A 57,671-nucleotide genomic window follows, 5' to 3' on the forward strand; every position below is an offset into this window, starting at 1 on the left:
GGTGCCGTCGGCGGTGGTGCCGTCGGCGGTGGTGCCCTCGACGGCCTCGTCGACCGAGGAGCCGCGGCGGGTGCGGCGGCGCTCGCGGGTCTTGCGGGCGGGCTTCTCATCGGTGGCGGTGGCGGTGGCCTCGGGGGCACCGGCCCGGCCGGGACCGGCCGGACGTCCGCCGCGGCCCCGGGCGGCGCCGGCCGAACGCGAACCGCGTCCGCCGGTCTCGCCGAGGTCCTCGACCTCCTCCGCGCCGAGTCCGGCCCGGGTCCGCTCCGAGCGCGGCAGCACACCGGTGGTGCCCTTGGCGATCTTCAGCAGCTCGAACAGGTGCGGCGAGGTGGAGTAGGTCTCCTCCGGCTCGTTGAACTTCAGGTCGAGCGCCTTGTTGATCAGCTGCCAGCGCGGGATGTCGTCCCAGTCGACCAGCGTGACCGCGGTGCCCGAGGCGCCGGCCCGGCCGGTGCGGCCGATCCGGTGGAGGTAGGTCTTCTCGTCCTCGGGGCACTGGTAGTTGATCACGTGCGTGACGCCCTCGACGTCGATGCCGCGGGCCGCGACGTCGGTGCAGACCAGCACGTCGACCTTGCCGTTGCGGAACGCCCGCAGGGCCTGCTCGCGGGCGCCCTGGCCGAGGTCGCCGTGGACGGCGCCGGCCGCGAAGCCGCGCTGGGTCAGCTGGTCGGCGACGTCGGCGGCGGTGCGCTTGGTGCGGCAGAAGATCATCGCCAGCCCGCGGCCGTCGGCCTGGAGGATGCGCGAGACCATCTCGACCTTGTCGAGCGAGTGCGCACGGAAGATGTGCTGCTCGGTGTTGGCGACGGTGCTGCCGGTGTCGTCCGGAGCGGTGGCCCGGATGTGGGTCGGCTGGCTCATGTACCGGCGGGCGAGGCTGATGACCTGGCCCGGCATGGTGGCCGAGAACAGCAGGGTCTGCCGCTTGGCCGGCAGCATGGTGATGATCTTCTCGACGTCCGGCAGGAAGCCGAGGTCGAGCATCTCGTCGGCCTCGTCCAGGACCAGCGCGCGGACCTTGGACAGGTTCAGCTTCTTCTGGCCGGCCAGGTCGAGCAGACGGCCCGGGGTGCCGACCACGATGTCGACGCCCTTCTTCAGCGCCTCGACCTGCGGCTCGTAGGCCCGGCCGCCGTAGACGGCGAGCACGCGGACGTCGCGGACCTTGCCGGCGGTCTGCAGGTCGTTGGTGACCTGGGTGCAGAGCTCGCGGGTCGGGACCACGATCAGCGCCTGCGGCGCGTCGGTGAGCTGGTCCTCGCCGGCGCGGCCGGCGTCGATGTCGGCCCGCACGACGACGCGCTCGATCAGCGGCAGACCGAAGCCGAGCGTCTTGCCGGTGCCGGTCTTGGCCTGGCCGATGACGTCGTGGCCGGTCAGCGCGACCGGCAGGGTCATCTCCTGGATGGGGAAGGGGTGGACGATGCCGACGGCCTCCAGGGCCTCGGCGGTCTCCGGGAGGATCCCCAGGTCCCGGAAGGTCGTCTTGATGGGTTCAGCGGTGGTGGACAGGGTGCTGCCTCTTCCGTGTGGAGGGGCCGAGAGCGAGCGGCGGGCGGGCAGCCGCGCGGCTGTGCACGGGCCTGTTCGGCCTCGATAACAGCTGCGCGGACGCACAACCGCGCCGGTCCCTGCGGCCGGCCGGTGCGCGCGGCCCAGTGGGGCGCGTCGCCGGCGGCGTCGGGGAGGATTCCCGTGAGGGACCTGCGCGGGACCTGCGCCGGGATGGCGCGGTCTCGGCGGCCCTCGCTCGGCCACTGATGCGGTGCCAAGGCTTGAAGTCCAAGCCATGGTCGGAGCCGATCGGCTCTCCGACCGGGCATCCGCGTACGTTGAGGTCCCGGCTTCCGGTACGGACACGTCCTGACGGACGGCGCCGCTTCGGAGCGGGCTTGCCCGGCACACCGAGACGGCGGTGACACCGTGCGAGCACGACGGGCCTCCGTACCACCATACAGTCACCCGACGACTCGAACACGTGACGCGGACGACATCGCAGGTCGGAGCGGTCCGGGTCGGGCCCCCGGAGGGCCCCGAGCGGCCTCGCGGAGCGCCCGGGCCGGGCGTGTGCGGGGCGCGACCCGGGACGGACCGGGACTAAGGTGGCGGGTCATGGAGAACCGTGGTGGGACGCAGGACGTGGCGGACGGCTCGATCGGGGACTGGGCGGGCTGCTCGGCCGACCCCGGCTACCGGGCTGCCGTGCTGGACCTGCTCGGCGCCCTCGCGTACGGCGAGCTGAGCGCCTTCGAGCGGCTCGCCGAGGACGCCAAGCTGGCGCCCGACCTGGCCGACAAGGCGGCGCTGGCCCGGATGGCCTCCGCCGAGTTCCAGCACTACCAGCGGCTGCACGACCGGCTCGCCGAGGTCGGCGCCGACCCGCAGGAGGCGATGCGGCCCTTCGTCGAGCCGCTGGAGCTGTTCCACCGGATGACCGCGCCCTCGGACTGGCTGGAGGGCCTGGTCAAGGCGTACGTCGGCGACGCGATCGCGACCGACTTCTACCGCGAGGTGGCCGTCCGGCTGGACGACGACACCCGGGAGCTGGTCCTCGGCGTCATGTCGGACACCGGCCACGCCCAGTTCGCCGTCGACAAGGTCCGCCAGGCCATCGAGGCCGACCCGCGGGCCGGCGGCCGGCTGGCACTCTGGGGCCGGCGGCTGATGGGCGAGGCGCTCAGCCAGGCCCAGCGGGTGGTCGCGGAGCGGGACGCGCTCTCCAACCTGCTGGTGGGCGGCGTCAGCGTGCAGGGCTTCGACCTGGTCGAGGTCGGCAAGATGTTCAACCGGATCACCGAGGCGCACACCCGGCGGATGGCCGCGCTCGGTCTCGCCTCCTAGCCTCCAGAGCGGCCTGAGCCGCCTGAGCCGCCTGAACCTCCAGAGCCGCTCGGGCCGCCCGAGCCCGCCCCGGGGGTCCGGCGACGGCCGGTCAGGCGTGCCGCTGCCGCCGGTGGGAGCCCGCCCGGTGCGGGCGGTGCCGGTGGGCGGGCTGGCGGCCGGCGGCGAGGTCGGGCCTGGCCAGTACCGAGGTGAGGAGCGCCGAGGCGACCAGCGAGACCGCGATGGCGGCCGCCGGGTGCCCGCCGTCCAGCGTGAAGTGCGTGATCACCCCGGCCAGCAGCGCCGAGCCGAGCGACGTCCCCATCGTCAGCCCCCACCCGGAGGGGAAGTACGCGGGCAGCGAGAGCAGCGCGGTGGCGCCGACGACCAGGCCGACGAGGACGAAGGCGAGCGTCTCGACCAGCAAGGGTGCCTCCCCGGGGCGCGGGTGCGCGGCACGCGGTCGGCCGCACTGTCGCCGTACCCCGCTCCCCCCGGGCGTACACGCGACGGTGCCCCGCCCCCTCGGCGAGGGGGCGGGGCACCGAAGGACAGCTCAGAGCGTGCCGAACCCGACCTTGCGGGCGGCCTGCTCGCCGATCTCCACGTACGCCAGGCGCTCGGCCGGGACGATGACGCGGCGGCCGTGCTCGTCGGTCAGCGTGAAGAGCTTCGAGGTGCCCTCCAGCGCCTTGGCGATCGCGCTCTCGACCTCATCGGCAGTCTGCGAGCTCTCGATGACGATCTCGCGCGGCGCGTTCTGCACGCCGATCTTGACCTCCACGGCTTCCGTCCCTCCGGGGTTGCAGCCATCCACGCGCGGGCACCGGACCGCCTGGGACAAGCGTTCGCGGCGACCGCGCCGTACGGCTTCACCATAGAGCACGGGATCGGCGCCGAGGCGAAGGTCCGGTGATCACCGCCCGGGGGCGGGGGCCTCCGGGGAATCGGGGCCGGGGTGCATCGGGAAGCCCTTCAGGCCGCGCCAGGCCAGGCTGGCGACCAGCCGGACCGCCTCGTCGCGCGGGATCTCCAGCCCCTGGGAGAGCCAGTACCGCGCGGTGATCTGGGCCAGGCCGCAGACGCCGGCGGCGAGCAGCTTGGACTCCGACTCCGGCAGGTCGGTGTCCTCCTGGATGACCTTGCTCACCAGCGTCGCGCTGGCCTCGGCGGCCCGCTCGACGCGCTCGCGCACGGCCGGCTCGTTGGTCAGGTCCGACTCGAAGACCAGCCGGAAGGCACCGGACTCGCTGGAGACGTAGTTGAAGTACGCCTCCATCGTCGCGGCGACCCGCAGCTTGTTGTCGGTGGTCGTCTCCAGCGCCTCGCGGGTGGAGTCGACCAGGGCGTCGCAGTGCTTGTCCAGCAGCGCGAGGTAGAGGTCCAGCTTCCCGGGGAAGTGCTGGTACAGCACCGGCTTGCTGACCCCGGCGCGGTCGGCGATGTCGTCCATGGCGGCCGCGTGGTAACCCTGCGCGACGAACACCTCCTGGGCGGCACCGAGCAGTTGTTCACGGCGGGCGCTTCGCGGCAGGCGGGCACCGCGCGGGCGCTCCTGCGCCTCCTGGATGGCCGTCACGGCGCTCCTCATTTCACGGGTCGTACGGGGTTGGCAAGATGACCGATTCTACTTTCGGGTAACCGCCTTCGCGCTTGGCAGGTGTGAGAAAAGCGGCCAGCCCCCTTGTCAGGAGCCCACAATACGGCGCTGACCACGGCCACCGGCAGTGGTGTGACAGGGACAGGGACGACCTTTCGGGGGCGGTCCGAGCACAGGACGCGGCGGCACCGGCTCACTACCATCGTCCACCATGAGCAGCGCTGAGCAGCAGGTACGCCAGGAGCCGGCCGCCGCGCCGGGGTTCCGGACCGTCGAGGTCCCCGGCTCGGTCGTCGCGGTGCACCGGCTCGACGCCGCTCCGGAGGCCCCCGACGGGCGGGAGCCGGCGCTCTTCGTGCACGGCCTCGGCGGCTCGGCCGCGAACTGGACGGCGCTCCTGGGCCGCCTCACCGACCTGGTCGACGGCGAGGCCCTGGACCTCCCCGGCTTCGGCGAATCCGCCCCGCCCCTCGACGGGAACCTCTCCCTCTCCGGGCACGTCCGCGCGGTCATCGGCTACCTGGAGGCGTCCGGCCGCGGCCCGGTCCACCTCTTCGGCAACTCGCTCGGCGGCGCCGTCACCGTCCGGCTCGCCGCCCTGCGGCCCGACCTGGTCCGCAGCCTCACGCTGATCTCGCCCGCGCTGCCCGAACTGCCGCCGCAGCGCACCGCCTGGCCGACCGGGCTGCTCGCGGTGCCCGGCGTCCCCGCGCTGCTGCGCCGGGTGCGGTCCGACGGACGCGGCCCGGAGGAGGCCACCGCGGACGTGCTGCGGCTGGTCTACGGCGACCCGGACGCGCTGTCCCCGGCCATCCGGGCGGAGGCGGTGGCCCAGTACCGGCGGCGGCTGGAGCTGCCGTACGCGATGCCGGCGCTGGTCGGGACGGTGCGCGGGATCGTCTCCGCCTACACCGAGCGCGGCGACCAGGCGCTCTGGCGGCAGGCGGCGCGGGTGGGGGTGCCGGTGCTGCTCGTGTACGGGCTGCGCGACAAGCTGGTCTCGTACCAGTCGGCCCGCCGGGCCTGTACGGCCTTCGCGGACTCCCGCCTGCTGGTCCTGCCGGACTCCGGGCACGTCTCGATGATGGAGCACCCCGACGAGGTGGCCCGGGAGGTGCGGGAGCTGCTGGGGCGGATCGGCACGCCCCGGCCGGTGCGGGGCACGACGGATACCCCTTGATCGGGTGCCGTTAACGTCCCGATCGGGAAGTGGTCACTCCGGTTCACTCGTTCAGGTGGCAACCAGGCATGTGACCGATGGATTGCCGTAGGCCGGTCCTACCTTTCTGCTGTCGGACCGAACAGGTGTGGGGGAGCCGCGGCCGCCGGAGGACACCGGAGGGCGGACGCGGGGGGATGCCGGCGGCCGGGGGACGGCCGCCGGTCCGGGCCGCGGTGTACCCGGCGGACCGGCTCCTCCGCCCCGGGCCGCCCCCGCGCAGGACGCGGGGCGGCCGGGCGCCGACCGAGCCGCTCAGCAATCCGTCGATCCGCTCTGCCCTGGAGGTCTCCCGTGCGCGTTGCCCTGCTCACCGAGGGTGTGCGTCCGCACGCCCGGCGTGGCGCCGACGGCTGGTGCGACCGGCTGGTGGACGGCCTGCGCGAGCACGACTTCCAGTGGTACGTCCTGGGCGGGGAGGCCGGGCCGGGCGCCGGCGGGGACCGGCGGGGCCACCGGGCCGGGGTGCACGAGTTCGCCCTCCGGGGCCGCCGCCCGGCCGGGCGCGCGCCCGGCGCCCTGAACGGACGCCGGTACGCCCGCGCGTACGAGCAGCTCGTCGGGGCGCTGCTGCGGCCGGGCGAGAGGTCCGGCTTCGGCGGCGCCCTCCACCGGCTGGCCGGGCTCGCCCGCGAGGACGGCGGACTGCCGGCCTTCCTGGTCTCCGCCCAGGCCAGGCGCGTCCTGGAGCGGGTCTGGCGCTCGCCCGGGGCCGACACCCCCGCCGGGCAGCCGCTGGTCCGGGACGTCCTGGTCGGTGCGGACCTGCTCGAACAGTGCCTGCGGCCGCTCTCCGCCCCCTGGTACGGCGCCGGGCCCGGCGGGCTGGGCGCCGCCGACCTCTGCCACGTGGTCGGCGGCGGCCCGGCCGCCCTGCCCGCGCTGGTCGCCAAGCAGCTGTACGGGGTGCCGTTCGTGGTCACCGAGCACGGCCTGCACCTGCGCGAGCAGTACCTCGGCTACCGGGAGGCGCCGTACCTCTGGCCGGTCCGGGCGCTGCTGCTCGCCTTCTTCCGGGCGCTCACCGAGGAGACCTACCGGCAGGCCGCCGTGCTGACCCCCGGCAGCGCCCACGACCAGCAGTGGCAGCAGCGCTGCGGAGCCGATCCGGCGCGCATCCGGGTCGTGTACGAGGGCACCCCGGAGGTGGACCGGCCCGCCGCCGGCCCGGAGCCGGAGCGGCCGACCCTGGTCTGGGCCGGGGCCCTGGAGCCCGGGCAGGACCCGGAGCTCGCGCTGCACGCCTTCGCCCTGGTCCGGGCCGAGCTGCCGCGGGCGCGGCTGGTCGTCCACGGCGAGGAGGCCGTCCCCGGCTACCGGGCGCACTGCGCGGCGGTCGCCGAACGGCTCGGGGTGGCCGGGGCGGTCGGCTTCGCCGGGCGTCCCCGGTCCACGGCCCTGGCCTGGGCGGACGGATCCGTCGTCGTCTTCTCCGCGCTCTCCCGGCGCGGGCCCCGGCTGCTGGCCGACGCGATGCTCAGCGGGCGGGCCGTGGTCGCCACCGACGTCGGGGTGACCCGGGAGGTGGTCGGGCCGACCGGGCTGCTCGTCCCGCCGCGCGACCCGCGGGCGCTGGCCGGCGCCTGCCTGGCCCTGCTGCGGGACGAGCAGCGCCGGGCCCGGCTCGGCCTGGCCGGCCGCCTGCGGGCGCAGGAACGCTTCGCCGTCGAGCCGGTGACCGGGGCCTTCCGGGAGGTCTACCTGGAGCTGGTCTCCCAGTGGCCGGCCTACCCGGCCGCCGCCGGGCCGACCGGCGGGTCCGGCGGCCCCCGGCCGCGTCCGTTCGCCCGGCCCGCCGAGTACTGGCTCACCGACCGGGGGCACGGTGCGGAGGCGGGCGGTGCCGCTGCCGGATCGGCGGCAGACGGGGCCGGGGCCGGGACCGCCGGGGCCGGGGGCGCGGACGAGGCGTCCGACCGGTCCGGTGCACTGGCGGAGGCGGTCTGATGGCGGGCGGGGTGGACGCCGTCGAGGGCGCGGCCCTCCCCGGGCCCGCCGCCGCGGCCGTCCGGAGCCCGGGGGTCTCCGGGGATCCGGTCCGGGAGGTGATGGCGGAGCACCGGGAGCTCTGCGAACGGGCCGTGGACCCGTTGGAGATCGCCGCCGGCCTTGAGGAGGCCGGGCTCGGCCCGGCGGCGGCCGCCCGGTGCCGGCACGCCGACCTGTTCTCGCTCGCCGAGGAGCTGTACGCCCGGGTGCCGCGGCGCCCGCCGCCGCCGGTGACGGCCGTGCCAGGCGAGAGCTGGCAGCGGCGCTGCGGCGCGGCGCTCCGCACGGCGGGGCTGGCCGCGCTCCCGTGCGCGTCGGCCGTCGGCCTCGGAGCCGGACGGCCCGTCCTGCTGGCGGCCGCCGTTCCGCTGGCCCTCGTCCCGGCCGCCTCCGGGTCGGCCGGGACGGTCGCCCCGTCCGGCTGGTCGGTGCTGGTCACGCCCCCGGCCGGGTCGGCCCCGGCGCCCGGGGGCGGGTGGCGGCGGTGGTGGTGGCCGGGGGTCCGGGGAGCCGGGGTGGCCGGGCTGCTGCTGGGGCCGCTGGCGGTGGCGGCCGGCGGCCCGGAGGACCGGCGGGTGACGGCGGCACTGGCGCTGGCGGCAGCGCTGTCGGCCGGGTCGGCGGAGTGGGCCACCCGCTGGTTCCGCCGGGTCGGCCGGGGCCACCTGGGGACGGCGGCGACGCTGGCCGAGTTCCGGGCCCGGATGCGGCCGGTGCTCCCGGTGGCGCTGGCGCTGCACCTGGCGGTGCTGGCCGTGCTGACCTTCGCCGCGCTCGCCGTGCTGACCGCCGTCGCGCCGCGCCCGGGGCCGGGTCACGGCGGCGGCCTGCTGCACCTGGCGGCCGAGCGGGCCGGCCCGGGGCAGTGGGCGGCGCAGGGGCTGCTGGGCCTGCTGCTGGTGCTGTCCGCGCTGCTGGCGCGCTGCGGCCGGCCGGGGGTCGCCGCCTTCGGCGCGCTGGCCGGGGCGGCGGCGCCGGTGGCGCCGCTCCCGGTGGCCGGTCCGCTGGGCGGCGGCGCCGTCGTGCTGGCGCTGCTGGCGTACGCGTGGCCGGTGCTCGGCCGCCCCGATGCACACCGCTGACACCGGGCCGGGCCCGGTGCGCGGCCGGGTACCGGGCCGCCTCACGGCCGCCGGGACCCGCCGTCCGCCGCTCGCCGCGGCGGCCGTTCGTTCCTCCGTTCCGTTCGATCTCCCGTTGTTCACTCGGACCCGCCAGGCCGTTCCCGGTCTGGCTTCGTGGAAGGACGCCCCCGATGAGGGTGCTGCTGCTGGGCGCCGACGGCTTCATCGGCCGTCGGGTCACCGACCGTCTGCTCGTGGATCCGGAGTTGCAGGTGACGGTGCTCGGCCGGCGTGACTCCGCCGACATCCGCTTCGACCTGACCACCGGCAGCCCGGGCGCGCTGGCCCGGTTCCTGGACGCGGTCGCGCCACAGGTGGTGATCAACTGCGCGGGTGCCACGTACGGCAGTTCGCGCACGCTGATCCGGGCCAACACGCTGGCCGTGGCGACCGTCTGCGAGGCGATCCGGCGCAGCCGCGAGCCGGCCCGGCTGGTCCACGTCGGTTCGGCGGCCGAGTACGGGCCGGTGCCGGGCGGGGTGCCGGTGTCGGAGGGCGCCGAGCCGCGCCCGGTCGGCCCGTACGGGGTGTCGAAGCTGGCCGGGACGGAGCTGGTGCTGGCCTCGGGGCTGGACGCGGCGGTGCTGCGGGTGTTCGACGTGGTCGGGCCGGGGGCGCCGACCGCCTCGCTGTTCGGGCGGCTGGCCGAGGGGCTGCGGCGGGCGCTGGAGCGGGAGGAGTCCCAGGTGCGGATGCCGGACCTGTCCGGATACCGGGATTTCGTGGACGTCCGGGACGTCGCGCGGGCGATCCAGGCGGCGGCGGTCTCGGCCGCCACGGGGGTGATCAACATCGGCAGCGGGCACGCCGTCCGGGCCCGGGAGGCGGCCCAGCTGCTGGTCCGGGCGTCCGGCTTCGAGGGGTCGATCGTGGAGGAGAACCGGCAGGTCCTGCTGCCCGCGCAGGCCGCCGGACAGGGTGACCACCTGGCCGGGCACGGGGCCGGGCACCACCTGCCGGGCCACCGTCCGGCGGAGCCGCGGCAGGGCGAGGGGCGCGGGCCGACCGGGGAGCCGGTGCCGTGGCGGCAGGCGGACGTGCGGACCGCGCGGGACCGTCTCGGCTGGCGGACGCAGGTGCCGCTGGAGGAGTCGCTGGGGGACGTCTGGCTGGAGACGGCCTGCCGGGTCTGACCCGGGGGGCCGTCGGCGGGCCGGTCCGCCGGGGGTGCCAACGGCCCGCCGCCGCAGGCGCGTCGCCTCCCCCGGCGGGCCGGATCCCCGGCGCTCGCCGGTGCGGTCCGTGGTCCCACCATCCGACGCCGGCCGTCTCGCCCATCGGACGAGCTGTCTCGGAATACCGGAGCGGCATGACACTGTTGGCGTAGCAGAGCCACCTCGGTGGCGGAGCAACAAGCCACAAGAGGTTGGCCCTGGCCACCTGAACTGACGACTTTCGGAGTCCCCGTGTCGCTGCCACCCCTGGTCGAGCCGGCCGACGAGATCACCGTTGACGAGGTCCGCAGGTACTCCCGCCACCTGATCATCCCCGACGTGGGCATGGCCGGGCAGAAGCGGCTGAAGAACGCCAAGGTGCTGTGCGTCGGCGCCGGCGGCCTGGGCTCGCCCGCCCTGATGTACCTGGCCGCGGCGGGCGTCGGCACCCTCGGCATCGTCGAGTTCGACGTGGTCGACGAGTCGAACCTGCAGCGTCAGATCATCCACGGCCAGTCGGACATCGGTCGCTCCAAGGGCGAGTCGGCACGGGACTCCGTCAAGGAGATCAACCCCTACGTCGACGTGATCCTCCACGAGGAGCGCCTCGACAACTCCAACGTCCTGGAGATCTTCTCCGGCTACGACCTGATCGTGGACGGCACCGACAACTTCGCCACCCGCTACCTGGTGAACGACGCCGCGGTGCTGCTCGGCAAGCCGTACGTGTGGGGCTCGATCTACCGCTTCGACGGCCAGGCGAGCGTGTTCTGGGCCGAGCACGGCCCCTGCTACCGCTGCCTCTACCCGGAGGCCCCGCCGCCGGGCATGGTCCCGTCCTGCGCCGAGGGCGGCGTGCTGGGCGTGCTCTGCGCGTCGATCGGCTCGATCCAGGTCACCGAGGCGATCAAGCTGCTGGCCGGGGTCGGCGACCCGCTGGTCGGCCGGCTGATGATCTACGACGCCCTGGAGATGAACTACCGCCAGGTGAAGGTCCGCAAGGACCCGAACTGCGCGGTCTGCGGCGAGAACCCGACCGTCACCGAGCTGATCGACTACGAGGCCTTCTGCGGCGTCGTGTCCGAGGAGGCCCAGGAGGCCGCCGCCGGTTCGACGATCACCTCGAAGCAGCTCAAGCAGTGGCAGGACGACCAGGAGGACATCTACCTGATCGACGTCCGCGAGCCCGGTGAGTACGAGATCGTCAGCATCCCCGGCGCCGTGCTGATCCCGAAGAACGAGTTCCTGATGGGCAACGCGCTGGAGCAGCTGCCGCAGGACCGGAAGATCGTGCTGCACTGCAAGTCGGGCGTCCGCTCGGCCGAGGTGCTCGCCGTGGTGAAGTCGGCCGGCTTCGCCAACGCCGTCCACCTGGGCGGCGGCGTGCTCGGCTGGGTGAACCAGATCGAGCCGCACAAGCCGGTGTACTGACCGGACCGGTGGAAGGGCCCGCTCCGGCGGGCCCTTCCGCGTACCCGGCCGCGTCCGCCGGCGGATCCGCGGGCCCCGCGCGGCCCGGCCGCACGGGGCGGCCCGCCCGGGTGCCGGGTGCTACAGGGCGCCCTTGCGCTGCAGCACGTTGTACGAGATCCAGCCGGGGAGCACCGGCAGCCAGAAGGTGAGCGCCCGGTAGAGGAAGACCGCCGGGGTGGCGACGGTCGGCGGCACGTCGGCGACGGTGAGCGCGCCGATCAGCGCGACCTCGACCGGGCCGATGCCGCCGGGGGTGGGGATCGCGGAGCCGGCCGCGTTGGCGGTCAGGAAGACCACCGCGACCGCGGAGAACGAGATCGAGCCGCCGAAGGCCTGCACCGAGGCGTCCAGGCAGGCGGTGAAGGAGAGCGTCAGCAGCAGGATGCCGCCGAAGCCGGTGACCAGCTTGCTGGGCGTCTGCATCAGGTCGAGCATCCGGGGCACCACGCCGAAGAACAGCGAGCGCAGCCGGTTCAGCACGAACCGCCGCAGCGGGGCGACCGCCGCGACGACCAGGGCCAGCACGGCGGCGGTCAGCACGCCGATGATCACCGCGCGGGACGCGGAGAGGTCCCCGTTGGTCTGGCTGCCGGTGATCAGGCCGAAGCTGAACAGCAGCAGCAGGTGCCCGGTCAGACCCGCCAGCTGGGAGGCGCCGACCGAGGCGACCGCCTGGCCGGAGCGGATGCCGGCCTTCTGCAGGTAGCGGGTGTTCAGCGCGATGCCGCCGATCGCGGCGGGGGCGACCAGCTTGACGAAGGACCCGGCGAGCTGGGCGGCCACCGTGCGGCGGAACGGCAGCTTCTCGGGGACGAAGCCGGTCAGGCTCATCGACGCGGCGATGTAGGAGAAGGCGGCCGCGGCGAGGGCGACCGCCGCCCAGGCCCAGTCCATCTGCGAGAGCTTGAGCTGGGCCGGCTTGATGGTGGTCAGCGCGAGGTACGCGGCGAAGGTGAGCGCGATCACCATGATCAGGCTCTTCGGCTTGAGCCGCTCCAGCTTGGCCGGCTCCATCGGCGCTTCGGGGGCGATCTGCAGGATCTGGCCGCGGATCCGGCTGAGCAGGTCCTCGCCGGCCAGCGCGATGTCCTCCTCGGCCTGCTGCTGGGTGCGCTCCCCGGCGGCGACCTGCTCCAGCGCCCTGGCCTGGGCGGCGGCCTTCCGCTCCTTGCCGAGCCGCTTGAGGTCGACCCGGGTGGAGCGGCTCATCCCGACCGGCTGGAGCAGCGGCAGCGCCTGGGCGACCCGGTCGGCGCCGAGCACCGCGTTGGCGGTGGCGACCGTCCGCTCGGGCCCGATCCGCAGCGCGAAGGTGGTGAGCAGCTGGGCGACGTCGATGCGCAGCGTCAGGTCGGTGGCGGCGATGTCCCCGCCGGAGAGGTTGACCAGACAGGCCGTCTTCCCGTCGGTCACCAGCAGCGACTCGCCGGTGAGCCGCCGGTGGGCGATCCGGCGCTCGTGCAGGGCGGCGACCGACTCCCAGAGCGAGGCCATCACCTGGTCGGTGATCTCGTCGTCGGCGAGCTCGTCCAGGGTGCGGCCCTCGACGTTCTCGTAGACCAGGATCGCGGCGTCCGGGCCCAGCTCGGAGGTGGCGACCAGCTGCGGGGCGCGGGCGCCGGAGGCGGCGGCCGCGTAGGCGATCAGCGCCTCCTGCTCCAGGGCCTGGCGCAGCGACTGGGGGCTGCGGCGGACGGCCACCGAGCGCAGCCTCAGCCGTCTCCAGGCCCGGTAGAAGAAGCCGGAGGCCTGCTGTTCGCGGTCGACGATGTGGACGTCCAGCGGCGGGCCGCTCTGCTGGGCGACGAGGTAGCGGCGGGTGCCGCCGGGCGCGTCCGGGGCGCGGTGGGCGCTGGCCGGGGTGAAGCCGACCTTGCGCAGGCCGATCATCAGGTGCTGGCCGGTGGGCCGGATGTTGGGCGAGCCGATCGCGTACAGCGTGCCGTAGGCGACGGACCAGCCGATCAGCACGGTGAGGAGCAGGGAGAGCGGGGTGGTGTAGCCGCCGAGCAGTTCGGTGATCCCGCTGAAGACCACCACCACCCAGAGGGCGACCCGCCAGCGCGGGCGGCTCGACATGCCGACCGCCGTCATGTAGGCGATCACCGGGGCGAGGTAGCCGTGCACCGGGTCGGTGAGGGTGCCGTTGGAGTCCAGCGGGAGGCGGGTGAGGGCGTCCCGGATGTGGTCGGAGGCGCCCTCGGCGACCCACCAGTCGATGCCCAGCGAGACGCCGTAGGCGAGCACCGAGGCGAGGACGCCGTCGGCGACCCGCAGGCCGTCGCGCTTGATCAGCCGCTCGACCGCGAAGGCGAGCGGTACGGCCAGGACGGCGACGCTGGAGACCAGGCCGGTGATGGTGGCGAGGACGGGGGAGAAGCGGGGGGCGTTGGAGGCGATGTCCAGTTCGATGCCGGTGGTCGTCGAGGTCGCGACGCCGGCCAGCACGAAGACCGCGATCAGGCCGAGCACGCCGGCCAGGAAGCGGATCAGGTCGGAGGGGCGGTGGGCGCGGGCGGCGAGCAGCGGCTCGTCGACGTCCAGGTGCGGTGCGTCGTCGAGCGGGTCGTGCGCGTCCGGTGCCGGTCGGGCCGGGTCCTCGCGGGCCGGGTCCTCGCGGTCCGGGTCCTCGCGGTCCGGTGCCGGTCGGGCCGGGTCGTGGCCGTTCACGCCGGGGGCGTCCCCGGCGGGGGACACCCCGGCCGGGGGTTCGGCGGCGGCCGGTTCGGCGGCGGGTGCGGGCGGCTGGGCCGGGAGGGTGGCGGGCGTCCCCGTCCCCGGGCCGGCCGGCTGAGGGGTCTTGATCGTCCGGTCCTTGATCAGGGAGACTTCCGGCGACGGCTCGGTGACGGGCCCACCGCCGGGACCTGCGGGCATGGCGCCGGAGGACTCGTCGGAGCCCTCGTCCACGCCCACGTCAGCCGTCCCGGTCATCTGGTCTTGTCCTCGTATCACCACTCACCGCCCCGAAGATGGTGGCATGCCGCGGCGCCCCGCGCTGGACAGGGGCCGGATCGGGCGCGGCGGATCGTTCGCACGGGCCCCCGCCTCCGACCGGATGCGGAAGAATGCCGCAGGTGACGGACGCCCACGACGACGGTGACCGCGGCGAGCTGCCGCCCTACGCAGAACTGGTGCTCGACCTGGCCGAGCGGATTCCACCCGGCAGGGTGATGACCTACGGCGACATCGCCGAGTACCTCGGTCAGGGTGGCCCGCGCCAGGTCGGCCGGGTGCTGGCCCTGTACGGCGGAGCCGTGCCCTGGTGGCGGGTGATCCGGGCCGACGGCCGCTTCCTCCCGGGCCACGAGCACCGCGCCCTCGCCCACTACGCCGAGGAGGGCACCCCGCTGCGCGAACTCGCCGACCCGCCCCGGGTCGACCTCCGGCGGGCCCGCTGGGACGGCGGGCCGGTCGGCGGGTAGCCGCCGGCGGGGGCCGCGCGCGGACGGTCCGGTCCTCCGCCGACGAACCGGTCCGAAACCCGTGCGCGGACGGGAATGACGGGGCAGGATCGTAGGCTCGATACGGCGGGCCCCTCGACGGGCCCGCCCGCCGTTGCCCGAAGCACGACCCCCAGGACGTCCGTGAGCTCCCCCTACCGTCTGGTGCGCAGCCCCCTCGTGCCGCCCGCCCCGCCCGTGCTCGACGAGTACCAGCGCGCCGTGGCCGAGCACACGGGCGGCCCGCTGCTGGTGCTCGCAGGGCCGGGGACGGGCAAGACCACCACCCTGGTCGAGGCCGTCGCACGGCGCATCGAGCGCGGCACCGACCCCGACCGGATCCTCGTCCTCACCTTCAGCCGCAAGGCCGCGATGGAGCTGCGCGACCGGATGGCCGGCCGGCTCGGCGTCACCGCGGCCGGTGCCGGGGCCGCCGCGCCGCAGGCGACCACCTTCCACTCCTTCTGCTACGCCCTGCTCCGCGCCCACCAGGACCCGGCCGAGTACGCCGAGCCGCTGCGCCTGCTCTCCGGCCCCGAGCAGGACGTCATGGTCCGCGAACTGCTCGCCGGCGGCGCCGAGGACGCCAGGCTCGGCAGGTCGCGGATCGGCTGGCCGCTGGACCTGCGGGCCTGCCTCACCACCCGCGGCTTCGCCGACGAGGTCCGCGCCGTCCTCGCCCGCAGCCGTGAGCTCGGTCTCGGCGAGGCCGAGCTGGCCCGGTTCGCCGAGGGCGTCCAGCGCCCCGACTGGGCCGCCGCCGCCCACTTCCTCGCCGAGTACCTCGACGTCCTCGACCTGCGCGGGGTCCTCGACTACGCCGAGCTGGTCCACCGCGCCGTGCTTCTCGCCGAACGCCCCGAGGTCGAGCAGCGGCTGCGGGACCGCTACGACGCCGTCTTCGTCGACGAGTACCAGGACACCGACCCCGCCCAGGTGCGGCTGCTGCGCCGGCTGGCCGGCGACGGGCGCGAACTGATCGCGGTCGGCGACCCCGACCAGTCCATCTACGCGTTCCGCGGGGCCGACATCAACGGCATCCTGGAGTTCCCGCAGACCTTCCGGCACACCGACGGCCGCCCCGCCGACGTCAAGGTGCTGCGGGTCTCCCGCCGCTCCGGCGCCGTGCTGCTCGCCGCCGCCCGAGAGCTCACCCGCCGGATGCCGATGGGCCGGCTGCCCGCCGACAAGCTCGCCCAGCACCGCGCCCTGCTGCCCTCCCGCGAGGGCGGCCGGGTCGAGGTCTACACCTACCCCACCCCCGGTACCGAGCTGGACTCCGTCGCGGACCTGCTGCGCCGCGCGCACCTGGAGGACGGCGTGCCCTGGGGCGAGATGGCCGTGCTGGTCCGGGCCGGGGCCCGCTCCATCCCCGGGGTGCGGCGGGCGCTCGGCGCGGCCGGGGTGCCGCTGGAGATCGACGGCGACGACCTGCCCCTGCGCGAGGAGCCGGCCGTCGCCCAGCTGCTGCTCGCCCTGCGGGTCTGCGCCGAGCAGGCCGTCCGGGACCGGCACGCGCCCGACGCGCCCGACCCGCTGACCACCGACCTCGCGCACACCCTGCTGACCGGCCCGCTGGGCGGCCTCGACGGCGCCGACCTGCGCCGGCTCGGGCGGGTCCTGCGCGAGGAGGAGCGGGCCGCGCTGCGCGCCGAGGCCCGGCGGGCCGGGGCGGAGGGTCGGACGGAGACGGAGACGGAGACCGAGGCGGATACGGACACGGAGGGTGAGGGAGAGCGCGAGGCGGGGGGAGACACCGGGCCCGCCGCCGCCCGCCCCGCCGCCGTGCCGCGCCCGGCCGGGGAGCTGATCCGCGAGGCCCTCGCCGAACCCGAGCAGCTCGTCGTCCTCGACGCCCCCTACGCCCGCCGCGCCCACGACCTCGGCACGCTGCTGCGCAAGGTCCGCGAACGCCTCGCCGGCGGCTGCACCGCCGAGGACGCCCTCTGGGACCTCTGGGACGGCTCCCGGCGCTGGCGCGAACGCCTGGAGCGGGCCGCCCTGCGCGGCGGGGCCGCCGGCCGCAACGCCGACCGCGACCTCGACGCGCTCTGCGCCCTGTTCGAGACCGCCGCCCGCGCCGAGGAGCAGGTCACCGGTCACCGCGGCGCCCTCGACCTGCTCGCCGAGCTGGAGGCCCAGGACATCGCCGCCGACACCCTCACCGTGCGGTCCGTCCGCCCCGAGGCGGTCCGGCTGATGACCGCCCACCGGGCCAAGGGCCTGGAGTGGCGGCTCGTCGTCGTCGCCGGGGTCCAGGACGGCCTCTGGCCCGACCTGCGCCGCCGCGGCTCGCTCCTGGAGGCCGACCGGATCGGCCGCGACGGCCTCGCCGAACCGCTCACCCCCGGCGCCCTGCTCGCCGAGGAGCGCCGGCTCTTCTACGTCGCCGCCACCCGGGCCCGGGAGCGGCTGGTCGTCACCGCCGTGAAGGCACCCGCCGACGACGGCGACCAGCCGTCCCGGTTCCTGCGCGAGCTCTACCGCGAGGACGTCGACCCCAGGACCGGCCGGGTCGTGCGCCGCACCCCGCCCGTCACCGTCGAGGACGTCACCCACCGCCCGCGCCGCCCGCTCTCCGTCCCCGCCCTGGTCGCCGAGCTGCGCGCGGTCACCGTCGACCCGGCCCGCTCGCCCGAGCTGCGCCGGGCCGCCGCCGAGCGCCTCGCCACCCTCGCCCTCGCCACCGACGAGGAGGACCGGCCGCTCGTCCCCGCCGCCCGGCCCGACGCGTGGTGGGGGCTCGACGACGCCACCGCCGCCCCCGACCCGCTGCGCGACGCCGACCTGCCGGTCCGGCTCTCCGGCAGCGGCCTGGAGCAGCTGGAGAACTGCTCGCTGCAGTGGTTCCTGGACAAGGAGGTCAAGGCGCGCGGCACCTCCTCCGCCGCACAGGGCTTCGGCAACGTCGTGCACGCCCTCGCCGACGAGGTCGGCTCCGGCCGCACCCCCGCCGACCTCGCCGTCCTGATGGAGCGCCTCGACACCGTCTGGGACGCGCTGGCCTTCGACGCGCCGTGGAAGTCCCAGCAGGAGAAGACCGAGGCCAGGGCCGCCCTGGAGCGCTTCCTCACCTGGCACGTGATGGGCCGCGGCCGCGACGTCGTCGCCACCGAGCACGGCTTCGACGTCACCCTCGACGCCGGCGGGGTCCTGGTGCGGATCCGCGGTTCGATGGACCGGGTCGAGAAGGACGAGGCCGGGCGCGCCTACGTGGTGGACTTCAAGACCGGCAAGGAACTGCCCACCGACAAGTCGCTGCCCGACCACAAGCAGCTCGCCGTCTACCAGCTCGCCGTCCGGGCCGGGGCGCTCAACGAGCTGCCCGGCTTCGACGGCGCGGCCCCGGAGGCCGGCGGCGCCGAGCTGGTGCAGCTGCGCAAGCCCGACAAGGCCGTGCCGGACGCGCCCAAGGTGCAGCGGCAGGAGCCGCCCGAGGGCGAGCCGTGGATCGAGAACCTGCTCGCCGACGCCGCCGGGCGGATCCTCGCCGAGCGGTTCGTCCCGCAGACCGGCACCGGCTGCGACCGCTGCTCCTTCCGCCGCAGCTGCTCCGCCCAGCGCGACGGCGCCCAGGTCGTCGAGTAGGCCGGGGCGGGGACGGAGAGCGGGCGGGGCGGGCCGGCCGGGGTGCGCCGCCGCGCCGGGCGGCACGGCAGTGAGGGTCGCCACAGCAGCCCTCCCGGACGGCCCGACCTGTCCGTACCCCCCGTTACCGTTACGGGGTGACCGCCGTGCTCAGCCACCCCGACCAGCTCAAGGAGCTGCTGGGCATCCCCTTCAACCGGGAGCAGATGGCGGCCGTCGGCGCCCCCCTGGAGCCGGCCGTGATCGTCGCCGGCGCCGGCTCCGGCAAGACCACCGTGATGGCCGCCCGCGTCGTCTGGCTGGTCGGTTCCGGCGCGGTCCGCCCCGAGGAGGTGCTCGGCCTCACCTTCACCAACAAGGCCGCCGGCGAACTCGCCGAACGCGTCCGCACCGCCCTGCTCCGGCTCGGCGGCCCCGGGGGACCCCCGGACGAGGAGTGGGGCAGGGGCGCCGGCCCGGAGGACGAGCCGCTCGGCGAGCCCGAGATCTCCACCTACCACGCCTTCGCCGGCCGCCTCCTCAAGGAGCACGGCCTGCGGATCGGCATCGAGCCCGACGTCCGGCTGCTCGCCGACGCCACCCGGTTCCAGCTCGCCGCCAAGGTGCTGCGCACCGCCCGCGGCCCGTTCCCGGCCCTCACCGGCACCTTCGCCAACCTGGTCGCCGACCTCACCGCCCTGGACGGCGAGCTCGCCGAACACCTCGTCGACCCCGACACCCTGCGCGCCCACGACGAGGGACTCCTCGACACCCTCGCCACCGCCAGGCTCACCAACGACGACCTGCGGGCCGTCCCCGCCGCCGCCCGGGCCCGCCTGGAGCTGCTCCGCCTGGTCGAGGACTACCGGCGCCGCAAGACCGCCGCCGGGCTGATGGACTTCGGCGACCAGATCGCCGCCGCCGCCCGGCTCGCCCAGCAGCGCCCCGAGGTCGGCGCCCTGCTGCGCGGCCAGTACCGGGTCGTCCTGCTGGACGAGTACCAGGACACCTCGGTCGCCCAGCGGCTGATGCTCGCCGGCCTCTTCGGCGCCGGCCCGGACGGGAGCCCGTCCGGGCACCCGGTGACCGCCGTCGGCGACCCCTGCCAGGCCATCTACGGCTGGCGCGGCGCCTCCGTCGCCAACCTGGACGAGTTCCCGCACCACTTCCCCCGGACCGGCGGCGCCCCCGCCGGCCGCTTCGCACTCAGCGAGAACCGCCGCAGCGGCGGCCGGCTGCTCGCCTTCGCCAACCGGCTGGCCGCGCCGCTGCGCACGATGCACGAGGGCGTGGAGGCGCTGCGCCCCGCTCCCGGGGCCGAGCACGACGGCTTCGTCCGGGCCGCGCTGCTGCCCACCCACGCCGAGGAGATCGACTGGCTCGCCGACTCGGTCGCCCACCTGGTGCGCACCGGCACCGCGCCCGGCCGGATCGCCGTGCTCTGCCGCGGCGGCTCGGCCTTCCCCGACATCCACGCCGCACTGGTCGCCCGCGACGTGCCGGTCGAGGTGGTCGGCCTCGGCGGGCTGCTCCACCTGCCCGAGGTCGCGGACCTGGTCGCGGTCTGCGAGGTGCTCCAGGACCCGACCGCCAACGCCGCCCTGGTCCGGCTGCTGATCGGCCCGCGCTGGCGGATCGGCCCGCGCGACCTCGCCCTGCTCGGCCGGCGGGCCGCCGACCTGGTCCGAACCGCCCGGCCGGACGGCGTCGAGGCGCTCGCCGCCGCCGTCGCCGAGACCGACCCCACCGAGGTGGTCTCGCTCGCCGACGCCCTGGAGACCTTCCTCGACCGCGAACAGCCCGACGAGCTGCCGTTCTCCGCCGAGGCCCGGGTGCGCTTCGCCCGGCTCGCCCGCGAACTGCGCGAACTGCGCCGCTCGCTGGCCGAGCCGCTGATGGACGTGCTGCACCGGGTCCTCGCCACGACCGGCCTGGAGGTCGAACTCGCCGCCTCCCCGCAGGCGCTGGCCGCCCGGCGCCGGGAGACCCTGCACGCCTTCCTGGACGTCGCGGCCTCCTTCGCCGACCTCGACGGCGATCCCGGCCTGGCCGCCTTCCTCGGCTTCCTGCGCGCCGCCCAGGAGCACGACCGCGGCCTGGACGCCGGCCTGCCGGGCGGCGAGGACACCGTCAAGGTGCTCACCGCGCACAAGTCGAAGGGCCTGGAGTGGGACGTCGTCGCCGTCCCCGGCCTGGTCCGGGGCGCGTTCCCGTCCTCGACCGCGCGCGAGCGCTGGACCAGCACCAAGCGGGTCCTGCCGCACGCCCTGCGCGGTGACGGCGCCACGCTGCCCGACGTCCGCGACGGCTGGAACGCCAAGTCGATGGCCGCGTTCAAGGCCGCGCTCGCCGAGCACTCCGGCACCGAGGAACTGCGCCTCGGCTACGTCGCCTTCACCCGGCCGCGCGCCCTGCTGCTCGCCTCCGGCCACTGGTGGGGACCGAGCCAGAAGACCCCGCGCGGCCCGTCCGACTTCCTGGAGCAGCTGCGCGCCCACTGCGAGGAGCCCGGGAACGGCGAGGTCGAGCACTGGACCGAGCCGCCGGCCAAGGGCGACGTGAACCCGGCGCTGGCCGCGCCCGTCGAACGCCCCTGGCCGCTGCCGCTCGACCCGGCCGCCCAGCACGCCCGCCGCCGGGTCGCCGAGGTGGTGCACCGGCGCCTCGCCGGGCAGCCCGCCCCCGAACCCGGGCCGATGGCCCCCGAGGACCGCCGGCTGGTCGAGTCCTGGGACCGCGACCTGAACGCGCTGACGGGGGAGTTGGAGCGCTCCCGGCGCAGCGTGCGGGAGGTCCCGCTGCCCGCCTCGCTGTCCGCCACCCAGCTGCTGCGCCTGGCCGCCGACCCGGACGGCTTCGCCCGCGACCTGGCCCGGCCGATGCCGCGCCCGCCGCAGCCCGCCGCCCGCCGCGGCACCCGCTTCCACGCCTGGGTGCAGTCCAGGATCGAGCCGCTGATGCTGATCGGGCCGGGTGCGCTGCCCGGCGCCGACGACGACGGCATCGAGGACGAGCAGGACCTGGAGCGGCTCAAGGAGGCGTTCCTGCGCACGCCGTACGCGGACCGCGAGCCGTACCGGGTCGAGACGCCGTTCCACCTGGTGCTGGCGGGCCGGGTGGTGCGCGGCCGGATCGACGCGGTCTACCGCGGAGGTGACGGCGGGTCAGAATTCGGCGGCGCGTCACGCTACGAAGTGGTGGACTGGAAGACGCACCGCGAGGAGACCGCCGATCCGCTCCAGCTCGCCGTCTACCGGCTCGCCTGGGCCGAACAGGCGGGCGTCCCCCTGGAGCAGGTCACGGCCTCGTTCCTGTACGTCCGCAGTGGCCGGATCGAACAACCGACAGGACTTCCCGACCGAAAAGAGTTGGAACGGCTCCTGATCGGGAACAGTGAAGAATGAGTCACGGAGAGCATTCAAGTCATCACGGCATCGGGCGAAACCTGTGCGTAGTGCACGTTTCGCGCCTATTGTGGGGTCGGTAACCGGTCAACCCCCGTACTCCGGCCGCCAGCGAGGCCCGCATTCCCTAACCCTCAGTCATCACCGCAGGTGCCCCTCGGGCATCGGCGTCTTCTGCTGGAGAGACCGAAGTTGAGCGCGACCGGATGGATCAGAGAGCGGTTCGCCGGGCCGACCCCGGGCACCGCACCCGGCGCTACCGGCACCTGGCCGAGGACGGCACTCACGCTGCCGTTCATCGGCATGGCGCTGGTCGTCGTCCTCGACTACTTCACCGACGCCGCGGTCACCGTCGAGCCGGCGCTCACCGCCGTCCCCGCACTGGCCGCGGTGGTCAGCCGACGCACCTGGTACCCGCTGGCCATCGGCGCCTGCACCGAGGCCGCCGCCTTCCTGATGGCCTTCCACAACGACGTGCTCGGCGAGTCCGTGCACAGTGCCACCGTCTTCGCCATCGTCCTGGTCGCCGCGATCGGCTGGGTCAGCGCCACCCTGCGGCTGCGTCAGGAGCAACTCCTCGCCGACGCCCAGCTGGTCGCCTCGATCGCCCGCCGGGTCCTGCTGCGGCCCGTCCCCGAACGGGTCGGCACCGTCAAGGCCGCCGTCCACTACGAGGCCGCCGCCGCCCACGCCAGGATCGGCGGCGACCTCTACGAGGTCGTCAACACCCGGCACGGCGTCCGGGCGGTGGTCGGCGACGTCCGCGGCAAGGGGCTCGGCGCCGTCGAGACCGCCGCGGCCGTGCTCGGGGCCTTCCGCGAGGCGGCCCACCAGGAGGCCGCCCTCGACCGGGTGGCCGGGTGGCTCGCCGTCAGCCTCGACCGCGCCCTGCACGAGAACGAACACCCGGGCGTGGAGGAGGAGTTCGTCACCCTCGTCCTGATCGGCGTCCGGCCCGACGGCACCGCCGAGATCGTCAACTGCGGCCACCCGGCCCCGCTGCTGCTGCGCGGCGGCGAGCCGGTGCGGCCGCTCGAACTCGCCGAGACGGTGCCCCCGCTCGGCGTCCTCGACCCGGCCGACGTCCGGCCGCCGGTGCACCGCGTGCCGCTGCGCCGTGACGACCGGGTGCTGCTCTTCACCGACGGCGTCATCGAGGCCCGCGACCGGGCGGGCGTCTTCTACCCGCTCGCCGAACGGCTCCCGGTCTGCGCCGAGGGCCGCCCGGTCGACGTGCTGCGCCGGCTGCACGAGGACGTGGTCCGCCACGTCGGCCGCCAGCTCGGCGACGACGCCGCCATGCTGCTGCTCCAGTACGACCCGCCGCCGGTGGCCGACCGTCCCGACCCGGCGGCGCCCGTCCCGCACGTCCCGCACCAGAACGGCCAGTTCTCCCGGCAGTGACGGTCCGGGGCCGGTCGCCCGTCGGCCGCCCCGGCCGTCCGCCTGCCCGGCCGTCCGCCTCGTCGGTCCCGGCCGCCGGCCCGGCGGTCCGGGCCCGGCGGGCCCGGGGTCAGAGCGAGGCCTCGACCACCAGCGGACGGTGGTCGGACACCCCGGTGCGCGGTGCGGCGGCCGGGCCGACGGCGGTGCGCGGCACGCCGATCGCCAGCACGTGGTCGAACTGCACCGCCGGACGGTGCGAGGGGTAGGTGGGCGTCCGGGCGAGGTCGTACCAGCCCTGCAGCCGGGCCCGCGGCTCGCGCACCCGGCGCCGGCGGGCGTCGGTGAACCGGGGCCGGGCCCGCCGGGCCGCCCGCAGTTCGCGGACCTTCTCCCGGGGGGCGGTGCGGTCCAGCGCGGCCGCCGAACCGAGGACCGTGCGCGGCACCGCGCCGATCAGGTTGAAGTCGCCCAGCACCAGGTAGGGCTGGGGCAGGTCGGCGATCCAGCGCCGGATCCCGGCGAGCTGCGCCATGTTCCAGCCCGGCACGAACGACAGGTGCGCGGCCACCACCGTGAACGGTCCGCGCCCGCCCTCCAGGACCGCGGCGAGCGCCGCCCGCGGCTCGTCCGGGACGGGCGTGAGCCCGCGCCGTCCGGCCACCCGCAGGGGCAGTCCGAACGGTGCCGGCGCGAACCGGCGGGCCCGCCAGTGCAGCACCGGCAGCCGGGTCAGCAGCGCCGTGCCGTACGAGGGCGGGGCGTCGTCGCCGACCTCGCCCGGTCCGTAGACCCGGAGCCCGGCGGGCACCGAGAGGTCGGGCACCCAGCCGGCCACCGGTGCGGGCCGGCCGTGCAGGGCGGCGGCGAACCGCCAGTCGGCGGCGCCCATCGCCTTGGCGGCGACGGCGGCCTGGTCGGTGCCGCCGGAGCGGGCCTGGTGGCGGTCCACCTCCTGGAGCGCGAGGACGTCGGCGTCCAGCGCGGCCACCGCCTCCGCGAGCGGCCCGCCGGGGTCGTCCGGGTAGGGGCGCGGGGCGCCGTCCGGGGCGAGCGGCTGACCGTGCAGCAGATTGAAGGTGGCGATGCGCAACTGGCTCACACCGCACGACGGTACCTGCTCGCCGGGGGCCGGTGCGCGGCCGCGGCCCTGACCGGTCCGGCTTGACCCGTCGAGCATACCCGGTATACATACTCGGTATGTCCATCCGTCACGGCCTGCTCGCCCTGCTCGACCAGGGCCCGCGTTACGGCTACCAGCTGCGAACCGAGTTCGAGGCGCGCACCGGCGCCACCTGGCCGCTCAACGTCGGCCAGGTCTACACCACCCTCGCCCGCCTGGAGCGCGACGGGCTGGTCGTCCCCGCGGGGGAGGACGACGAGGGACACCAGTTCTACGCCGTCACCGACGCCGGCCGGGCCGAACTGCGGACCTGGTTCGACAGCCCGGTGCCGCGCACCAACCCGCCGCGCGACGAACTCGCCATCAAGCTCGCGATGGCCGTCACCGTCCCGGGCGTGGACGTGCCCGCCGTCGTCCAGGGCCAGCGCCGGCACAGCATCAAGGCGCTCCAGGACTACACCCGGCTCAAGGCCCGCGCCCTCGCGGGCACCGAGGCCGCCGGGCACGACACCGCCGGGGCCGACCTCGCCTGGCTGCTCGTCCTCGAACAGCTCATCTTCCAGACCGAGGCCGAGGTCCGCTGGCTCGACCACTGCGAGACCCGGCTCGCCCGGCGCGCGGAGGTCGAACAGGCCCGCGCCGCCGAGAACCGGCAGAGCGAGCCCGCGCCCCCGACCTCCCGGCTCGGACGCCGCCGCACCAGGACCTGAGCCGCCCCGGCGGCCCACCCCGTACGGACCCGACCACGCCGTACGGACCCACGAACCACCGGTCCGCCGCACCACACGGGCGGCGGGCCCCGTCACAGCAGGGGGAAGTGTGTCCCACACCGATCCGACCAGGGCCGGCCGCAGCGCGGTCCTGCACCTGGACAACGTCACCCGCGTCCACGGGCAGGGAGCCGCCGAGGTGCAGGCGCTGCGCGGCGTCGACCTCAAGGTGCACCCCGGCGAGTTCGTCGCCGTCATGGGCCCCTCCGGCTCCGGCAAGTCCACCCTGCTGACCCTCGCGGGCGGCCTGGACACCCCCAGCACCGGCCAGGTCCTCGTCGAGGGCGTCGCCCTCGGCGGACTCGACCGCAAGCGGCTCGCCGAGGTCCGCCGCCGCTCGGTCGGCTACGTCTTCCAGGACTACAACCTGATACCGGCGCTCACCGCCGCCGAGAACATCTCCCTCCCGCGCGAACTCGACGGCCTCTCCGGCCGCGCCGCCCGCCGCGAGGCGCTCGCCGCCCTGGAGGAGCTCGGCATCCCCGAGCTCGCCGACCGCTTCCCCGACGACATGTCCGGCGGCCAGCAGCAGCGCGTCGCCATCGCCCGCGCCCTCATCGGCGACCGCCGCCTCGTCCTCGCCGACGAACCCACCGGCGCCCTCGACTCCACCACCGGGGAGTCGGTCCTCGCGGTCCTGCGCGCCCGCTGCGACGAGGGCGCCGCCGCCATGATGGTCACCCACGAGCCCCGGCACGCCGCCTGGGCCGACCGCGTCGTCTTCCTCCGCGACGGCCGGATGGTCGACGAGAGCATCAGCCAGGACGCCGGAAGCCTCCTCGTCGCCGCCGCGGCCAACGCGAAGGGCCCGGTGGAACGGTGAAGCTCAGCGCCTGGCGGGTGGCCCTGCGCATCGCCCGCCGTGACGCCCTGCGCGCCAAGGGCCGCAGCGCCCTCGTCGTCGCCATGGTCGCCCTGCCCGTCCTCGGTGTCGCCGGCGCCGACGTGGTCTTCCGCAGCGCCGAACTCGATCCGGGCGAGAAGGTCGTCCGCACCATGGGCCAGTCCGCGGCCGAGCTCAACATGCTCGAACGCGGCTCCCTCGTGCTCCAGCCGCCGGACCCGGAGGCCGACTTCCACATCGAGAGCCCCGACGACGACCGGAAGCCGGGCGAACAGCCCCACTACACCCCCGAGCAGCGGCGCAGCCTCGACACCGAGCCCGCCGAACTCGCGAAGCAGCTCCTGCCGCCCGGCGCCACCCTCGTGCCGGTGCGCCAGGGCCCCTACACCGCCACCAGCACCCGCGAGGGCCTCACCAACGTCCGGACCGTCGAGGCCGACCTCGCCGACCCGGTCTGGCGCGGCCGGATCGAACTCGTCGAGGGCCGGGCCCCGAGCGCCGACCACGAGGTCGCCGTCACCCGGGACTTCCTCGACCGCGCCGGCCTGCGCCTCGGCGACCAGACCTCGCCGCGCGGCCTCGAAGCCACCCCCTTCACCATCACCGGTGTCGCCGAGTACCCCGAGGACCTGCGCTCCTCCACCGTCATCGGCCGGCCCGGCGCCCTGGTCGCCCCGCTCGCCAAGCTGCCCGGCGCCGACCAGTTCCGCGGGCGCGGCGCCTCCTCCGACGGCGACAGCCGCTGGCTGGTCAAGCTCCCCGCCGGGACCGTCATCGACTGGCCCAAGGTCCTGGAGCTCAACAAGTACGGCTTCACCGTCAGCTCCCGCGCGGTCCTGCTCGACCCGCCGGCCCGCGCCGACGTGCCCTTCTACGCCTACCAGGACAGCCGGGGCGGCGGCTCGACCCCGTTCTTCGACAAGACCTCCGTCGTCATCCTGGCGACCGTCGCCGGCATGGCCCTGCTGGAGATCGTGCTCCTCGCGGGCCCCGCCTTCGCCGTCGGGGCCAGGCGCTCCCGGCGGCAGCTGGGCCTGCTCGCCGCCGGCGGCGGTGACCGCGCCAACGTCCGGGCCGTCGTCCTCGGCGGCGGCGTCGTCCTCGGCCTCACCGGCGCGGCCGTCGGCCTCGTCACGGGCATCGGCCTGGTCGCCCTGCTGCGGGGCTATGCCGAGGGCTACGCCGGGACGCGGTTCGGGCACTTCGACCTGCAGCCGCTCGACCTGGCCGGCATCCTGCTGATCGGCCTCGTCACCGGCCTCCTGGCCGCCGTCGTGCCCGCCGTCCAGGCCTCCCGCCAGGACGTCGTGGCCGCGCTCACCGGCCGGGACAGCCTCAAGCCGCCGAGCCGCAAGCTCGCCCTGCTCGGCCTGGCGATGCTCGGCTCCGGCTCCGCCCTCGCCCTGTTCGGCGCGACCGGGGGCTTCGGCAGCCGCTCGATGGCCGTCCTGGGCGGCTCGGTCGTCGCCGAACTCGGCATGGTCGCCCTCACCCCCTACCTGGTCGGCCTCTTCGGGCGGATCGGCCGCTGGCTGCCGCTCGGCCCCCGCCTCGCGCTGCGCGACTCCGTCCGCCACCGCGGCCGCACCGCGCCCGCCGTCGCCGCCGTGATGGCCGCCGTCGCCGGGTCCGTGGCCGTCGGCGTCTACGTGGCCAGCAGCGACGAGCAGCACCGCCGCGAGTACACCGCCTCCGGCCCCGCCAACGCGGTCATCGTGGCCAGCGGCTGGGGTGCCTCCTCCGACGGTTCGATGCTGCCGAAGATGCGCGGCGCCGTCCAGGACAGCATCCCCGCCCTCGGCAAGCGCGCCGACGTCGGGCGCGTCAACTACAAGGGCGACTGCATGGCCCGCGGCGGCACCTGCGGCCACGTCGCCGTCGTCCTGCCCGAGGAGCTGCGCTGCCCGGTCTGGGGCCGGCGGTCCGTCATGATCGCGGGCGAGACCGAGCGACTGCTGCGCGAGGACCCGCGCTGCAGGCAGGAGACGATCTCGCACGGCAGCGTCTTCGGCGCGGTCCAGGCGGGCGACGCCGAACTGCTGCACAACCTCTACGGCTCCACCGACCCGGCCGGCGCGCAGGCGCTCGCCGCGGGCAAGGCCGTGGTCTTCGACCAGCGCTTCATCAAGGACGGGAAGGTCACGCTCGAACTCACCGAGCCGGACGACCCGAACCAGCCGCCCACCCCCGACACGGAGCCGGTCGTCCACCCGGTCACCGTCGAGGCCGTCCACGTCGCGGCGCCGGTCGAGGCCGGCGGCGACGTCGTGCTCGGCTCCGGGACCGCCGCCCGGCTCGGCCTCACCACCAGTGACGCCGGCTCGGTCTGGCTGCCCGCGGACGCGCCGACCGAGGGGGCGGAGCAGAAGGCCCGCGCCGCCCTCGCCAAGCTGTCCGACGGCACCGACCTGGAGGTCGAACGCGGCTACCGCTCCGACGGCGACCTCGTCACCCTCGGGCTCACCGGCTTCGCGGGCCTGGTCGCCCTCGGCGCCGCGGGCATCGCCACCGGCCTCGCGGCCGCCGACTCCCAGCGCGACCTGACCACCCTCGCGGCGGTCGGCGCGGCACCCCGGATCCGGCGCACCCTCTCCGGCTTCCAGTGCGGCGTGATCGCCGCGATGGGCGCCCTGCTCGGGGCCGCCGCCGGGATCGTGCCCGCGGTGGCACTGCGCAAGGTCGAGGCGGCCTCGATGAGCTACCCGGGGATGAGCCTCCAGGAGGAGGCGGCCAAGGGCGTCGTGGTCTTCCCCTGGCTCAACGTCACGGGCACCGTCGTGCTGCTGCCGCTGCTCGCGGTGGTGCTGGCCGCCCTGCTCACCCGCTCGCGGATCTCGCTGCTGCGCCGCTCCGGCTGAGCACCGTGCCGTCCCCGTCGCCCCCGGTCGCCGCCCCCGTGCGGCCGGGGGTGACGGACGTTACAGGCCTTCCGGTGTCCACCGGCCGGGACCGGGGCCCGTCCGACCCGCACGGGCGAACTAAAGTCGTCCGTATGACGAGAACCCCGGACAGCGTCGTCCGCTCCTTCATCGACCAGCACCAGGCCGCCTTCCTCGCGGACCTCGCCGACTGGCTCCGCATCCCCTCGGTCTCCGCCGACCCCGGCCGGGCCGACGACGTGCGCCGCTCCGCCGAGTGGCTGGCCGCGAAGCTGCGCGACACCGGCTTCCCGGTGGCCGAGGTGTGGGAGACGGACGGCCTCCCGGCGGTCTTCGCCGAGTGGTCCTCCGGGGACCCGTCCGCGCCGACCGTGCTGGTCTACGGGCACCACGACGTGCAGCCGGCGGCGAAGGAGGACGGCTGGGCGACCGAGCCGTTCGAGCCGACCGTGGTCGGGAAGCAGCTGTTCGCCCGCGGCGCCGCGGACGACAAGGGCCAGGTCTTCTTCCACACCCTCGGGGTGCGGGCCCACCTGGCCGCGACCGGCCGCACCGCGCCGGCCGTCAACCTCAAGCTGCTGATCGAGGGCGAGGAGGAGTCCGGCTCGCCGAACTTCGCCGACCTGGTCCGGCGCGAGGCCGGGCGGCTGGCCGCCGACGTCGTGGTCATCTCGGACACCGGGATGTGGTCCGAGACCACACCGACCGTCTGCACCGGCATGCGCGGCCTGGCCGACGCCCAGATCGACCTCTACGGGCCCGAGACCGACATCCACTCCGGCTCGTTCGGCGGGGCCGTGCCGAACCCGGCCGCCGTCGCCGCCGAGCTGGCCGCCGGGCTGCACGACGCCGACCGCCGGGTCGCCGTCCCCGGCTTCTACGACGGCGTGATCGAGCTGACCGAGCGCGAGCGCGAGCTCTTCGCCGAGCTGCCCTTCGACGAGGCGCAGTGGCTGAAGGTCGCCAAGTCGTCCGGCACCCTCGGCGAGGCCGGCTACTCCACCCTGGAGCGGATCTGGGCCCGCCCGACCGCCGAGGTCAACGGCATCTGGGGCGGCTACACCGGACCCGGCGGCAAGACCATCGTGCCCGCCTCGGCGCACCTCAAGCTCTCCTTCCGGCTGGTCGCCGGACAGGAGGTGGAGAAGGTCCGGGAGGCCGTCCGGGAGTGGGTGGCCGCCCGGGTGCCGGAGGGCATCCGGTACGAGCTGGTCTTCCCGGGCGCGACCCGGCCGTGCCTGACCCCGCTCGACCACCCGGCGCTGGAGTCCACCGTCCGGGCGATGGGGCGGGCCTTCGAACAGCGGATCCTCTTCACCCGGGAGGGCGGGTCCGGCCCGGCCGCCGACCTGCAGGACGTGCTCGGCGCGCCGGTGCTCTTCCTCGGCATCTCGGTGCCCTCGGACGGCTGGCACTCGGTCGACGAGAAGGTCGAGCTGGACCTGCTGGCCAAGGGTGTGGAGACGGCCGCCTACCTCTGGGCCGACCTGGCCGAGAACTGGCGCCCGGGCAGTGCGAGCGAGTGAACCCGAACCGTCCGGAAGACTCATCACGTGGGGATGGAACAGTTGAGCACCGTGCCTGAGACCGAACGTCCGCTGCACCTGGCGCTGGCCCGGGCCGGGGTGGACCGGGCGGCCCAGCACCGGTTCGACGAACCCTGGCTGGCGGCCGCCTGGAGCCACCCGAGCACCAAGGTGCTGCCGATCGCCGGCGGCGAGGCCTTCGTGGTGGACAGCGGCCAGGGGACCGAACTGGTCCTGATGCCCTCCTTCGAGGCGCCGCAGACCGGTGACCGGTACTTCCTCGGCACCGACGAGGAGGGCGTCTCCTACTTCGCGCTGGCCGGCGAGAGCCTGCCGGGCCGACTGGACGGCGACGCCCGCCCGGCCGGGCTGCGCGAGGTCGGTGCGATGCTCTCCGACCGGGACGCCGGGCTGCTGGTGCACGCCGTCGCGCTGGAGCACTGGCACCGGCTGCACAGTTTCTGCTCGCGCTGCGGCCACCCGACCGAGAAGGCCGGGGCCGGCCATGTGCGGCGGTGCACCTCCTGCGCGGCGGAGCACTACCCGCGCACCGACCCGGCGGTGATCATGATGATCACCGACGAGGAGGACCGCTGCCTGCTCGGCCGCCAGGCGCTCTGGCCGGAGGGCCGCTGGTCGACCCTGGCCGGCTTCGTCGAGCCGGGCGAGTCGATCGAGCAGGCGGTGGTCCGCGAGGTGTTCGAGGAGGCCGGGGTGCGGGTCGCCGAGGTCTCCTACGTGGCGAGCCAGCCGTGGCCGTTCCCGTCCAGCCTGATGCTCGGCTTCATGGGCAAGGCGGACCCGGCGGGCACCGCGATCACCGTGGACGGCGAGGAGCTGGCCGAGGCGCGCTGGTTCTCCCGGGAGGAGCTGCGGGCCGGGATGGCGGCGGGGGAGATCCTGCCGCCGTCGGGGATCTCGATCGTCCGGCACCTGGTCGAACTCTGGTACGGGGAACCGCTTCCGTCGGCGGCCCGCTGGTAATTCCGGCGGATCGAAGCGCTCTGGATATCGGGGGCGTGCGGACTGGCTCCGTGCGCCCCCAATTTTCTTTCCGAAACCGTCTCCCCACGATGTTCGTAATCGGAGCGGCCCTGTCCAGTAGGGAACCCGCGCGGGGGGCGGCCGACTTCACCGATCCCGGGCGACTTTGCCGTAAACGCCTGAAAGCCCGTCGCCGCGCTCGCTACATTCACTCGGGTGACAATCCCACGGGGCACCGCCCAATCCCCCAAATACCAGCGCCTCGCCGCGGACCTGCGCCGCCGGATCGCCGAGGGCGAGTTCACCGCCGAGGCCGCACTCCCGGTCGAGAGCGAACTGGAGCGCCAGTACGGGGTGGCGCGCAACACCGTCCGGCTGGCCGTCGACGTGCTGGTCAACGAAGGCCGCCTGGTCCGGCTCCAGGGCAAGGGGACCTATCTGCGCGAACACCCGGTCCTCGACCACCGCGCCTACGGGCCCGCCCCCGGGCGCGACGTCCGGGGCGGCCAGCCCGGCGGGGGAGGGGCGTCCGGTGCCCCGGGGGTGCCCGGGATCCCCGGGCCGGGCTCGGGTTCCGGCGCCGTCTCCGGCCACGGTCCCGTCTCCGGCCACGGTCCCGGAACCGGCCACGGGGCCGCGGCGGCCGGGACCGGCGGGGGCTCCGGCGGCTCCGCGGCGGAGGAGGGCCCGCGCGACTGCCTCGCCGTCCCCAGCGCCGTCTACCGCGGCGAGGCCGCCGACGCCGGACGGGAACTCACCGTCGACTTCGAGATGATGATCGTCAGGGCCCGGGTCGACATCGCCGAGCGGCTCGGCCTGCGCCCGGGGGAGGCCATCGTGGTCCGCCGCCAGCTGCGCCTGCTGGACCGCGAGCCGTACTCCATCGAGGAGAGCCACTACCGGGCCGGACTCGCCGCCGGCACCCCCCTGATGGAGCCCGACCAGATCGACGGGGGCGACGAGGCGGTGCTCGCCGCCCTCGGCCGCACCGAGGTCGGCGCCGTCGACCACCTGATCGCCCGGATGCCCGGCCCCGAGGAGGCCCAGTGGTTCCAGGGCGGCCCCGGCGTCCCGCTGGTGGTCCAGACCCGGGTCACCTACGACCGGCGCGGACCGGTCCGGGTCATCGAGACCCGCTACTCCGCCGACCGCAGCCGGCTGGTCTACGGCGTGGGCGACCTCGCCGCCCGCGCCTCGCTGCCCGCGCCCGCCGCCCCCGTCGACCCGGCCCGGGCGGACGCGCCGTAGCGCGCCGCCCCGGGCCCGGCGGACCTCAGGCGGCCAGGGCCTTCTTCACCTGGAGCAGGCTCGGGTTGGTCATCACGACCCGCTCGCCGCCGCCCGTCGGCTGCACGAGCACGGTCGGGACGGTCTGGTTGCCGTTGTTCACCGACTCGACGAAGGACGCCGACGCCGGGTCCTCCTCGATGTTGATCTCGGTGTAGCCGATGCCTTCACGGTCCAGCTGGCTCTTGAGCCGGTTGCAGTAGCCGCACCAGGTCGTGCTGTACATCGTCACGCTGCCGGACATCGAGGGGACTCCTTCGAAAGAGAGGGGGGCGTACGGTTCCAGGGGGAGAACGTCCGCCGCACGGCGGTCATTCCGCGCTCCCGCGGTGCGCCCGCGGCGATCCCCTGCCGTTCCGCGAGGGTCGTGCGGATGCGCACGCCCGGAGTGTGACGGAAGGAACGCGCCCCGGAGTGCGACAACCCGCCGGTCCGCGCAGCGATCATCCTGCGATCACACCGCCCCTGTGGACAACCCCGCCCCGGTTGTCCGAGCGGACTGAGAGTATGGAACGCATGCAGGAAGACCTCTTGAGCGGCATCCCGTTCGACGACCACGGCAGTGACCGGTCCGGCCACCCCGACGCCACCGGTCCCGACGCCGTCCTCGCCGGGCTCGATCCCGAGCAGCGGGCCGTCGCCACCGCCCTGCACGGGCCCGTCTGCGTCCTCGCCGGAGCCGGCACCGGCAAGACCCGGGCCATCACCCACCGCATCGCCTACGGCGTGCGCAGCGGCGTCTACCAGCCCCAGCAGGTCCTCGCCGTCACCTTCACCGCCCGCGCCGCCGGCGAGATGCGCGGCCGCCTGCGCCAGCTCGGCGCCGACGGCGTCCAGGCCCGGACCTTCCACGCCGCCGCCCTCCGCCAGCTCCACTACTTCTGGCCGCGCGCGGTCGGCGGACCCGTCCCGCAGCTGCTGGAGCGCAAGGTCCAGCTGGTCGCCGAGGCCGCGAGCCGCTGCGGCCTGCGCGTCCAGCGCACCGAGCTGCGCGACCTCACGGCCGAGGTCGAGTGGGCCAAGGTCACCCAGATCGGCCCCGACGACTACCCCGCCGCCGTCCAGAAGTCCGGCCGCGAGGCCCCCCGGGACCCGGCCGAGACCGCCCAGGTCTACCGCGTGTACGAGGAGGCCAAGACCCGCCGGGGCGTGATCGACTTCGAGGACGTGCTGCTGCTCACCGCCGCCATCCTGGAGGACCGCCCCGACATCGCCGACCAGGTCCGGTCCCAGTACCGGCACTTCACCGTCGACGAGTACCAGGACGTCTCCCCCCTCCAGCAGCGGCTCCTCGACCAGTGGACGGGACCGGGCGGCGGCACCAGCCTCTGCGTCGTCGGCGACGCCAGCCAGACCATCTACTCGTTCACCGGCGCCACCCCGGACTACCTGCTCAACTTCCGCACCCGCCACCCCGAGGCGACGGTCGTCAAGCTGGTCCGCGACTACCGCTCCACCCCGCAGGTCGTCCACCTCGCGAACGGGCTGCTCGCCCAGGCCCGCGGCGAGGCGGCCCGGCACCGCCTCGAACTCGTCTCCCAGCGCGAGGCCGGCCCCGAGCCCGTCTACACCGAGTACGAGGACGAGCCGACCGAGGCCGAGACCACCGCCCGCCGGATCAAGGAGCTCCTCGCCGCCGGAGTCCGCGCCAGCGAGGTCGCCGTCCTCTTCCGCACCAACGGCCAGTCCGAGGTCTACGAGCAGGCCCTCGCCGACCTCGGCGTCCCCTACCAGCTCAAGGGCGCCGAGCGGTTCTTCGAACGGCCGGAGGTCCGCGACGCCGGCGTCCTGCTGCGCGGCGCCGCCCGGGCCGGCTCCGACCCGCTCACCGACGACGCCCCGGACCTCGCCGGCCAGGTCCGCGCCGTCCTCGCCACCCGCGGCTTCACCGCGGAGCCGCCGGCCGGCTCCGGGGCCGTCCGCGACCGCTGGGAGTCCCTCGCGGCGCTCGTCCGCCTCGCCGAGGAGTTCGAGCGCACCCGGACCGCCGAGGGCCTGGCCGCCGACCTCGCCGCCTACGTCGCCGAGCTCGACGCCCGCGCCGCCGCCCAGCACGCCCCCGCCGTCGAGGGCGTCACCCTGGCCTCCCTGCACGCCGCCAAGGGCCTGGAGTGGGACGCCGTGTTCCTCGTCGGCCTCACCGAGGGCACCCTGCCGATCATCTACGCCAAGACCGACGAGCAGGTCGAGGAGGAGCGCCGCCTCCTCTACGTCGGCGTCACCCGCGCCCGCAAGCACCTCTCCCTCTCCTGGGCGCTCTCCCGCTCCCCGGGCGGGCGGGCCTCCCGCAAGCCCAGCCGCTTCCTCGACGGCCTGCGCCCCGGCTCCAGCGCGCCCGGCACCCGCTCCGCGGGCCGCGGCGGGCGCGGCGGCGTCGAGCAGGGCGAGCGCTCCGCCGCCCGCCGGGCCCGCGGACCGGTCAAGTGCCGGGTCTGCGACCGCGCCCTCACCGAGGCCGTCGAGCGCAAGCTCCGCCGCTGCGAGACCTGCCCGTCCACCATGGACGAGGCGCTCTACGAGCGGCTGCGCGAGTGGCGGGCCGGACAGGCCCGCAAGCAGGGCGCCCCGGCCTACGTCGTCTTCACCGACGCCACCCTGATGGCCATCGCCGAGGACGTCCCCGGCACCCGCCAGGAGCTGGCCGTCATCTCCGGGGTGGGTGCCATGAAGCTGGACAAATACGGGGCCGCCGTGCTCTCGTTGTGTGCGGGGGAGGAGCCCGAGGAGGATCCGGGGGACGTCGAGGACGGCCGGTCGGACGAACCGGCCTGAGCCGGTCCGGGGCGATCACAGCCGGCGTCACGGGACGCCGCGGAGACCGTCGGGAAACTCGCCGGAAAAATAGTTTGCGCGCCATACCGGGAGCGCAATAGCCTGCCGGAGCGGTCAAGGGGACGCGGTCGCACGGGGTGACGCCTGTGCCTCTGTCCCTTGCACCCACCGGCTTCACCGCTCGACCAGCTTCACCGAGACAGACATCCGAACAGTTCGGAGCCCGGGAGACCAGGCCCCGCGAGACGCCGAGAGGAGGCGAAGACAGTGGGAACCATCATGATCACCAAAATGACTGGCCAGACCGTTGTCGCTGCCTCCCTGCGTGCTGCCCGCCTGCGGGCCCTCGCCGAGCTCTGCGAAACCGGTCTGGGTCTCGACACCACCGGTGTCTCCGTCGTTCCCGCCACCCCCGCCCTCGCTGTCAGTGGTCCTGACCACACTGGCCTCGGCAGCACGGGCACCAAGGGCGGCGACCTCGACGGCACCAGTGTCGAGAGCGGTCTGTCCCGTGACTGGGCGTCGGTCGACGCGTCGCGCTCCCTGCGTGATGAGCGACCGACCCAGGCACCGAAGGCGGCCGTAGCCGCCGCCAAGCATGGCGGCTATGCGCAGGTCATCGGTGCCGGAAACGCCCCGAAGCAGAACGAGCAGCAGATCAAGCAGGCCACGGCCGCCTTTATCGGCGCCACGGCCATCCGGATGCAGGCCTTCCGCGGTCCTGAACCCTGGAGAGAACGAACCTGAGCCAGTCTCAGGTCGGCACCTCCAGGGCCGCGGAACCCGTCACACCGGGATCCGCGGCCCTTCTGTTTTGTCCGGTACGCAAGACCACCCAGGCCCTCCGGGGCCTCCGGCCCAGCCCCACCAGTCAGCTGAGCCGGACCCACTGAGAAGACGAGGAAGACGCCCACAGTGTCCACGGTCATCACACCGCCCACCCCGTCCGTACCGCCGACAAACCAGATCCAGGCCGACCAGGCCGACCCCCCGGAGGTTTCCCCCATGCAGATCACCTCGATCGACCAGGCCGAGGAGCTCGGCCTCCCCGTTCCCTGCCGCGCCTTCGACCCCGAGGTCTTCTTCGCCGAGACGCCCGCCGACGTCGAGTACGCGAAGTCCCTCTGTGGCACCTGCCCGGTCAAGGACGCCTGTCTCACCGGCGCGCTGGAGCGCCGCGAGCCCTGGGGCGTCTGGGGTGGCGAGCTCTTCGTCCAGGGTGTCGTCGTGGCCCGCAAGCGGCCGCGTGGCCGCCCGCGCAAGACCGAGGTCGCGGCGTGAACCCCGCGTCCGGAGCCGAGGCCGTCCGCCGGGGAGAGCAGCCCCCGCTGGACAGCGCCCTCCGCCGCTCCGTACGCATCGCCGCCGCCAAGGCCGACACGGCCGGCGTCCACCCCTTCCCGACAACGCACCACGAGCAGGACCACCACATGACCGCCGCCGCCATCGATCCCACCGTCCGCGCAGAGCAGACCACCGAACGTCAGATCCAGAACAGGACCCTCGAAATGCAACTTCTCCACGAATCCCTGGCGCGTGCGCATATGCAAGAGCGCCTCCAGGAGGCGGAGCACCAACGACTCGTCGGTCGGGTCGCCCGGGCCCACCGGCTCAAGCAGAAGGCCGAGCGTGCCTCGCTCCGGGCCCGCAAGGCCCTCGCCGTCGCCCTGATGTAGTCGCCCGCCCCGCAGCCGCACCGCCGGCCGCACCCCCGGACACCACACCGGACCCCCGTCGTGCCGCAGGCCGCCCCCCGATCCGGGGAGCGGCCTGCGGCCGTTGTCGCACGAAGGGCGCGGGTCCGGTCCCCCCGGCCCGCGCCCCGGGGGCACCAGGCGTCCTGCGGCGCGGCCTCAGTCCTTCTTCGTCGGCCCCCGTCGCTTCGGCGGCGCCGGCCGCTCCTCCGCGAACTCCGGCAGCCACGCCAGCATCTCCGCCCGGAACGGCGCCTTCGCCCCCAGCTGGCAGAGCACGCCGATGGTGCTCAGCGTCACCCGGTGGATCAGCAGGTAGGACGGCGGCAGGTTCAGCTGCTTGCCCAGGTTGTACGCGGGGGAGCGGGGATCGGCGATCCGCGCGGCCTGCGCCCGCATCCACGCCCGGGTGAAGTGGAACGAGTCCACCGCCGCGGGCTCGATGATCGGCAGCAGGTAGTCCAGCACCGCGTCCGGGTCCAGCTCGATCGAGGGCTTCACGAAGCCCTCCTCCCGTAGCATCGCCAGCACGCCCGCCGCGTCCCCGGCCAGGGCCATCCGCAGCGACGCCCCGATCGGCGCCGGCAGCCCGCCGGGCAGCCGGTCGACCGTGCCGAAGTCCAGGACGCCCAGCCGCCAGCCCTCCACCGGGCCGTCGTCCTTCAGCAGCCGGAAGTTGCCCGGGTGCGGATCGGCGTGCAGCAGCCCGGTCCGCGACGGGCCGGCGAACAGGAAGCGCGCCAGCAACTGTCCCGCGCGGTCCCGCTCCTCCTGGGTCCCGCCGGCGATCACCTCGGAGAGCGGGGTGCCGTCCATCCACTCCGACACCAGCACCTGGTCGGCCTGCGCCACCACACCCGGCACGACGATCTCCGGGTCGCCCGCGAACTCCTCGGCGTGGCGCCGCTGGGCCTGGGCCTCCAGTTCGTAGTCCAGCTCCTCGGCGACCCGCTCGCGCAGCTCGGTGATCAGCGGCTTGATGTCCAGGCCCGGAATCAGCGGGCCCAGCAGCCAGGCGACCCGGCTCAGCTGCGAGAGGTCCGCCAGCAGCGCGTCCCCCGCGCCCGGGTACTGCACCTTGACCGCGACCGTGCGCCCGTCGTGCCAGACCGCCCGGTGCACCTGCCCGATCGACGCGGCCGCCGCCGGCCGGTCGTCGAACTCCCGGAACAGCTCCCGCCAGTGCGCGCCCAGCCGCTGTTCCAGGGCGGTGTGCACGGTGGAGGCCGGCATCGGCGGCGCGGCGTCCTGCAGCTTGGTCAGCGCCGCCCGGTACGGACCGGCCACCTCCTCGGGCAGCGCGGCCTCGAAGACGGACAGCACCTGCCCGAACTTCATCGCCCCGCCCTTGAGCTCCCCCAGGACCTTGAACAGCTGGTCGGCGGTGGCCTGTTGCAGCTCGGCCGTCACGACCTCGGCCGACCGGCCCCCGATCCGCTTCCCCAGCCCGAGGGTGGCCCGGCCGGCTATCCCCAGCGGCAGGGCGGCGAGTCTTGCCGTGCGGGTCATTGCCTTGCGCGGAAGATCGCTCACCCGGGCCTCCAATCGACACGCCCCCGGCCCCCGCAGCGGAGGCCGGCTGTCATACGCCATTGTGCCCGCTCGCCGCCCCGGCCCCGGCCGGATTGCGCACCCCGCCCGGGCCGGGACCGGTGCTGCCCGACCCCGGCCCCGACCCCGGCCGGGTCTCAGCCCCGGGCGCCCCGCCCCGGGCGGGTGCCGATGGCCTGGGGGAAGGAGAACAGGCGGTGCGGGTCGTACCGGTGCTTGACCCCGACCAGCCGCGGATAGTTCTCGCCGTAGTAGGCGCGCTGCCAGTCCGGCAGCCCCGGGTCGATGAAGTTCTGGTAGCTCTCGCCGCTGGAGTACGGGTCGAGCAGCGCGAACCCGCCGTCCGCCCAGCTGCGCGCCGCCGCGACGGCGGCCTGGTCCACCGGGCCGGTGGCGATGACCGCGCCGAAGCTCGCGTTGAACTGCGCGTTGCGGTGGACGTACGCGGAGGCGGTCCGTGCCGGGTCGTTGGCCGCGCCGCCCAGCGCGCTCAGCTGGACCATCCGCTGGTGGCCCGTCTGCCGGTCGCCGTCGATGCGGCCGACCGCGGCCTCCCAGAGCGCCCGCGGCGGCGGCCCGTCGAACAGCCGGCCCCGGTCCACCGCGGCGGTCGGCCGGGCCAGGACGGCGGTCGGACCGGTGCCCGCCCGGTGGCACTGGTCCCGGGTGTACGAGCCGCAGCCGTAGAGGCCCATCATGACCGAGAGGTAGGGCGCGGTGAAGCTGTTCCGCGTGGCCGGGACGGCGCCGACCAGCGAGACCAGCCGCCCGATCTCCGCCGACAGTTCGGCCTCGGTGCCGACCGAGCCGATCAGCACCGAGACGAACGGGGACGCGCCGGGGAAGGGGGGCAGGCCGACCACGGCCCCGCCGCCCAGGGTCCGCGGGGCGTCGGGCAGCCAGTGCGCCCAGCCGTCCAGCAGGTCGACCGCCCTGTCGAAGGTCCAGGTGAGGCTGGCCAGGGTGAGCGTGGCCAGCGGGACGGGCTGCACCGTGTAGGAGGTGACGACGCCGAAGTTGCCGCCACCGCCGCCGCGCAGCGCCCAGTACAGGTCGTCGTGCTCGTCGGGCGAGGCGGTGACCGTCCTGCCGTCGGCCAGCACCACCCGGGCCGAGGTCACCTTGTCGCTGGAGATGCCGACGTGCCGGGTGAGCAGGCCGATCCCGCCGCCCTGGAGGAAGCCGCCCAGGGAGACGGTGGGACAGAACCCGCCGGAGACCGCGAGGCCGTGGGGCGCGACGGCGTTGGTCACGTCGACCAGCTGGGTGCCGCCCCCGAAGGTGGCCCTGCCGTCGGCGGTGACGGCGGCCGAGTCGAGGCGGGAGACGTCGATCACCAGGCCGGTGCCGGTGGAGTACCCGCCGCCGCTGTGGCCGCCGGCGCGGACGGCGATCGGGAGGTCGTGGTCCTGCGCGTAGCGGAGGCAGAGGGAGACGTCGGCCTCGTCGGCGCAGTAGGCGACGGCGGCGGGCTCGACGGAGTCGAAGCGGGCCTGGCCGATCTGCTTGGCGGTGCCGTAGGCCGGGTCGCCGGGGAGGACGAGGGTGCCGTGCAGCCGGGCCGCCAGCCGGGACCATCGTCGTCGCCGGGACTCGGAGGCCGTGGCGGAGGCGGGGAGGGCGGTGACGGCGGCGAGCGGGAGGGCCAGCGCGCCGGCGCCGCCGAGGAGCGATCTGCGAGTGATCATGCCGGGACCTTTCGGTGAGGTCGTGCACGAGCGTTGCGATCGGGAGAGGGGCCGTCGTCCGGTCATCGGCCGGGAGGCCGTCGACACAGTAGCGCAGGGGTACGGGGGCTCACGGGGGGTTCGGCTCAGTGCGGTGGGACCGGCTGCCAGAGGCACCCGCAGTCCGGGTGGCCCTTGAGCCGCAGCCGGCGCGGCATGCCGTCGACGGCGGAGATCTCGCACCAGCCGTCGACGCTCGGCGGCCGGCCGCCGTCCAGGAAGACCTGGACGTGGAGCGCCGCGAGTCCGGCGACCGCGGTCGCGAGGGCGGTGTCGCAGGCCGGTGCCGGGGCCCGGCCGGGGCCGTCGTCGGCGAGCTGGGCGAGGATCCGAGGCCAGGCCGCGTCCTCGTCCTCGCGGGCCAGCACCAGGCAGTGGCCGCAGGCCGACGAACCCGGCACGACCAGGGGGCCGACCACCCCGAACTCCTCCACCACCCCGACGTACAGGTGCGGGACCCCGGCCCGGAGGAGTTCGCGGGCCTGGGGCGTGCCGCCGGCGAACGCCCCGCTGCCGTCCCGGGGCGCGAGCACCACCAGGTCGGGCAGCCCGGGCCTCGGCCGCCGGCTGTGCCGGGCCGGGTGCCGGGCGGAGGCCCGGTCGACCGCCTCGCGGGCGGCGGTGGACCGCAGCCGCCCGACGTCCCCGGCCGGCAGGCCCGCGGGGGAGCAGTCCCCGGGGGCGACGCGGCCGGAGTCCACCACGCCGACCGCTCCCGTGCCGCCCGCCGCGAGCACGGCCGCGAGGGCCGCCCCGACGCGGCCCGCGCCGCGCACCTCGACCGCGCGGTCGGCCCGGTGGGCCAGGACCGCGGGTGCGGCGCCGGGAGTCGAGTGGATCAGGGAGAGCGAGGCGAGGTCGGGGCCGAGCAGTTCGCGGTGCGGCTGCGGGAAGCGGGCGAGCGCCCGGTCGGAGGCTTCGGCGTCGTCGAGCACGCCGGCCTCCTCCAGGAGGTCGAGGACGGTGCCGGCCGGCCCGCGCCCGAAGCCGGTCCGCTCGCCCTCGGCGAGCAGGGCGGGGCGGTCGCGCGTCCCGTCGACCAGTCCGAGGAAGTCGCAGAGGGCCCGGTCGGCGTGGGCGAGCACGCCGGCGTGCCGGGAGACGGTGCCGAACTGCAGGGTGTCCGAGTCCCGCCAGCTGCGGGAGAGGGCGGTCTTGAGGGCGAGGCGCACGGCGGTCTTCCTCCCGATCGGTTCCGGACGGTCGGCGGCAGCATGCCCGATCGGGGCGACGGCGTGCGCCACGTTATCCACAGGAGCAGGACCATGATCGGATGAACCGTCCGCACACCCTGTGGATAACTTGACGTCCGGCCCGGGGTCGGATTCCGGACACCTTCCGTCGGCCTTTCGTTCCCGATCGCTCCACGAAACATTTCGGCCATGGCAGCGGACTTCTGTCCGCCCCACCGGGTAACGTCGTGTGCCATGGCAGCCGAACGGGACTCCCATCCCTCGGCGTCGCCTCGGCGTGCCCGTGCAGCGTCCGGGTCGCAGGTGGCGGCGCCGAGCACGCGCGGGCGTCCGGAGCAGCAACCGGGGGCCGCGCGGTCGGAGCCGTTCGACCGTTCCCGGGTCGAGGTGCGGCGCAGCGCCAGGCGCAGCCGGACGGTCTCCGCCTACCGGGAGGGCGACCGGACCATCGTGCTGATCCCGGCGCGGATGTCCCACGCCGAGGAGCAGCGCTGGGTCGCGCAGATGCTGGAGAAGCTCGCCGCCCAGGAGAGCCGCCGGGTGCTCGGCGACGACGCGCTGGTGGCCAGGGCCCGCGAGCTCTCCGCCGCCTACCTGGACGACCGGGCCGAGCCGGCCCAGGTGCGCTGGGTGACCAACCAGAACTCGCGCTGGGGTTCGTGCACCCCCAGTGAGCGGACGATCAGGCTCTCGCACCGCCTCCAGGGCATGCCGGAGTACGTCGTCGACTACGTGCTCCTGCACGAGCTGGCACACCTGCTGGTGCCGGACCACGGGCCGGCGTTCTGGGCCCTGCTGGAGGCGTACCCGAAGACGGAGCGGGCCCGGGGCTACCTGGAGGGCGTGGTCTCCGCGGCCAGGCTGCCGCACATCCCGGGGGCCCGGCACGCCGGGCAGCCCGACGCGGGGCCGGCCGGCTCCTGCGGCTGAGCCCGCCGGGTCCCCGTGCGGGCCCCCGGGGAGACACGGCGGCGCGGCGGCGCGGAGGTACGGGAACGACGAAGGGGCGCGGGCCACAGTGGCCCGCGCCCCTTCCTGGTCCGGACGCCCCCGAACGCCTCAGCCGGTCAGCTCCCGGGCCCGGGCGACGAGGTCGCGCACCGAGTGGTCGGTGAGCTCGGGCAGCCGGTCGAAGTCGAACCAGCGCAGGTCCAGGGACTCCTCGCTGATCAGCGCCTGCGATCCGGGCGGCGCCACCGCGACGTACTGGACGTCGAGGTGGGTGTTCTCGGGCCGGTCCTTGCCGGTGCAGCGCACCTGGTGCCGGTCGAGCTTGACCGGCACGGGCGTGCCGTCGAGGGCCAGCAGCGAGAGGTCCGGGATGCCGGACTCCTCGGTGGCCTCGCGCAGCGCCGCCGCAGCGAGGTCACCGTCGCCGGGCTCGCAGTGGCCGCCCATCTGCAGCCAGAGGCCGACCTTGGGGTGCAGGGTGAGCAGCACCCGCCCGGCGGCCGGGTCGACGACCGCCGCGCTGGCGGTGACGTGGGCGGGCAGGCAGGAGCGGAACAGCCCGTCGGGCCGGTCGGCGAGGTGCTGCAGGTAGTCGCGCCGCAGCTGCTCCTGGGCCGGGTCGGCGGGGCGCCAGCCGGCCAGGGTGCGGACGGCGTCCGCGTGCAGGGCACCCGCGGCGGCGGTGCCGGGGGCGCCGGCGGTGCCCGTTCCGCCGGTGCCCGTCTCGGTGACCGTCATGCGCCGGACTCGTCCTTTCCGTCCTCGTCGTCCTTCTTCGTCAGGTCGGGCTTCGGGTCGGACTTCGGGCCGGCCGCACCGGCCGCACCGCCCGCCGCGGCCTCGCCGAGGAGCCTGTCGATCGCGTCGAAGTCGAGGCCGCCCTCGACACCGCCCGCGGTGTCCCGGTGCACGAAGGCGTCCGGGTCGTCGAGGTCGGCGGCGGTGGGCAGCATGTCGGGGTGCTGCCAGAGGTCGTCGCGGCCCTCGATGCCGCGGGCGTCGGCGAGCAGCGCCCAGAGCCGGGCGGCGTCGCGCAGCCGGCGGGGGCGCAGTTCGAGGCCGACCAGGGTGGCGAAGGTCTGCTCGGCGGGCCCGCCGGCCGCGCGGCGGCGGCGGACGGTCTCGCGCAGCGCCCCGGCCTGCGGCAGGTGGGGTTCGGCGGCGGCGTGCACGACCGCGTCGACCCAGCCCTCGACGAGCGCGAGCGCGGTCTCCAGGCGGGCGAGCGCGGCCTTCTGCTCGGGGGTGTCCTCGGGCTGGAGCAGGCCGCCGGCGAGCGCCTCCTGGAGGGCTTCGGGGTTGCTCGGGTCGAGCTGGCCGACCAGCTCCTCCATCCGGGAGGTGTCGACCTTGATGCCGCGGGCGTAGGCCTCGACGGCGCCGAGCAGGTGGGCGCGGAGCCACGGCACGTGGGCGAAGAGCCGCTGGTGGGCGGCCTCGCGCAGGGCGAGGTAGAGCCGGACCTCCTCGACGGGCACGTTCAGGCCCTCGCCGAACTCGGCGACGTTCTGCGGCAGCAGCGCGGCCTTGCCGGCGGGGGCGAGCGGGAGGCCGACGTCGGTGGAGCCGACGACCTCGCCGGCGAGCGCGCCGAGCGCCTGGCCGATCTGGGTGCCGAACATGGCGCCGCCCATGGAGCGCATCATGCCCATCAGCGGGCCGGCCATGGCCTGCATCTCCTCGGGCAGGACACCGCCCATGGCGTTGCCGACGCGCTCGGCGACCGGGTCGACGAGGTCCTTCCAGACCGGGAGGGTGGCCTCGATCCACTCGGCGCGGCTCCAGGCGACGGCGGTGCCGGCACCGGAGGGGAACTCGGTGGAGCCGTCGAGCCAGAGGTCGGCGAGGCGGACGGCCTCGGCGACGGCGGCCCGCTCGGTCGCGCTGACCGAGCGGTCCTTGCTCTTGCCCTCGGCGGGCTCGGCGACGACGGTCTGCCGGGCGATGTCCTTGGCGAGGTCCCAGTTGACCGGGCCGCCCTCGAACGAGAGCATCTGGCCGAGCTGCTGGAAGGCGGCGCCGAGGTCGTTGGGGTTGAGGCCGCCGAACATGGCGGCGAAGGGGTTGTCGCCCGCACCGGGGGTGCCGGGCGCGCCGGGCACGCCGCCCATGCCGAAGAGCGCGCCGAGCGGGTTGCCGGCGCCGAAGCCGAAGGGCTGCGGGCCGCTCTGCTCGCCGTCGCCCTGGTCCTTCTTCTGCTCGTCGCCGGGCTTGGCCTTGCCGTCTTCGGGCTCCTCTGGCGGAACGCCGAATCCGAAGGGAAGGTCGCTCACGGGGTCCTCGATCCGGTCGGCCGTCATACGGGTGGTGGCGGGGAAATCTGTGTGCCCGGGGCGGTCGGCGGAGTGGGGGGACTCCCGGCCGGTGGGCGGCTCCCGCGCGGCTGGTCCGCGCCGGGTGCACCGCCGGGCCTCAGCCTCGGGCAGGATGGACGTACGTGACACACGTACGTACGCACATAAGCTAACCGTGGAGGATGGCCGGTGAGTTCCCCGCCTTCGGACGTTCGCTCTGGGCTGACCGGAGGAGAGGACGCCCCGGACATCTCGGCGTCGCCGCCTCCAGCCTATGACGGAAGACCCCTGACCGTGGCGGTCACGGGTGCCGCCGGTGTGCTCGGCGAGCGGGTCGCGGCCCGGCTGGTGGCCTCGCCGGGGGTGAAGAAGGTGCTCGCGGTGGACGACCGGCGCGGTGAGGTGCCGGGTGTCCAGTGGCGGGTCCTCGACGTCCGGGACCCTGCGGTGGCCGAGCGGCTGGCCGGGGTGGACGTGGTGGTCCACCTGGCGATGGACCTGGGCATGGAGTCCGACCCGCGGGCGCGCAGCGCCTACAACGTGCGGGGCGCGCAGACGGTGCTGACGGCGGCCGCGGCCGCCGGGGTGCACCGGGTGGTGCTCTGCACCTCGGCGATGGTCTACGGCGCACTGGCCGACAACGAGGTGCCGCTGGCGGAGGACTCCGAGCTGCGGGCGACCGAGGAGGCCTCGCTGGTCGGGGACCTGCTGGAGATCGAGCGGCTGGCCCGCCGGGCACCGCGGGCGCACCCGGGGCTGCAGGTGACCGTGCTGCGGCCGGCCGTGGTGGTCGGTCCCGGGGTCGACACCGTGCTGACCCGGCACTTCGAGGCGCCGCGGCTGCTGGTGGTGGCGGGTTCGCGGCCCTGCTGGCAGTTCTGCCACGTGGACGACCTGGCGGTGGCGCTGGAGTACGCGGCGCTGGGCCTGGTCGAGGGCGAGGTGACGGTCGGCTGCGACGGCTGGCTGGAGCAGGAGGACGTGGAGCGGCTGTCGGGGATCCGGCGGATGGAGCTGCCGGCCTCGCTCGCGCTGGGCACCGCGGCGCGGCTGCACCGGCTGGGGCTGACGCCGGCGCCGGCCGGGGACCTCGCGTACACGATGTACCCGTGGGTGGTGTCGGGCAGCCGGCTGCACGAGGCGGGCTGGCGGCCGAGGTACACCAACGAGGAGGTGCTGGCGGAGCTGCTGGCGCAGGTGGCCGGGAAGCACGCGGTGGCCGGGCGGCGGCTGGGCGGCAAGGAGGCCGCGACCAGCCTGGGTGCGGCGGGGGCGACGGTGGCGCTGGTGGGTACGGCCGCGCTGGTGCGGCGGGCGCGGAAGCGGCGCCGCTTCTGAGTGCGGCGGCCCTCCGGCCGCCGCCGGCGCCCGGTCGCCGGTCTCCGCCGGTCGCCGGTCTCCCCCGGTCCCGGGCGGGTCGGCGGCGGGCGCCCCGGGCCGGTGCCGGAGGAGCCGCTCGGACCCGATCGTTCTCACGATGCGAAATTTTGCAATCGTGATGCGGAAGCCTCTTGCCCCGCCCCCGCCGGGATGGGGGAACATGGGGTCATGTCCGAGAACCACGACCCGATCCGCCTGCTCGCGATCCGCGACACCCCGCTCTCGCTCGACGAGGTGTACGCGGCGGTGGGCGACGACGCGGCCGGCGGGACGACCGTCTTCGTCGGGACGGTCCGCGACCACGACGGCGGCAAGTCGGTCTCCGCGCTGGAGTACAGCTGCCACCCCACGGCCGAGCAGGAGATGCGCCGGATCGCCGAGAAGGTCGTCGCGGACTTCCCGGTCCGGGCGCTCGCCGCGGTGCACCGGATCGGCCGGCTGGGGATCACCGACAAGGCGGTGATCGTCGCGGTCTCCTGCGCCCACCGCGGTGAGGCGTTCGCCGCCGCCCGCCGGCTGATCGACGACCTCAAGCACGAGGTGCCGATCTGGAAGCACCAGGTCTTCTCCGACGGCGAGGAGGAGTGGGTCGGCGCCGGGAACTGCTGACCGGGCCCGTTGTGGCCAGGCGCCGCCCGTCGTGGCCCGCCGACGCGCAGGCGCGCCGGTCCCTCACTCGAACGGGTGTGGACCTGTGCGCCGAATACTCCCTGGCAGTGAGCCGATCGGCCGTGCCGTAACCCGGAAGGCGCCGTCAACGTTGTCCGCCGGAGTGGTTAATCTGCTCATAGACACGACGAGCTGGGAGTACTGAGATGGCTGCGCTCGCCTGGTTGATCATTCCGGTAGTCGCCGCACTGCTCGCCGCCGTGTGGGCGGGGTGGGCCCAGCGGGCCCCCAGGGCGACGGGGGATCCGGCCTCACTGGCCGAACACAAGCGGTTCATGGCCGCGATGGAACGCACGACGGCAGGCTCCGGTCCGGACGAGCGTCCGGGCCGGTAGCCCGCCGGGCGTACCGTCGGCCGCGTCCCGTACTGTCGAGGCATGCCACGCCGCTCTGCGACGATGCTCGCCGCCACCCTGCTGCTCATAGCGCTGCTCTGTGCCTCGGTGCTGATGAAGGTGCCGTACACGGAGATGAGCCCGGGCCCGACGTACAACACGCTCGGTGTGCAGGAGAAGACGGGCACGCCGGTGATCACCATCACCGGCCACGAGTCGTTCCCGGCGAGCGGCCACCTCAACATGACCACCGTCCAGGTCACCGGGGCCAAGTACGAGCCCAGCCTGGTCAACGCGGTGGTCGGCTGGCTGCGGGACGACGTGCTGGTGGTGCCGCACGACAACGTCTACCCGAAGGGGCAGACCGACGCCGAGGCCAAGCAGCAGAACGCCGAGGAGTTCGCGCTCTCCGAGGACCACGCCCGCACCGCCGCGCTCAAGCAGCTCGGCATCCCGATGGGCAGCGAGCTGATCGTCCAGGCCGTCACGGCCGGCGCCCCGGCCGAGGGCCGGCTGCACGCCGGCGACCAGATCGTCGCCGTCGACGGCGCCCCGGTGGGCGACCCGGAGGCCGTGGCCAAGGCGGTCACCAGGCACCAGCCCGGTGAGCAGGTGGTCTTCACCGTGGTGCCGCGGGTCAAGGAGGGCTCCGCCGAGCCGGGCGTGCGCACCGACATCACCGTCCCGACCGTGAAGTCGCCCGACACCGGGTCCGCGATGGTCGGCATCCGCCCGGGCCTGAAGCACACCTACCCGTTCCGCATCGACATCGGGCTGCAGGACGTCGGCGGGCCCAGCGCCGGCCTGATGTTCTCGCTCGGCATCATCGACAAGCTGACGCCCGGCGACCTCACCGCCGGCCGGTTCGTGGCCGGCACCGGCACCATCGACGACGACGGCGCGGTCGGGCCGATCGGCGGCATATCGATGAAGCTGATCGCCGCGCGGGACGCCGGCGCCGAGTTCTTCCTCACACCGGCCGCCAACTGCGCCGAGGCGGGCAAGCACACCCCGGACGGGCTGACCCTGGTCAAGGCCGAGACGCTGGACGGCGCGCTGAAGTCGCTGGAGCAGGTCCGCTCCGGGCAGACCTCCGCGCTGCCGTCCTGCGCCTCGTAACCGGGGCCGCAGGAGCGGGGGACCGGTCGGGGGGTCGACGGGCGGAGCGGCCGGGTGGCCGTTCCGCTACGCGAAGGTCGCCAGCAGGGCCTCGGTCAGGCCCGGCACCAGGTCGGGGCCGGTCAGCACCTCGCGCGCGACGTCCTTGGAGCGGAGCCGCAGCGCGACCTCCCGCTTCCCGCCGCGCAGCACGGCGGCGGTGATCCGCACCTCCTCGCGCTTGGGGTGGTTGGCCACCCACTCGGCGAGCTGGGCGTCGCTGGCGTTGCGCGGGCGGGTCTGCTCGGAGCCGGGCGGCAGCATCAGCCGCTCCACCACCAGGGCGCAGCCGGCGACGGCGTCGGGCCACGCGATGGTGCCGAGGAACTTGTCCAGCTCCATGCCGGCCGGCAGCTCGTCCTGCTCGACCGGGGTGAGGCCGGCCTCCTCGGTGTCGGCGAGGCCGAGCTGCTTGGCGATGCGCGGGTCGGCCTTGCGCAGGGCGGCGCTGTCCACCAGGGCGAACAGCCGGGCCGGGAGGTCCCAGCCGAGGGTGGCGGCGTACTCGTCGATCTCCAGGGCCGCCCGGGTCAGCGGGGTGGCGGCCGGGAGCGTGGAGACGTCGTCGGGGAGATTGGATCCATCGGACATGCCTCAATCCTCACACGCCGGGCGGGCGGGGCGGCGCCGCACGGTGCCGGACGGGGCCGCGGGGGAGCCGGAGGGGGCCGCCGGGCGGTGCCGGGGAGCCCGTCCGGGAGCCGCCGGGGGGAGCGGTGCGGCGGCCCTCCGGGAGCGCGGCGGGGGCCGCGCCGGCGGGCGGGGAGCGGCGGTGGTGCTAGTAACCGTCTGCTAACGGTGGGAACTCGGCTAAAGCCTGGTTAAGTTGCACTGAAGACCGACCGACTCCAGACGACACAACTGAGGTGCCACCGTGGTATTCCAGATGCCGGAACGCTCAGGGCCGGGTTTCCGGCGCAGAGTAGGCCCGCCCTCCCGGCGGGCGCGGGTGCTCCTGCTGACCCTGGGAGTGCTCGCGGTCCTCTTCCTGCTGTTCGTCATGTTCGCCGGCTTCTGGACGGACTGGCTCTGGTTCAAGTCGGTCCACTACTCCTCGGTGTTCACCACCCAGCTGTGGACGAAGATCGGACTGTTCGCCGTCTTCGGCCTGCTGATGGCGGTGATCGTCGGCTTCAACGTGTGGCTCGCGCACCGGCTGCGGCCGCCGCTGTCGGCGATGTCCGTCGAGCAACAGAGCCTGGACCGGTACCGCTCGGGCCTGGCGCCGTTCAAGCGCTGGGCGCTGACCGGGATCGCGCTGGTCATCGGGCTGGTGGCGGGCGCCGCGGCCTCGGGCCAGTGGCGGACGTGGCTGCTGTGGACCAACGGGACGTCCTTCGGCGTCAAGGACCCGCAGTTCGGCATGGACGTCTCGTTCTACGCCTTCGAGCTGCCGTTCTACGAGTTCCTGCTGGGCTTCGCGTTCAGCGCGGTGATCGTCTCGCTGCTCACCTCGGTGCTGGTGCACTACCTGTACGGCGGGCTGCGGCTGCAGGGCCCGGGCCGGCGGGCGAGCGTCGGCGCGCAGGGGCACCTGGCGGTGCTGCTGGGCGTCTTCGTGCTGCTGAAGGCGGTGGCGTACTGGCTGGACCGGTACGCGCTGGCGGTGAAGACCGGTGCGTACAAGGGCGTGTCCGGGTGGACCGGGCTGCGCTACGTGGACGCCAACGCGTTCCTGCCGGCGAAGACGATCCTGTTCTTCGTCGCGATCATCTGCGCGGTGCTGTTCTTCCTGACCCCGATCCGCCGCACCTGGGCCCCGGCCCTGATCGGCCTCGGGCTGATGGTGCTGTCGGCGGTGCTGATCGGCGGGGTGTACCCGGCGATCGTGCAGCAGTTCCAGGTCAAGCCGAACGAGCAGGCCAAGGAGACGCCGTACATCCAGAAGAACATCGACGCGACGCGCCAGGCGTACGGGATCGCGGACAGTGAGGTCAGCACCTACGACCCGGCGGACTCGACCAACGCGGACGCGCTGAAGCCGGACGCCCAGACCATCGCGGACATCCGGCTGCTGGACCCGAACGTGGTCGGTCCGACCTTCCAGCAGAACCAGGCGCTGCGGAAGTACTACGCCTTCCCCAAGTCGCTGGACGTCGACCGGTACGGCGACCAGGACTCCGTGCTGGGCGTGCGCGAGCTGGACCTGAACGGCATCCAGCGGAACTGGATCAACGACCACTTCAACTACACCCACGGCTACGGCGTGATCGCCGCCAAGGGCAACCAGGTGGACGCCAACGGCAACCCCGTCTACACCGAGTCGGCGCTGCCGACCAAGGGCTCCTTCGGCGACTACCAGCAGCGCATCTACTACGGCGAGAAGACCACGACGTACTCGATCGTCGGCGGCGGGTACCAGGACATCGACTACACCGCCGAGGACGGCACCCCGGTGCACTTCAGCTACGACGGCGAGGGCGGCGTCGGGCTGGGCAACCCGCTGACCCGGGCCGCGTACGCGGTGAAGTTCGCCGAGCCGCAGATCCTCTACTCCAGCGCGATCCGGGACGGCGCGAAGGTCATCTACGACCGCACCCCCAAGGAGCGGGTGGAGAAGGTCGCCCCGTGGCTGTCCATCGACGCCGACCCGTACCCGGTGGTGGAGGACGGCCGGGTGGTCTGGGTGCTGGACGGCTACACCACCTCCGACGGCTACCCGTTCTCGTCCAAGACGACCCTGGGCGACGTCACCAAGGACTCGCTGACCAACCAGCGCGGTGAGCTGCTGACCGCCGCCAACCAGGTCAACTACATCCGCAACTCGGTCAAGGCCACCGTGGACGCGTACACCGGCGAGGTGACGCTCTACCAGTGGGACGAGAACGACCCGGTGCTGAAGACCTGGATGAAGGCGTTCCCCGACACCGTCAAGGCGAAGGCCGAGATCCCGGGCTCGCTGATGCCCCACCTGCGGTACCCGCAGGACATGTTCAAGGTGCAGCGGGACCTGCTCGCCGAGTACCACATGACCGACGCCGGCGGCTTCTTCAACGGCACGGACATCTGGCAGGTGCCGACCGACCCGACCACCAACTCCAACGAGGTGCAGCCGCCGTACTACCTGACGGTCCGGATGCCCGACGCGAAGGCCGCGACGTTCTCGCTCACCACGAGCTTCGCGCCCAACGGCCGTGACAACCTGGCCGCCTTCATGTCGGTCAGCGCCGACCCGGGACCGGACTACGGGAAGATCCGGATCGCCAAGATGCCGACCGACTCGGGGGCGCTCGGGCCGAAGCAGGTGCAGGCGAAGTTCAACTCGGACCCGCTCGTGGCCAACCAGCTCACCCTGCTGAAGACCGGCACCGACTCCGACATCGAGTACGGCAACCTGCTGACCCTCCCGGTCGGCGGCGGCCTGCTCAACGTCGAACCGGTCTACCTGATCGGCCGCAGCGCGAAGGTGCCGGTGCTGAAGAAGGTGCTGGCGACCTACGGGAACGAGAACGCGGTCGTCGCCGTCGAGGACAACCTGGAGAAGGCGCTGGCCAAGGTGCTCGGCGGTGCGGCGGGCGGGGCGGCGGTCACGCCGACGGCGCCCGGCACCACGCCGACCAACCCGACGACGCCGACCAGCCCGACCACGCCGGGGACGACGGTCTCGCCGGAGCTGCAGAAGGCGATCGGGGACGCGGTCAAGGCGAACAACGACAGCCAGACCGCGTTCAAGAACGGCGACTGGGCGGCCTACGGGCAGGCCCAGAAGGCGCTGAGCGACGCCCTCAAGGCGATCGAGGCGGCGCAGCAGAAGCCGGCCGGCACCCCGGCACCGGCCCCGACGCCGGGGGCGGGCGCGGCTCCGACGCCGGGCGCCGCGCCGGGCACGACCCCGGCGGCCGCGCCGACGGGGACGCCGACCCCGGGCTCCTGAGCTGCGGCAACCGATTTCTGTCCCGCCCCGCGACCGTGCTATGGTTTGGCTACCGACGCGGGGTGGAGCAGCTCGGTAGCTCGCTGGGCTCATAACCCAGAGGTCGCAGGTTCAAATCCTGTCCCCGCTACTCAGTAGCGAAGAGGCCCGGAGGATTCGTCCTCCGGGCCTCTGACGTTTTTCCGGCCGGGCCGCGGGGGCCGCTCCGGTACCATCGAGCGTCGCCAAGGACGACGGCAGCGGGGTTTGCGGGGCGCAAGTGTCGGGAAATCGACAAAGCGCCGAAGCAATCTCGTCGGCTTCGGGTCCGCCCCGCCGAAATCGGCCGGGGCAGGTGTACGCGGGTTGCGGGTGATGCGACGATGGGACACATGGGGGACGTTGCACGGCTGCTGACCGGCCGTCCGATCCGACGCGCCCCCTGGGGGTGCCTCCGGCCGAAGGCCGGGGGACGGTCCCCCCGGTCCGCGACCGGGGAAGGATGCCGCGACACTCTGGGGGAGCGGGAGTCGGCATGAGGCTGATCGGCAAGAACGGGGCGGGAACGGGACCGGCGACCACCGAGGTGGACACCGAGGCCTGGGCGGAGAGCCCCGAGCGGAACCCGGGTGCCCTGCCCGCCCAGCGCACCAGCGGCCTGACGGAACGCCGGCCGGAGTCCGGCTACGGCCCGGACAGCCTGGTGCACGTCCCCACCAGCCGGTTCACCGCCGGGATCGGCCCGTACGGGGCGCTCGCCGAGCAGGCCGACCAGGGGGAGGGCGCCGGCGACCGGGCCGGCTTCGACACCGCGAGCTTCGAGAGCGCGCTGGCCGCCCGCGAGCAGGCCGCGCTGGAGTCCCGGCACCGGCAGGCCGCCGACGCCGGCGACCCGGACGCCGCCGGCCGCCTCGGCACCCTGCTGCTGCGCCGCGGCGACCTGGAGGACGCCGAGCCGTACCTGCGCGCCGCCGCCGCGGCGGGGCTGCGCTCGGCCGCCAACAACCTCGGCGTGCTGCTGCACCAGCAGGGCCACCGGGCCGAGGCGGCCCAGTGGTGGCGGCAGGCGGCGGTGGCCGGCAGCGCGCCCGCCGCGCACGCGCTCGGCCTGCAACTGCGCGACCAGGGCGAGGAGGAGGCGGCCGAGTACTGGCTGCACTTCGCCGCCGACCACGGGCACCCGCTGGGCGCCTACGCACTGGGCGACCTGATGGAGCACCGCCGCGACGTGCGCGCCGAGCGGTGGTTCAAGGTGTCCGCCGACGCCGGCCACCGCGAGGCCGCCTACCGGCTGGCCCGGATGCGGGAGGCCGCCGGGGACAAGGAGACCGCGGAGGCCTGGTACCGGATCGCGGCCGCCCGCAGCCACGCCCGGGCGGCGCTGCGCCTCGGCGTGCTGCTGGAGGAGCGGGCCGGCGGGGACCACGCGCTGCTGGAGGAGGCCGCCCGCTGGTACCGGCAGTCGGCGCAGAACGGCGAACCGCGGGCCGCGTGCGCGCTGGGCTTCCTGCTGCGCGACTCCGGGGAGCTCGGCGCGGCCGCCGACTGGTGGCAGGAGGCGGCCGAGGCGGGGGACGGCAACGCCGCCAACGCGCTCGGGGCGCTGCACGCCTCGCGCGGCGAGGCCGCCGCGGCGGAGCGCTGGTACCGCAGCGCCCTGGAGGCCGGGGACCAGAACGGCGCCTTCAACCTGGGGCTGCTGTGCGCCGGTGCGGGCCGCGACCAGCAGGCCGAGCAGTGGTACCGCCGGGCCGCGTACGCCGGGCACCGGGAGGCGTGCAACGCGCTGGCCGTGGTGCTGCTGCAGCGCGGCGACGAGTCGGGCGCCGAACCGTGGTTCTCCAAGGCCGCCGAGGCGGGCAGCGTGGACGGCGCGTTCAACCTGGGCGTGCTGCACGCCGGGCGCGGTGAGCAGCAGCAGGCCCAGGAGTGGTACGCGCGGGCCGCCGCGGAGGGGCACGGCGAGGCGGCGCTGCAGCTGGCGGTGGTGCAGGAGCAGCGCGGCAACCTCGCCGGCGCGCTGGAGCGCTACCGGCAGGCGGCGGCGGGCGGGTCGGCGGAGGGGTCGTTCCGGCTGGCCTCGGTGCTGGACCGGCGCGGCGACTCGGACGCGGAGGCCGAGCACTGGTACGCGGTGGCGGCCGACGCCGGGCACCGGCGGGCGCAGGTGCGGATGGGCGTCCGGGCGGCCGAGCGGGGGGCCCTGGAGATCGCCGAGAGCTGGTACCGGCGGGCGGCGGAGGCGGGCAGCCGCAGCGCCGCGTTCAACCTGGGGCTGCTGCTGGCCCGGCAGGACAGCGAGGCCGAGGCGATGCTCTGGTACACCCGGGCGGCGGACGCCGGGCACGGGCGGGCGGCGCTGCGGCTCGCGCTGCTGGCGTTGCGCCGGGGGGAGCCGGTGCAGGCGGAGAACTGGTGCCGGCGGGCGGCGGACTACGGCCCGGCGGAGGTGGCCGAGCGGGCGGGCCGGCTGCTGGGCGCGCTGCACGCGGAACTGAGCGCGTAGCGGGTCGGACGTCGGGGCGCGGACGCCGGGGTGCGGACGTCGGTCGGCGCGGACGTCGGGGCCAGGACCTCGCGGGTCACGGGGCGCCGGCCGTGCGGTGGGGGCGCGGGGTGGCGCGCGCCCGTCCGGTCACGGCCGGTTCGTACAGTCCGGGCAGAGGCCGCGGTAGGTGATCTCGGCACCGGAGACGGTGAAGCCGAAGCGCTCGGAGGCGGGCAGCGCGGCCAGCGGGTCGCCCATCGGGTGGACGTCGCGGATGGCGCCGCACCCGGAGCAGACCAGGTGCTGGTGGGCGTGGTGGGCGTTGGGGTCGTACCGCTTGGCGCGGCCGTCGGTGGCGACCTCCAACACCTCGCCGAGGCAGACGAGTTCGCCCAGCGTGTTGTAGACGGTCGCCCGGCTTATCTCGGGCAGCCGCTCCACGGCGCGGGCGTGCACCTCGTCGGCGGTGAGGTGCACGTGTTCTCCGTCGAGGACCTCGGCCACGACCCGGCGCTGCGAGGTCAGCCGCCATCCACGTCCGCGAAGCCGTTCCAGCAGGTCACTCATGGGTACAGGGTAAGTGACCTCCTGGACTGGTTCCAGTCTTGACTTGGACAAAGTCCAAGTTAGGATCGAGTCATAACGACCGGATCACGCGGAGGCACCCTCTTATGACTACCCAGGACGAGCTGCGCCCCACCCTCACCACGGAGGCGGGTGCCCCCGTCGCCGACAACCAGAACACCGAGACCGCCGGTGTCGGCGGTCCGGCGTTGATCCAGGACCAGCAGCTGTTCGAGAAGCTCGCGCACTTCAACCGGGAGCGCATCCCGGAGCGCGTGGTGCACGCCCGCGGCGCGGCCGCCTACGGCACCTTCACGGTGACCGCCGACGTGACCGGCTACACCCGGGCCGCGTTCCTCGCCGAGGTCGGCAAGCAGACCGAGACCTTCCTGCGGTTCTCCACCGTGGCCGGCAACCTCGGCTCGGCCGACGCCGTGCGCGACCCGCGCGGCTTCGCGCTGAAGTTCTACACCGAGGAGGGCAACTACGACCTCGTCGGCAACAACACCCCGGTGTTCTTCATCAAGGACGCCACCAAGTTCCCGGACTTCATCCACACCCAGAAGCGCGACCCGTACACCGGCTCCCAGGAGGCGGACAACGTCTGGGACTTCTGGGGCCTGTCGCCCGAGGCCACCCACCAGGTGACCTGGCTGTTCGGCGACCGCGGCATCCCGGCCTCCTACCGGCACCTCGACGGCTTCGGCTCGCACACCTACCAGTGGCAGAACGAGGCCGGCGAGTACTTCTGGGTCAAGTACCACTTCAAGACCGACCAGGGCATCAAGAACCTTACGTCCGAGGAGGCGGCCAAGCTCGCGGGCGAGGACCCGGACAGCCACCAGCGCGACCTGCGCGAGGCCATCGAGCGCGGCGAGTACCCCACCTGGACGGTCAGCGTCCAGATCATGCCGGCGGCCGACGCGGCGGACTACCGCTTCAACCCCTTCGACCTCACCAAGGTCTGGCCGCACGCCGACTACCCGCTGGTCGAGTTCGGCAAGCTGGAGCTCAACCGCAACCCCGACAACGTCTTCGCCGAGGTCGAGCAGTCGATCTTCTCGCCGTCGCACTTCGTGCCCGGCATCGGCCCGTCCCCCGACAAGATGCTGCAGGGCCGCCTCTTCGCCTACGCGGACGCCCACCGCTACCGCGTCGGCATCAATGCCGACCACCTGCCGGTCAACCGCCCGCACGCCACCGAGGCGCTCAACAACAGCCGCGACGGCCACCTTTACGACGGCCGCCACGGCCGCCGGAAGAACTACGAGCCGAACAGCTTCGGCGGTCCGGTGCAGACCGGCCGCCCGCTCTGGGCGCCGACCCCCGTCAGCGGTGCCACCGGCACCTACGACGCCCACTCGCACGCCGAGGACAACGACTTCGTGCAGGCGGGCAACCTCTACCGGCTGATCGGCGAGGACGAGAAGCAGCGGCTGATCGCCAACCTGGCCGGCTTCATCGCCAAGGTCTCGGCCGACCGCGACGACATCGTCGAGCGCGCGGTCGAGAACTTCCGCAAGGCCGACGCCGACTACGGTCAGCGCCTTGAGGCCGCGGTGCGGGAGCTGCGCAAGCAGAAGTGACGTCGCGCCCCCGATGAGCAGCGGGCCCGTCCCGACCGGAGCACCGGTCGGAACGGGCCCGCACCCATGTCAGGGGGGACCGCCGGGGATCACACGCTCAGCCGGCGCAGGGTCTCCTCGTGCAGCAGGCCGTTGGAGGCGACCGCGTCGGCGCCGCCCGGGCCGGGGACGCCGTCCAGGCCGGTGAAGCGGCCGCCGGCCTCCTCGACGATGATGCAGTTGGCCGCCATGTCCCACAGCGACAGCTCCGGCTCGGCCGCGATGTCCACCGCGCCCTCGGCGACCATCATGTACGACCAGAAGTCGCCGTAGGCACGGGTGCGCCAGCAGGCCCGGGTGAGGTCGAGGAACGGGTCGAGGCGGCCCCGCTCCTCCCAGCCGGAGAGCGAGGAGTAGGAGAAGGAGGCGTCCGCCATCCGCGAGACGCCGGAGACCTGGATCCGGCTCGCCTTGGCCAGGCTGCGGCCGGCGTACGCGCCGAGGTCCTTGGCGGCCCACCAGCGGCGGTTCAGCGCGGGGGCCGAGACCATGCCGACGACCGGCCGCTCGACGCCGTCCGGGCCGTCCTCCAGCAGGGCGATCAGGGTGGCCCAGACCGGCACGCCGCGGATGTAGTTCTTGGTGCCGTCGATCGGGTCGATCACCCAGCGGCGCGGGCCCGAGCCCTGGAGGCCGAACTCCTCGCCGAGCACCGCGTCGCGCGGACGGGCCCGCTGGAGGACGCTGCGCACCAGCTCCTCGGCGGCTTTGTCGGCGTCGCTGACGGGGGTGAGGTCGGGCTTGGTCTCGACCCGCAGGTCGAGTGCGCGGAAGCGCTCCAGGGTGACCGAGTCGGCCGAGTCGGCGAGGACGTGGGCG

General features: G+C 74.7%; 43 protein-coding genes and 1 tRNA gene (2 of these 44 running past the window's edge). 29 read left to right on the top strand and 15 right to left on the bottom strand.

Annotated features, from left to right (window positions below):
* Nucleotides 1-1,404: the 5' portion of a DEAD/DEAH box helicase gene (locus tag OG550_RS22960; RefSeq protein WP_327680426.1), read on the bottom strand. The gene continues 390 nt to the left of window position 1, outside the view; the window shows 1,404 of its 1,794 coding nt (coding positions 1-1,404); its start codon is at nucleotides 1,402-1,404; the stop codon falls past the left edge of the window.
* A gap of 714 nt (nucleotides 1,405-2,118) precedes the next feature.
* Between OG550_RS22960 and OG550_RS22965 the strand changes: the two genes are divergently transcribed.
* Entirely contained in the window at nucleotides 2,119-2,847 is a 729-nt protein-coding gene (locus OG550_RS22965) for a ferritin-like fold-containing protein (protein ID WP_327680428.1), read from the top strand.
* A gap of 91 nt (nucleotides 2,848-2,938) precedes the next feature.
* Here OG550_RS22965 and OG550_RS22970 read toward each other — a convergent pair whose 3' ends face one another.
* The 3 genes from OG550_RS22970 to OG550_RS22980 all read right to left on the bottom strand — a co-directional run bounded on the left by OG550_RS22970 (nucleotide 2,939) and on the right by OG550_RS22980 (nucleotide 4,408).
* On the bottom strand, nucleotides 2,939-3,256 hold the full coding sequence (locus OG550_RS22970; RefSeq protein ID WP_327680430.1) for a hypothetical protein: 318 nt from the start codon (nucleotides 3,254-3,256) through the stop codon (nucleotides 2,939-2,941).
* 129 nt (nucleotides 3,257-3,385) lie between these two features.
* Nucleotides 3,386-3,613: a DUF3107 domain-containing protein gene (locus OG550_RS22975; RefSeq protein WP_327680432.1), complete on the bottom strand. Its 228-nt coding sequence runs from the start codon at nucleotides 3,611-3,613 to the stop codon at nucleotides 3,386-3,388.
* A 132-nt stretch (nucleotides 3,614-3,745) separates the two neighbouring features.
* Complete coding sequence (locus OG550_RS22980; RefSeq protein ID WP_327680434.1) at nucleotides 3,746-4,408, bottom strand: TetR/AcrR family transcriptional regulator; 663 nt, start codon at nucleotides 4,406-4,408, stop codon at nucleotides 3,746-3,748.
* 232 nt (nucleotides 4,409-4,640) lie between these two features.
* Between OG550_RS22980 and OG550_RS22985 the strand changes: the two genes are divergently transcribed.
* The 5 genes from OG550_RS22985 to moeZ all read left to right on the top strand — a co-directional run bounded on the left by OG550_RS22985 (nucleotide 4,641) and on the right by moeZ (nucleotide 11,346).
* Complete coding sequence (locus tag OG550_RS22985; RefSeq protein WP_327680436.1) at nucleotides 4,641-5,609, top strand: alpha/beta fold hydrolase; 969 nt, start codon at nucleotides 4,641-4,643, stop codon at nucleotides 5,607-5,609.
* A gap of 333 nt (nucleotides 5,610-5,942) precedes the next feature.
* The gene (locus tag OG550_RS22990) at nucleotides 5,943-7,595 is read left to right on the top strand and encodes a DUF3492 domain-containing protein (RefSeq protein ID WP_327680438.1); all 1,653 of its coding nucleotides are present in this window, start codon (nucleotides 5,943-5,945) and stop codon (nucleotides 7,593-7,595) included.
* A complete protein-coding gene (locus tag OG550_RS22995) occupies nucleotides 7,595-8,719 on the top strand; it encodes a hypothetical protein (protein ID WP_327680440.1) in 1,125 nt (374 codons plus the stop codon). Before OG550_RS22990 ends, OG550_RS22995 begins: the two co-directional genes overlap by 1 nt.
* A 173-nt stretch (nucleotides 8,720-8,892) precedes the next feature.
* Entirely contained in the window at nucleotides 8,893-9,894 is a 1,002-nt protein-coding gene (locus tag OG550_RS23000) for an NAD-dependent epimerase/dehydratase family protein (protein WP_327680442.1), read from the top strand.
* Nucleotides 9,895-10,167: 273 nt separating this feature from the next.
* Nucleotides 10,168-11,346 carry an adenylyltransferase/sulfurtransferase MoeZ gene (gene moeZ, locus OG550_RS23005; protein WP_327680444.1) on the top strand — a complete coding sequence of 393 codons (1,179 nt, stop codon included), beginning with the start codon at nucleotides 10,168-10,170 and terminating at the stop codon, nucleotides 11,344-11,346.
* Nucleotides 11,347-11,466: 120 nt separating this feature from the next.
* On the opposite strand, the gene OG550_RS23010 is transcribed toward moeZ, so the two are convergent.
* Nucleotides 11,467-14,322 (bottom strand): lysylphosphatidylglycerol synthase transmembrane domain-containing protein, encoded by a 2,856-nt coding sequence (locus OG550_RS23010; RefSeq protein WP_327680446.1) that lies wholly within the window; start codon nucleotides 14,320-14,322, stop codon nucleotides 11,467-11,469.
* Between the two features lie 134 nt (nucleotides 14,323-14,456).
* On the opposite strand from OG550_RS23010, the gene OG550_RS23015 reads away from it, so the two are divergent.
* The 4 genes from OG550_RS23015 (at nucleotide 14,457) to OG550_RS23030 (ending at nucleotide 23,206) form a co-directional block, all read left to right on the top strand.
* Entirely contained in the window at nucleotides 14,457-14,813 is a 357-nt protein-coding gene (locus tag OG550_RS23015) for an MGMT family protein (RefSeq protein ID WP_442906059.1), read from the top strand.
* A 75-nt stretch (nucleotides 14,814-14,888) separates the two neighbouring features.
* The gene (locus OG550_RS23020; protein ID WP_442906060.1) at nucleotides 14,889-18,419 is read left to right on the top strand and encodes an ATP-dependent helicase; all 3,531 of its coding nucleotides are present in this window, start codon (nucleotides 14,889-14,891) and stop codon (nucleotides 18,417-18,419) included.
* Between the two features lie 137 nt (nucleotides 18,420-18,556).
* A complete protein-coding gene (locus OG550_RS23025; RefSeq protein ID WP_327680452.1) occupies nucleotides 18,557-21,802 on the top strand; it encodes an ATP-dependent DNA helicase in 3,246 nt (1,081 codons plus the stop codon).
* Nucleotides 21,803-21,994: 192 nt separating this feature from the next.
* A complete protein-coding gene (locus OG550_RS23030) occupies nucleotides 21,995-23,206 on the top strand; it encodes a PP2C family protein-serine/threonine phosphatase (RefSeq protein ID WP_327680454.1) in 1,212 nt (403 codons plus the stop codon).
* 109 nt (nucleotides 23,207-23,315) lie between these two features.
* On the opposite strand, the gene OG550_RS23035 is transcribed toward OG550_RS23030, so the two are convergent.
* Nucleotides 23,316-24,287, bottom strand: a complete 972-nt coding sequence (locus OG550_RS23035) for an endonuclease/exonuclease/phosphatase family protein (RefSeq protein ID WP_327680456.1) — start codon at nucleotides 24,285-24,287, stop codon at nucleotides 23,316-23,318.
* Nucleotides 24,288-24,385: 98 nt separating this feature from the next.
* Between OG550_RS23035 and OG550_RS23040 the strand changes: the two genes are divergently transcribed.
* The 6 genes from OG550_RS23040 (at nucleotide 24,386) to OG550_RS23065 (ending at nucleotide 32,559) form a co-directional block, all read left to right on the top strand.
* Nucleotides 24,386-25,018 (top strand): PadR family transcriptional regulator, encoded by a 633-nt coding sequence (locus OG550_RS23040; protein WP_327680457.1) that lies wholly within the window; start codon nucleotides 24,386-24,388, stop codon nucleotides 25,016-25,018.
* A gap of 109 nt (nucleotides 25,019-25,127) precedes the next feature.
* Nucleotides 25,128-25,901 (top strand): ABC transporter ATP-binding protein, encoded by a 774-nt coding sequence (locus OG550_RS23045; protein ID WP_327680459.1) that lies wholly within the window; start codon nucleotides 25,128-25,130, stop codon nucleotides 25,899-25,901.
* Nucleotides 25,898-28,780 carry an ABC transporter permease gene (locus tag OG550_RS23050; RefSeq protein ID WP_327680461.1) on the top strand — a complete coding sequence of 961 codons (2,883 nt, stop codon included), beginning with the start codon at nucleotides 25,898-25,900 and terminating at the stop codon, nucleotides 28,778-28,780. Before OG550_RS23045 ends, OG550_RS23050 begins: the two co-directional genes overlap by 4 nt.
* A gap of 134 nt (nucleotides 28,781-28,914) precedes the next feature.
* Nucleotides 28,915-30,327 carry a dipeptidase gene (locus tag OG550_RS23055; RefSeq protein ID WP_327680463.1) on the top strand — a complete coding sequence of 471 codons (1,413 nt, stop codon included), beginning with the start codon at nucleotides 28,915-28,917 and terminating at the stop codon, nucleotides 30,325-30,327.
* Between the two features lie 33 nt (nucleotides 30,328-30,360).
* Entirely contained in the window at nucleotides 30,361-31,311 is a 951-nt protein-coding gene (nudC, locus tag OG550_RS23060; RefSeq protein WP_327680465.1) for an NAD(+) diphosphatase, read from the top strand.
* 216 nt (nucleotides 31,312-31,527) lie between these two features.
* Nucleotides 31,528-32,559, top strand: coding sequence for a GntR family transcriptional regulator (locus OG550_RS23065; protein WP_327680467.1), 1,032 nt, complete (start codon nucleotides 31,528-31,530; stop codon nucleotides 32,557-32,559).
* Between the two features lie 25 nt (nucleotides 32,560-32,584).
* Here OG550_RS23065 and OG550_RS23070 read toward each other — a convergent pair whose 3' ends face one another.
* Nucleotides 32,585-32,842, bottom strand: coding sequence for a mycoredoxin (locus tag OG550_RS23070; protein ID WP_327680469.1), 258 nt, complete (start codon nucleotides 32,840-32,842; stop codon nucleotides 32,585-32,587).
* 263 nt (nucleotides 32,843-33,105) lie between these two features.
* Between OG550_RS23070 and OG550_RS23075 the strand changes: the two genes are divergently transcribed.
* The 4 genes from OG550_RS23075 (at nucleotide 33,106) to OG550_RS23090 (ending at nucleotide 37,046) form a co-directional block, all read left to right on the top strand.
* A complete protein-coding gene (locus OG550_RS23075) occupies nucleotides 33,106-35,370 on the top strand; it encodes an ATP-dependent DNA helicase UvrD2 (protein WP_327680470.1) in 2,265 nt (754 codons plus the stop codon).
* Nucleotides 35,371-35,637: 267 nt separating this feature from the next.
* Entirely contained in the window at nucleotides 35,638-36,117 is a 480-nt protein-coding gene (locus tag OG550_RS23080) for a hypothetical protein (RefSeq protein WP_327680472.1), read from the top strand.
* Nucleotides 36,118-36,285: 168 nt separating this feature from the next.
* Entirely contained in the window at nucleotides 36,286-36,651 is a 366-nt protein-coding gene (locus tag OG550_RS23085; RefSeq protein WP_380355869.1) for a WhiB family transcriptional regulator, read from the top strand.
* Complete coding sequence (locus tag OG550_RS23090; RefSeq protein ID WP_327680474.1) at nucleotides 36,648-37,046, top strand: hypothetical protein; 399 nt, start codon at nucleotides 36,648-36,650, stop codon at nucleotides 37,044-37,046. The genes OG550_RS23085 and OG550_RS23090 overlap by 4 nt, the downstream gene beginning before the upstream one ends.
* Nucleotides 37,047-37,223: 177 nt before the next feature.
* On the opposite strand, the gene OG550_RS23095 is transcribed toward OG550_RS23090, so the two are convergent.
* From OG550_RS23095 to OG550_RS23105, 3 genes are all read right to left on the bottom strand, one after another.
* Nucleotides 37,224-38,597, bottom strand: a complete 1,374-nt coding sequence (locus OG550_RS23095; RefSeq protein WP_327680476.1) for an ABC1 kinase family protein — start codon at nucleotides 38,595-38,597, stop codon at nucleotides 37,224-37,226.
* A gap of 155 nt (nucleotides 38,598-38,752) precedes the next feature.
* Nucleotides 38,753-40,303, bottom strand: coding sequence for an FAD-binding oxidoreductase (locus tag OG550_RS23100; RefSeq protein WP_327680478.1), 1,551 nt, complete (start codon nucleotides 40,301-40,303; stop codon nucleotides 38,753-38,755).
* A 125-nt stretch (nucleotides 40,304-40,428) separates the two neighbouring features.
* On the bottom strand, nucleotides 40,429-41,514 hold the full coding sequence (locus OG550_RS23105; protein WP_327680480.1) for a ThiF family adenylyltransferase: 1,086 nt from the start codon (nucleotides 41,512-41,514) through the stop codon (nucleotides 40,429-40,431).
* Nucleotides 41,515-41,769: 255 nt separating this feature from the next.
* Between OG550_RS23105 and OG550_RS23110 the strand changes: the two genes are divergently transcribed.
* A complete protein-coding gene (locus tag OG550_RS23110; protein ID WP_327680482.1) occupies nucleotides 41,770-42,465 on the top strand; it encodes a M48 metallopeptidase family protein in 696 nt (231 codons plus the stop codon).
* A gap of 129 nt (nucleotides 42,466-42,594) precedes the next feature.
* On the opposite strand, the gene OG550_RS23115 is transcribed toward OG550_RS23110, so the two are convergent.
* A complete protein-coding gene (locus OG550_RS23115; protein WP_327680483.1) occupies nucleotides 42,595-43,224 on the bottom strand; it encodes an NUDIX hydrolase in 630 nt (209 codons plus the stop codon).
* A complete protein-coding gene (locus OG550_RS23120; RefSeq protein ID WP_327680485.1) occupies nucleotides 43,221-44,759 on the bottom strand; it encodes a zinc-dependent metalloprotease in 1,539 nt (512 codons plus the stop codon). The genes OG550_RS23115 and OG550_RS23120 overlap by 4 nt, the downstream gene beginning before the upstream one ends.
* A gap of 210 nt (nucleotides 44,760-44,969) precedes the next feature.
* Here OG550_RS23120 and OG550_RS23125 point away from each other — a divergent pair, with 210 nt between their 5' ends.
* The 4 genes from OG550_RS23125 (at nucleotide 44,970) to OG550_RS23140 (ending at nucleotide 48,283) form a co-directional block, all read left to right on the top strand.
* Complete coding sequence (locus tag OG550_RS23125; RefSeq protein ID WP_442906061.1) at nucleotides 44,970-46,118, top strand: NAD-dependent epimerase/dehydratase family protein; 1,149 nt, start codon at nucleotides 44,970-44,972, stop codon at nucleotides 46,116-46,118.
* Between the two features lie 210 nt (nucleotides 46,119-46,328).
* On the top strand, nucleotides 46,329-46,769 hold the full coding sequence (locus OG550_RS23130; RefSeq protein WP_327680487.1) for a molybdenum cofactor biosynthesis protein MoaE: 441 nt from the start codon (nucleotides 46,329-46,331) through the stop codon (nucleotides 46,767-46,769).
* A gap of 206 nt (nucleotides 46,770-46,975) precedes the next feature.
* A complete protein-coding gene (locus OG550_RS23135; protein ID WP_327680489.1) occupies nucleotides 46,976-47,164 on the top strand; it encodes a hypothetical protein in 189 nt (62 codons plus the stop codon).
* Between the two features lie 42 nt (nucleotides 47,165-47,206).
* Entirely contained in the window at nucleotides 47,207-48,283 is a 1,077-nt protein-coding gene (locus tag OG550_RS23140) for a YlbL family protein (RefSeq protein ID WP_327680491.1), read from the top strand.
* A 66-nt stretch (nucleotides 48,284-48,349) separates the two neighbouring features.
* Here OG550_RS23140 and OG550_RS23145 read toward each other — a convergent pair whose 3' ends face one another.
* Nucleotides 48,350-48,913 carry a PPA1309 family protein gene (locus tag OG550_RS23145; protein ID WP_327680493.1) on the bottom strand — a complete coding sequence of 188 codons (564 nt, stop codon included), beginning with the start codon at nucleotides 48,911-48,913 and terminating at the stop codon, nucleotides 48,350-48,352.
* A 295-nt stretch (nucleotides 48,914-49,208) separates the two neighbouring features.
* Between OG550_RS23145 and OG550_RS23150 the strand changes: the two genes are divergently transcribed.
* The 3 genes from OG550_RS23150 (at nucleotide 49,209) to OG550_RS23160 (ending at nucleotide 54,681) form a co-directional block, all read left to right on the top strand.
* Nucleotides 49,209-52,196 (top strand): UPF0182 family membrane protein, encoded by a 2,988-nt coding sequence (locus OG550_RS23150; RefSeq protein WP_327684075.1) that lies wholly within the window; start codon nucleotides 49,209-49,211, stop codon nucleotides 52,194-52,196.
* 56 nt (nucleotides 52,197-52,252) lie between these two features.
* Nucleotides 52,253-52,326 (top strand) — tRNA-Met (locus tag OG550_RS23155).
* Between the two features lie 384 nt (nucleotides 52,327-52,710).
* Nucleotides 52,711-54,681 (top strand): tetratricopeptide repeat protein, encoded by a 1,971-nt coding sequence (locus tag OG550_RS23160; protein WP_327680495.1) that lies wholly within the window; start codon nucleotides 52,711-52,713, stop codon nucleotides 54,679-54,681.
* Between the two features lie 129 nt (nucleotides 54,682-54,810).
* Here the strand turns inward: OG550_RS23160 and OG550_RS23165 are convergent, their stop codons facing one another.
* Nucleotides 54,811-55,230 (bottom strand): Fur family transcriptional regulator, encoded by a 420-nt coding sequence (locus tag OG550_RS23165; protein WP_327680497.1) that lies wholly within the window; start codon nucleotides 55,228-55,230, stop codon nucleotides 54,811-54,813.
* Nucleotides 55,231-55,334: 104 nt separating this feature from the next.
* Between OG550_RS23165 and OG550_RS23170 the strand changes: the two genes are divergently transcribed.
* Nucleotides 55,335-56,813 (top strand): catalase, encoded by a 1,479-nt coding sequence (locus OG550_RS23170; RefSeq protein WP_327680499.1) that lies wholly within the window; start codon nucleotides 55,335-55,337, stop codon nucleotides 56,811-56,813.
* Between the two features lie 89 nt (nucleotides 56,814-56,902).
* On the opposite strand, the gene hisN is transcribed toward OG550_RS23170, so the two are convergent.
* Nucleotides 56,903-57,671, bottom strand: partial view of a histidinol-phosphatase gene (gene hisN / locus OG550_RS23175; protein ID WP_327680501.1) — the 3' portion only. It continues 29 nt past the right edge of the window; the window shows 769 of its 798 coding nt (coding positions 30-798); its start codon lies beyond the right edge, outside the window; its stop codon occupies nucleotides 56,903-56,905.

It is taken from the genome of Kitasatospora sp. NBC_00458 (genome assembly GCF_036013975.1).
Lineage (GTDB): Bacteria > Actinomycetota > Actinomycetes > Streptomycetales > Streptomycetaceae > Kitasatospora.

Coding starts and splice junctions, on each gene's coding strand:
- OG550_RS22965 (WP_327680428.1), top strand. CDS start 2,119: ATGGAGAACCGTGGTGGGACGCAGGACGTGGCGGACGGCTCGATCGGG.
- OG550_RS22985 (WP_327680436.1), top strand. CDS start 4,641: ATGAGCAGCGCTGAGCAGCAGGTACGCCAGGAGCCGGCCGCCGCGCCG.
- OG550_RS22995 (WP_327680440.1), top strand. CDS start 7,595: ATGGCGGGCGGGGTGGACGCCGTCGAGGGCGCGGCCCTCCCCGGGCCC.
- OG550_RS23000 (WP_327680442.1), top strand. CDS start 8,893: ATGAGGGTGCTGCTGCTGGGCGCCGACGGCTTCATCGGCCGTCGGGTC.
- OG550_RS23010 (WP_327680446.1), bottom strand. CDS start 14,322: ATGACCGGGACGGCTGACGTGGGCGTGGACGAGGGCTCCGACGAGTCC.
- OG550_RS23015 (WP_442906059.1), top strand. CDS start 14,457: ATGCCGCAGGTGACGGACGCCCACGACGACGGTGACCGCGGCGAGCTG.
- OG550_RS23020 (WP_442906060.1), top strand. CDS start 14,889: ATGACGGGGCAGGATCGTAGGCTCGATACGGCGGGCCCCTCGACGGGC.
- OG550_RS23040 (WP_327680457.1), top strand. CDS start 24,386: ATGTCCATCCGTCACGGCCTGCTCGCCCTGCTCGACCAGGGCCCGCGT.
- OG550_RS23055 (WP_327680463.1), top strand. CDS start 28,915: ATGACGAGAACCCCGGACAGCGTCGTCCGCTCCTTCATCGACCAGCAC.
- nudC (WP_327680465.1), top strand. CDS start 30,361: ATGGAACAGTTGAGCACCGTGCCTGAGACCGAACGTCCGCTGCACCTG.
- OG550_RS23070 (WP_327680469.1), bottom strand. CDS start 32,842: ATGTCCGGCAGCGTGACGATGTACAGCACGACCTGGTGCGGCTACTGC.
- OG550_RS23075 (WP_327680470.1), top strand. CDS start 33,106: ATGGAACGCATGCAGGAAGACCTCTTGAGCGGCATCCCGTTCGACGAC.
- OG550_RS23100 (WP_327680478.1), bottom strand. CDS start 40,303: ATGATCACTCGCAGATCGCTCCTCGGCGGCGCCGGCGCGCTGGCCCTC.
- OG550_RS23110 (WP_327680482.1), top strand. CDS start 41,770: ATGGCAGCCGAACGGGACTCCCATCCCTCGGCGTCGCCTCGGCGTGCC.
- OG550_RS23115 (WP_327680483.1), bottom strand. CDS start 43,224: ATGACGGTCACCGAGACGGGCACCGGCGGAACGGGCACCGCCGGCGCC.
- OG550_RS23130 (WP_327680487.1), top strand. CDS start 46,329: ATGTCCGAGAACCACGACCCGATCCGCCTGCTCGCGATCCGCGACACC.
- OG550_RS23135 (WP_327680489.1), top strand. CDS start 46,976: ATGGCTGCGCTCGCCTGGTTGATCATTCCGGTAGTCGCCGCACTGCTC.
- OG550_RS23140 (WP_327680491.1), top strand. CDS start 47,207: ATGCCACGCCGCTCTGCGACGATGCTCGCCGCCACCCTGCTGCTCATA.
- OG550_RS23145 (WP_327680493.1), bottom strand. CDS start 48,913: ATGTCCGATGGATCCAATCTCCCCGACGACGTCTCCACGCTCCCGGCC.
- OG550_RS23150 (WP_327684075.1), top strand. CDS start 49,209: ATGCCGGAACGCTCAGGGCCGGGTTTCCGGCGCAGAGTAGGCCCGCCC.
- OG550_RS23160 (WP_327680495.1), top strand. CDS start 52,711: ATGAGGCTGATCGGCAAGAACGGGGCGGGAACGGGACCGGCGACCACC.
- OG550_RS23165 (WP_327680497.1), bottom strand. CDS start 55,230: ATGAGTGACCTGCTGGAACGGCTTCGCGGACGTGGATGGCGGCTGACC.
- OG550_RS23170 (WP_327680499.1), top strand. CDS start 55,335: ATGACTACCCAGGACGAGCTGCGCCCCACCCTCACCACGGAGGCGGGT.